Origin of the sequence: Magnetospirillum sp. 15-1, from assembly GCF_900184795.1 — a bacterium.
In the GTDB taxonomy this organism is placed as follows: Bacteria; Pseudomonadota; Alphaproteobacteria; order Rhodospirillales; family Magnetospirillaceae; genus Phaeospirillum.
In genome coordinates this window covers 338,379-395,408 of record NZ_FXXN01000025.1, presented here as the reverse complement: position 1 = coordinate 395,408, position 57,030 = coordinate 338,379, and the positions used below count along the sequence as shown (strand labels likewise).

The window sequence follows — 57,030 nt, the reverse complement described above, 5'->3', positions numbered from 1 at the left end:
CGGGCGCTTCCAGTTCTCCGAGGAAAAAGCGTAAAGGGTCAGGTAGGAAACGCCCAACTCCCGTGCCGCTTCCACGGCGCGGCGCACAGCCTCGGCGCCGCGCTTGTGGCCGGCGGTGCGCGGCAAGCCGCGTGACTTCGCCCAGCGCCCATTGCCATCCATGATGATGGCCACGTGTACCGGTGGTGGCGGCTGGTCAGCGGGGGAAAGCATGGGCTCCATACCGGGTCCTCGCCTCCTCAAACCTGCATGATTTCCTTTTCCTTATGGCCCAGGGCCTCGTCGATCTTCTTGATCGTCTCGTCGGTGATGCCCTGGATTTCCTTCTCGTGCTTCTTGATCTCGTCCTCGGAGATGTGGCCGTCCTTCTCCATCTTCTTCAACGAGTCCATGCCGTCGCGGCGCACGTTGCGCACCGAGATGCGGGCCTGCTCGGCATACTTGCCGGCCACCTTCTGCAACTCCTTGCGGCGCTCCTCGTTCAGGGCCGGGATCGGCACGCGGATCATCTGGCCGTCAGCTTGAGGGTTGAGACCGAGGCCGGCGTTGGCGATGGCCTTTTCGACCGCCTTGACCTGACTCTTGTCCCACACCTGCACGGTCAGCATGCGCGGCTCGGGGACGCCGACGGTGCCGCATTGCGACAGCGGCATGGTCTGGCCATAGGCCTCGACCACCACCGGGTCCAGCAGATTGACGGAAGCGCGGCCCGAACGCAGGCCGGAGAATTCCTTCTTCAGCACCTCGACGGCACTGTCCATGCGCCGGGTGATATCCTTCCTGAGGTCGTTCCAAGTGGTCGGAGTGGACACGATCGTCTCCCCTTGAGGCTTATTAATCGTTGGCGATAATGGTGAACAGACCGCGTCCCGAGACCGTTTCGGCGAAGGCGCCGGGCCGGTGCAGGTCGAACACCACGATGGGAACCTTGTTTTCGCGGCACAGCGCGATGGCCGAGGTATCCATCACTGCCAGGTCGCGGGCCAGAACATCGTTGAAGGTCAGACGGTCGTAGCGGACCGCATCCTTGACCTTCTTGGGGTCGGCGGAATAGACGCCATCCACCTGGGTGGCCTTCAGCAGCGCGTCGCAGCCCATCTCGACGGCGCGCAGAGCGGCGGCGGTGTCGGTGGTGAAGAACGGATTGCCGGTGCCGGCGGCGAAAATCACCACCCTGCCCTTTTCCAGATGACGGATGGCGCGGCGGCGGATGAAGGCCTCGCACACGGTGGGCATGACGATGGCCGACTGGACGCGGGTCTCGACTCCGACCTTCTCCAGGGCGTTTTGTACCGACAGCGCGTTGATGACGGTGGCCAGCATGCCCATGTTGTCGGCCGCCGCCCGCTCCATGCCGGACGAGGCGCCGGACACGCCGCGGAAGATGTTGCCGCCGCCGATGACCACGCAGACCTCGACGCCGAGGTCGCGGACGGATTTCACTTCGCGGGCGATACGATCAACGGTCTCGGGGTCAAGGCCGTACTCCCGCGTTCCCATCAGGCCTTCGCCCGAAATCTTGAGGAGAACGCGGCGGAATTTGGCGTCGCTGGCCATGGAATCCTCGGGCTGAAAGTCTTGCCAATCTGGTTGGCGCGGGCGGCGGCGATCATACACCATTCCGCCTGCCTGTCTCCCCCCCTTGTGGGGAGAAAAAAGGCCGCCCGCCCCCAAAAAAGGGAGCGGGCGGCCCGAACGTGTCGTCCGATCAGCCGCCCAGCTGGGCAGCCACTTCGGCGGCGAAGTCCTTCTCTTCCTTCTCGATGCCCTCGCCGAGTGCGAAGCGGGCGAAACCGGCCAGCTTGACCGGCGCGCCGATCTCCTTGCCCAGGTTCTCGAGAACCTTGGAGATCTTGTTCTCCTGGTCGATGACGAAGATCTGCTCGGACAGGCAGACTTCCTCGTAGTACTTGCGGATACGGCCTTCCACCATCTTCTCGATGACGGCGGCGGGCTTGCCCGAAGCCTGGGCCTGCTCGGTCAGCACGCCCTTCTCGCGGTCGAGAGCGCTGGTGTCGACCACCGACGGGTCCAGGAACAGCGGATTGGCGGCCGCCACATGCATGGCGATCTGCTTGCCGACCTCGGCCAGACGCTCGGCATTGCCGGTGGACTCGAGGGCCACCAGACAGCCGATCTTGCCCAGGCCGGGAGCGATGGCGGTGTGGACGTAGGAGGCGACCACGCCGGCCGACACTTCCAGGCGCACGGCGCGGCGCAACGACATGTTCTCGCCGATGGTGGCGATCAGGTGGGTCAGCTGGTCGGCGACATTCTTGTCGGTACCGGGGCAGGCGGCGGCCTTGATGGCCTCCACGTCGCTGCCCTTGTCCAGCGCCACGGCGGCGACGGCGGCGACGAAGCCCTGGAACTGATCGTTACGGGCGACGAAATCGGTCTCGGCATTGACTTCGACGGCCACACCCTTGGTGCCGGCGGCGGCGATGCCCACCAGACCCTCGGCGGCGACGCGGCCGGCCTTCTTGGCGGCGGCGGCCAGGCCCTTCTTGCGCAGCCAGTCGATGGCGGCTTCGACGTCGCCGGCGGTCTCGCCCAGCGCCTTCTTGCAGTCCATCATGCCGGCGCCGGTCTTCTCGCGCAGTTCCTTGACCAGCGAAGCGGTAATCTCGGCCATGGGTATTCCCCTCTCGACGAATTAAATGGTTGGTTCTCAAGCGAATGGCGGCGACCGGATGTCGCCGCCATTCCTATTCTCTTAGAGCCGATCAGGCCTGCGGAGCGGCAGCTTCCTCGGCGGCCGCCTCGGCGATCACTTCCGGAATCTGCTCGACCGGAGCCTCGGCCGAGGCGCCGACGTCGCCGCCACCACGGGTGATCTCGGCCTGGATGCCGTCCAGCACGGCGCCCGACATCAGATCGCAATAGGTCTGGATGGCGCGGATGGCGTCGTCATTGCCGGGGATCGGATAGGAGATGCCGGCCGGATCGCAGTTGGAGTCGATGATCGCCACCACCGGGATGCCCAGCTTGTTGGCTTCCTGGACGGCCAGGGCTTCCTTGTTGGTGTCGATGATGAACAGGATGTCGGGCAGGCCGCCCATGTCCTTGATGCCACCCAGGGCGCGGTCCAGCTTCTCCTTCTCGCGGGACAGGACCAGCTGTTCCTTCTTGGTCAGGGCGGACAGGGCGCCCGAGGCCAGCTGCTCGTCCAGCTCGCGCAGGCGGCGGATCGAGTTGGAGATGGTCTTCCAGTTGGTCAGCATGCCGCCGAGCCAACGGTGGTTCACGAAGTACTGGCCGCAACGCTTGGCCGACTCGGCGACCACGTCGGAAGCCTGGTGCTTGGTGCCGACGAACAGCACGCGGCCGCCGGCGGCGGTCACGTCACGCACCGCCTGCATGGCGCGGTGCAGCATGGGCACGCTCTGCTGCAGGTCGATGATGTGGATGCCATTGCGGATGCCGAAGAGGTACGAAGCCATCTTCGGGTTCCAGCGGCGGGTGTTGTGGCCGAAATGCACGCCGGCTTCGACGAGCTGACGCATGGTGAACGTGGGCAGAGCCATTGGATAAGTCCTTTGCTTCTCCGGTTGAACCTCCGCGGGTGTGGCCAGGAAAACTCCCGGCACCGGAGCGAACGAGCGGCACAGACATGCCGCCGCCGCGATCCCGCGTGCGGATTGGTGGCCGGGTTCTACGCCCTTCCCACCGGAATTGCAAGGGATGTTGAGGGACTACCCCTTCCGGAACAATCCGGCGCACGCTTCGGGCAATGGGCGGGACTGGTGATGGGGCTTGGCGGTCGGAGCCGGCCAGGTGGGTCGGGTCGACCACGACTCCAGCTCGTCGCCGCAGCCGTCGCCTTCCGGCATGGGTTTCTGGCGCTCGCAATCGGGGCTGTCGGCGGGACAGGAGAGCCGCACATGGAAATGCTCGTCGTGGCCCCACCAGGGCCGCAGCTTGCGCAGCCACTCGCGGTCGCCATTGGCGGGAACTGCGCGGCACATGGCCTTCTTGATGGCCGGGTTGACGAAGATACGGTCCACCTGGGGCGCGCGGGCGGCCAGCTCCAGCAGACGGGCCTGGGCCGGGGTCCAGTGATCCTCGTCGATCTCCGTGCCGTAGACCATGGAGACCGGCTTGGGGGCTTCGATCTCGGTGCGGCTGAGCGGCTTGGCGGGCAGCCGGAACCAGATGTCCACGTCCAGGCCGTTCTGGTGGCTGCCGTGACCGACGGGCATGGGGCCGCCCCTGGGCTGGGCCATGTCACCGATCAGCAGCGGGCCGGCGATCCCCTCGCCTTTCGCCGCCTTGGCCAGTTCGCCGATGAAGCGGATGGTGGCCGGATGACCCCAGTGACGGTTGCGCGACGGGCGCAGCACCTGGAAGGAATGCTCGTCCTCGTGCAGGGATACGGCGCCTTTGAGGCAGCCGGCGGCCGGCGAGCCGATCACCGAGGCGGGGCCGGTGGCCGGATCGCCCACCTTGGACCATTCCGGACGGCTGGATTCAGCGGCTGTCGCCCCCGTCCCCAGCACCAGGGCGGACAGGGTCAGCAGGCGGAACAGGAGATGCATCAGTCGTAAACCGTCTCGTCGAAGCGAGCCTGAATATCGCCGATCATGGCGACGCTGTCGATAAGAGCGGTGACGCAGTCGGGATCGAACTTGCTCCCGGCCTGGCTGCGCAGCAGATCGAAAGCCGCCTCGTTGGTCCACGGCTCCTTGTACGGCCGGGCCGACGTCAGCGCGTCGAATACGTCGGCAACGGCGGCGATCCGCGCCTCCATGGGGATGGCGTCGCCGGCCAGCCCATAGGGATAGCCGCTGCCGTCCATGGCTTCGTGGTGATAGGCGATGACGTTGCGCAACATATGGAAGTGCGGCAGGGATTGCAGCCCCATATCGCCGACCATCAGATCGACGATCTCCACCCCCCGGGCCACATGGCCCTTCATGATGTCGAATTCCTCGGGGGTGAGGCGTGCCGGCTTGAGCAGGATATGGTCGGGCACCGAAATCTTGCCGAGATCATGCAACGGCGCGAACTGGAACAGATATTCAACGTATTCGTCGTTCATGCCGTAGCGCGGCGCCAGCTTGAGGGCGATGGCCCGGGTATAGCGGGCCATGCGGGCCAGATGGGCCCCGGTTTCCTCGTCCCGCACGGTGGACACCTGGCGGATCACCTTCACCGCCGCCTGCATCATCCGCACCGTGTCCAGTTCGCGCATGATGATCTGCGAGATCAGCTCGGCGTAGGGGCGCAGGCGATGAACCACCGGTGGCGAGAAGAAGCCCGCCTCGAATGAGTTGAGGAACAGGAAGCCGTAGAACACGCCCTTGGACTGAATGGGCACCGTGTAGCTGGAGCGGTAGCCGGCGGCCAGCAGCCGTACCGCGTGATCCTGGCCGGCGGCCGCCACCTTCGCCAGATCGTTGAGGGTGCGCCGCCCCCCCATCCGGGCCAGCAGCTTGAGTCCCGGCATTTCCGACAGCTTGGCCATGGAATGCTCCAGCGGGTTGTCGCCGTCGCTGGAGTGAATGAAGGTCTTGAGGATATCCGACGACTCGTCGTAAAGCGCGATGGCGATACGGCTCAGGCCGGCAAGGCAATTGTCGCCCTTGATCTCGTCATGAAGACAGATCAGCCGTTCGGCCAATCCGCGATGGGCCGCCGGCGTGGGCATGGCCACCCCGACGTTCTGCCTCCCCACTCTTGCCTGATCGCCGCTGATCTTGATGTTCATCACGTCGATACTATAGGCATCAGCATGACCCTGGTCAAATCACCGGAGGCCATACACCGAAAGATGACCTCGCCATTTGCTTGTGTATCGTGGCGTGCAGTCCGGAACGGCGATCCCGGACCGCACGCCGGGACATTAATCGTTGAGCTTCTTGGCCATTTCCCGCAGCACGTACTTCTGCACCTTGCCGGTGGAGGTCTTGGGCAGCGTGGTGAAGACCACGGTACGCGGGCATTTGTAATGGGCCAGCCGCTGGCGGCAGAAAGCCATGATCTCTTCCGCGGTCGCGGTGGCTCCGTCCTTGAGGCCGATGAAGGCGCAGGGGGTCTCGCCCCACTTCTCGTCGGGACGGGCCACCACGGCGGCCTCGCCCACCGACGGATGCTGGTAGAGCACGCCTTCCACCTCGATGGTCGAGATGTTCTCACCGCCGGAAATGATGATGTCCTTGGAGCGGTCCTTCAGCTCGATATAGCCGTCGGCGTGCCATACGCCCAAATCGCCGGTATGGAACCATCCGCCCGAGAACGCCTCGTCGGTGGCGGAAGGATTCTTGAGGTAGCCCTTCATCACCACGTTGCCGCGATAGAACACCTCGCCCATAGTGACGCCGTCCTGGGGCACCGGCACCAGGCTGACCGGGTCGGCGACCATCATCGCCTCCTCGTTGACGTAGCGCACGCCCTGGCGCGATTTCATCTTCGCCCGCTCGTCCAGCGGCAATTGGTCCCATTCCTCGTGCCAGGCGCACACGGTGGCCGGGCCGTAAACCTCGGTCAGGCCATAGACGTGGGTGATCTTGAAGCCCTGGGATTCCAGCCGGCCGATCACCGCGGCGGGCGGCGGGGCGGCGGCGGTCATGAACTCCACCGGATGGGGCAGCGGCCGGCGATCCTTTTCCGGCGCGTTGATCAGCATGCCCATGACGATGGGCGCGCCGCACATATGGGTGACCTTGTGCTTCTCGATGGCGGCGAACATGTGGCCGCCATCCACCCGGCGCAGGCAGACATTGGTGCCGGCCAAGGCGGCCAGGGTCCAGGGAAAGCACCAGCCGTTGCAGTGGAACATGGGCAGGGTCCACAGATAGACCGGATGCCCCGTCATCCCCCAGTTGACGACATTGCCCAGGGCATTGATGTAGGCGCCACGGTGGTGATAGACGACGCCCTTGGGATTACCGGTGGTGCCCGAAGTATAGTTGAGCGCGATGGCGTCCCACTCGTCCGAGGGCCAGACCCAGGCGTATTCGGGGTCGCCGCCGGCGATGAACGCCTCGTATTCCATCTCGCCCAGCATTTCGCCGGTGGTGACCGCCGCGTCGTCGATATCGATGACGATGGGCTTCTTGTCGAGCAGCGACAGCGCCTTCTTGATGGTCGGAGAGAACTCCCGGTCGGTGAGCAGCACCTTGGCCTCGCCATGGCCCAGCATGAAGGCGATGGCCTCGGCGTCCAGGCGGATGTTGAGCGCGCACAGCACACCACCGGTCATCGGCACGCCGAACGCCGCCTCGTAGGCGGCCGGCGTATTGGCGGCCATCACCGCCACGGTGTCCCCCGCGCCCACACCCCGCGCCGCCAGGGCGGAACCCAGCCGGCGGCTGCGCTCGTAGGTCTGCTTCCAGGTAAAGCGCAGGTCGCCGTGAATGACCGATATGCGATTGGGATACACGGAGGCGGAGCGCTCGAGAAAGCCCAGCGGCGTCAGCGGCACGTAATTGGCCGGATTCTTGTCGAGATGGGTGTTGTAGGGATTGCCTGCGGACATCTGTGTCTCCCGTTATCGTCCGGATCGGGCCTTTTCGGCATATTCTTATTCCAGGAGCATGCGGCTGGAATGAATGCTTTTCAACCGGGATCTACCGTGCTTGACCATTGTCAAAATATGTATTTTCCAATACCCTCCGCCCCGATTCGAGTACGGGGAATCACCGAGCGGGAGTTGGGGCTGTGGACGGTTCTGGACAGATGCAATCCGATCTGATCGATGCCGGTGGCGACGGGACCAAGGGCTGGCGCTCATTCGCCGCCCACCTGTTCGCCCCCATCAAGATCACCTGGGGGCAGTTCTTCGACCTGCTGGTGCCGCTGCGCCATTCCCCCCATATCCGCCGCCATGCCGCGTCGGTGATCATCTCGCGCATCCAGTTGGTGGCCGCCATCTTCGCGGTGATGGTGCCGCTGTGGTCGATCATCGACTGGTTCGTCTTCCCCTGGCCGCAATGGGCGCTGATGACCGCGCTGCGCCTGGGCTCGGGCGTGGTCTTCCTGCTGCTGGCCTGGCCGTGGGACATCACCAAGAGCCGGCTGCAGGCCGATGCCATGCTGATGGTCATGCTGCTGGTGCCGCCGGTGTTCTACCTGCTGTCCATCAAGGTGACCGAGGACCTGCAGGTCGCCGGGGTGGCGCTGCTGGTGACCAAGCTCTATGCCCTGATGCCCAATATCGTGCTGGCCGGTCTGGCGATCTTTCCGCTGACCGCCTTCGAGGTGGCCATCTTCTCGGCCCCGGCCTTCTTCTTCGCGGTGATCGGCCTGCTGATGGGCGGCCAGAGCCTGACCGTGGACATCCACGGCCCCATGTTCTGGCTGATGGTGCTGGTGATGGGCGTGGCCATGTTCTCGGGCATGAGCCAGTTGCACTACATCACCGCCCTGGTCAACCGCGCCATGATCGACCCCCTGACCGGAGCCTATACCAGACGTTCGGGCGGCGAGGCGCTGGACCTGCAGTTCCGCCTGTCGGCCATGCGCAACACCCCGCTGTCCATCGCCTTCTTCGACCTGGATAAGTTCAAGTCCATCAATGACACCTATGGTCACGAGGAAGGCGACAAGGCGCTGAAGGCCCTGGCAGACAACCTGCGCCACGGCCTGCGGCGCGGCGACGTGCTGGTGCGCTGGGGCGGCGAGGAGTTCGTCGCCATCCTGACCGATACCGCCCCCGACGGGGCGCGCATCCTGATGGAGCGCCTGCGCGCCGCCGGTTTCGGCCCCCGGCCCGACGGCACTCCCATGACCGCCTCCATCGGCGTGGCCGAACGTCTGGTCGACGGCGCCAATGACTGGCCGCGCCTGATCGAGCTGGCCGACCAGCGCATGTACGAGGCCAAGCGTGGGGGGCGCGACCGCGCCGTGCTGCCCGAGGGCCAGACCCTGGTGTTCGGCGACAAGCCGATCTTCTGAGCGCTTGTGACTTGACAGCGGCCTTCCGCCGGAGTGCTGTCGAGGCATGAGACTGGCCCTCGTCATCAACCGTTCCGCCGGAACCTTCCGGCGCCTGCCGCTGGATTCCACGGTGGCGGCCATCGTCGCCGCCCTGGCCGAGGCCGGGCATGTGATCCGCACCGAAATCGTCGGCCGGCGCGAGCTGGCCCGCACCCTGTCGGCCATGGCGGAAAGCCGCGACCTGGACGCGGTGGTGGTGGGCGGCGGCGACGGCACCATCCTTACCGCCATCCTGGCGGGATTGGGGCGCCATCTGCCGCTCGGCATCCTGCCGCTCGGCACGCTCAACCTGTTCGCCCGCGATTTGGATCTGCCCCTCGACCCGGTGGAGGCCGCCCGCGTCATGGCCGGCGCCACCGCCCGCGACATCGATCTGGCCGAGGTCAACGGCCTGCCCTTCGCCATCTGGGCCTCCATGGGCATGCATCCCTGGGTGGTCAGGCGCCGCGACCACATGCAGCGGGGCGGCATGCGCAAAGGCCGCGCCATGCTGCTGGCGGCGCTCCGGGCCTTCCGCCGCTTCCCGCTGATCGACGTAACGCTGAACCTGCCCGAGGGAAACGTCACCGTCTCTACCCCCATGCTGTTCATCACCAACAACCCCTGGCGCGAGGAGCCCCTGCCCCTGTCGCGGGAAGCCTTGGACACCGGCAAGCTGGTGATCCACGTGGCCGCCTGCTCCGGCCGGCTGTCGCTGTTATGGCTGTTCGTCGAGGCGGTGATCGGCCACTGGCGGGCCAGCCCCCGCCTGCGCACCTACACCGCCGAGCAGGTGCGGGTCACCAGCCGCAAGCGCCGCATGATGGTCTCCCTTGACGGCGAGGTGACGGTGATGAACGCCCCGCTGGTGTTCCGCGCCCGGCCCAAGGCGCTGCGGGTGCTGATGCCGACACGGGGAGAGCCGGGTTGAGAACCATCGCCCACCTCTCCGACCTGCATTTCGGCCGCACCGACGCGCGGGTGGTGACGGCCCTGCTTCATGACCTGCAGCACCAGCGCCCCGATCTGGTCATCGTCTCGGGCGACCTGACCCAACGGGCCCGGTCGCATCAGTTCGCCGAGGCCAGGACCTTCCTTTCCCACTGCCCCGCCCCGGCCCTGGTGGTGCCCGGCAACCATGATCTGGAGCCGCTCTACCGGCCGTGGAACCGCATTTTCCGGCCGCGCGCCAAGTTCCACAAGAACCTGCCCGGCCACGAGCCCTTTCCGGCATGGCAAGACGAGTCCCTGGTGGCCATCGGCCTGGACAGCACCCGCTCGCTGCGCTGGAAATCCGGGGCGTTGAAGGGCGCCCATCTCGACCATCTGGAAGCCACCCTGGACGGCGCCCCGCCCGAGGCGACCAGGCTGGTGTTCCTCCATCATCCACCGTCCACCACCTCGGGCGGCCATCCCTACGAAGTGCTGGTCGAGCACGGCATCGACGCGGTGCTGACCGGCCACGTCCATCATGCCCGCGTCGAGTTGATCAACGGCATGCACGGCCATTCCCTGGTGCTGGTCCAGGCCACCACCGCCTGCTCCACCCGGCTGCGCGAGGATGCCAACGGCTATTGCATCCTGCGTTTCGATTCCGGCCACATGGAGGTGGCTATCCGGGGGTGGACCGGCGATGTCTTCCACACCATCCGCCACCACTGGTTCGAAAAGCGGGCCGGCATCTGGCGCACGGTTCCCCGCCCGCTTCACGTCTTTCCGGCTTGATGCGGAGGTGGAGGAACGATAAGGGATGAGCATTCCGCTGGGCTATGCCCGGCGGCAAGGGCAAGGCCCGCCGCGGCCTATGCCGCGAAAGCCAAGCGAAGCGCCCGGCGGTTGAGGGCCTGGATAGAGCACCATGAATATGGATCAAGAGATGGCGAAGGCGATCAAGCTGGCCCAGGCGGGCAAGCTGAAGCCCGCCATCGCCATCCTCGACGGTCTGGTCAAGGCGGCGCCTTCGGCCATTCCGGTGCGCTACAATCTGGCGCTGTTCCTGCTGATGGCCGGGCGCCATGCCGATGCCGTGGCCCATCTCGACCGTATCCTGGCCGCCCAGCCGGGGCATGCGCCCTCGCTGTTCAGCAAGGCCAAGGGGTTGCTGGCGCTCGATCGCGCCGCCGAGGCCCTGCCCCTCCTGGAGCGTCTCGCCGCCGGCAACGATCCCGAAAGCCTGCTGGCGCTCGGCAACGCCCTGCGCTCGCTGAGCCGCATGGGCGAGGCCGCCCAGGCGTTCCGCCGCCTGACCAAGGTGGCGCCGGGTTTCGCCGGCGGCCACATCAATCTAGGCATCCTGCTGGTCTCCACGGCCGACAACGAGGCGGCGATGGCCGCCCTGGACGAAGCGGTGCGCCTGCATCCCGGCGTCGCCGAACTGCAGGCCATGCGCGGGCAGGTGCTGCTGCGTCTCGGCCGCCACGGCGACGCCATCACCGCCCTGACCACGGCGCTGACGATCAGTCCCGCCCTGGCTCCGGCCAAGGGCCACCTGTTGCGCGCCTATCGCGAGACCGCCGACTGGGCGAACGAGGAGCGGCTGTTCGCCGAAATCCGCGCCGCCATCCTGCGCGGCGAGGTCAAGGGGCAGTTGCCGCTGTCCACCCAGGACGCCCTGTTCTACCCCTTCACCGGCGAGGAGATGCGCCGCATCGCCGGGCTGGAGGCCGCTTTCCGGGTCCCCGGCCAGCCCCGGCCGGTTCTCCGCCCGCAGCCCAAGCCGTCGCCGCCCCTGGTGGTGGGCTATCTCTCGCCCGATTACCGCGAGCACGCCACCATGCATCTGGCCGGCGACATCTTCGCCCGCCACGACCGCGCCCGGGTGCGCCCCGTGGCCTATTCCGTCGGCCCCGACGACGGCTCGGGTTGGCGCGAAAGGATGGCACGGGATTGCGAGGCCTTCGTCGATCTCTCCTCCCTGGGCGACCGCGCCGCCGCCGAACGCATCGCCGCCGACGGGGTGCATATCCTGGTGGATATGTCGGTGTTCACCCGCTATGCCCGACCCGGCATCGCCGCCCTGCGGCCGGCCCCCATCCAGGCGGTGTGGCTGGGGCTGGCGGCCAGTTCGTCCGCTCCCTGGCTGGATTACGCCATTGTCGACCCGGTGCTGGTGCCGCCGGCCCATCGCGGCCATTTCTCCGAGAAGCTGATCCTGCTTCCCGACACCTACCAGGCCAATCTGGCCTGGACGCCGCCCGCCGGGCCGCCACCGGACCGCCCGGCGCTGGGTCTGCCCGAGGACCGGCTGGTCCTGTGCTCGTTCAACGGCCATCGCAAGCTGGATCGCGCCAGCTTCTCCCTGTGGCTGGAGATATTGGCCGAGCTGCCCGATGCCGTCTTGTGGCAATTGGCGCCGCCCCAGGCGGCCCGTACACGCCTGGAAGAGGCCGCGCGGCAGGCCGGCATCGATCCCGCCCGGCTGATCTGGGCACCCTCCCTGCCAAGGCCCGAGCATCTGGCCCGCCTGCCCGCCGCCGATCTGTTCGTCGACGCCCTGGTCTGCGGCGCCCACACCACCGCCGCCGATTCGCTGCGCATGGGCGTGCCGCTGGTGACCGCCGCCGGAAGCCGCCTGGGCTCGCGCGTCGCCGCCTCGCTGCTGCATGCGCTGGGATTGCCGGAACTGGCGGTGGAGGATGCCACCGCCCTCAAGACGCTGGCGGTCGGCCTGGGCCGCGACCGGGCGCGTCTGGCGGCCTTGCGTGCCCGTCTGCTGGAGTTGCTGCCCACCTCGCCGGCCTTCGACCCCACCGGTTTCGCCCGCCATCTCGAAGCAGGCTACGAGGCGGCCTGGGCATGTCACGCGGTCGGGAGAAAACCTGAAGACATCAGGTTATTCAAATAATTATCTATGCTTCTTGATGTTCAGCCAGAACGACGTGCTGGGCGCCGGGAAGGCATTGGTGCCGATGGCCCGCCACAGCGGGGCGAGGCGCGGCGACAATTGCGGGTCCTGCACCACGGCGTAATTGGGAAAGGCCGGCTCCAGCCACTTGGCCTCGCCCAGCAGCAGGGCGGCCAGCAGGTATTGCTCGTTGTACATCAGCCCTTCGGCGGCCGGCGGGTAGTCGTAGGGCAGGTAGACGTCGTGGACGTGGACGATCACCCCCGGCGGCAATTCCGGCAGCACCTCGAGAAACAGGGCGGTGACATCGGAATTCTCGAGACTGCGGTGCGACGAGTCGATGAACAGGATGTCGCCCGGCTTGAGGCGTGAAAACACCGACGGATCGACGAACTCGGCGGGAGCGCGGATCACCTCGTCGCACAGGGCGTCCACCTCGGCGCGCGGCTGGGGATCGATGGAGACGATCCTGGTCCGCAGCTTGTGGGTGGTGATGGCGTGGCGGGCGAACTTGGTGGAATTGCCCGAGCCGATCTCGATCAGCAGCCGGGGATCGTGGCGCACCAGCATGCCGGTCAGCACGATGGCATCCATGGCGCTGAACCAAGGGTTCATCCAGCGGGGACCGGGCGCCTCGTCGGGCGCTTCCAGCGGGATGGCGGCGAAATGGTCGGCCAATCCCAGCAGATGCTCGATACGGCGGGCGTATTCGGCCCGCTGGCGGCCGACGATCTCGGTCAGGCGCGGATGGGTGGGCCGGCCAAAGCCCCAGCGCGGCTGACAGGTGTAGCCGTAATTGCCGATCTTGATCTTGGCGGTCACGCCGCACCCCTTCCCCTAATGTATTGACCTGTCCCTCAGTGCTTCAACATGGCGGCGCGGCGTTCGCGAATCTCGGCCGGCCATGTGGATTCGATGTAGGACAGCACCGCCTTGATCTCGGAATCGCTCAGGGTTCCGACAAAGGAGGGCATGGCCGTCTTGTAACCCGGCGGAGCGAAACGGGCCATCCCATGCTTGATGATGGCGAACAATTGTTCCTCGGGGTGGTGCCATGTGTGGCCCGACGCGTCATGCGGCGGGGCCGGCAATTCGCCGCTGGGCTTGCGGGTCTGCCAGTCGGGCTCGCCCCGCAGGTCGTGGCCGTGGCAAGAGGAGCAATGCACGTTGTACAGGTCGTAGCCCATGGCCACCTGCCGGGCGTCCTGCGGATTGATGCCGTAGCCGCGCGGCCACCAGACCCAGGCCGCCACGCCGGTCACCGCCAACACCACCAGGGCCAGACCCCAAAAGCGCATGATCTCCTCGCATTTCACCGGGGGATTATAGCGCCATGTCTCGGGGTTAACAAATGCCGGAACCTGACGCATGATGGGCCGTTCCGGCGTTTGCTATTCCTTGAGAGCGAGGCTTTCATGTCCACCGTGCTCGTTTCCGTATTCTGCTCAGACCGCACCGGGCTGGTGGCGGCCATCACCGGGCGGCTTTTCGACCTGGGCGCCGATCTCGGCGACACCAGCTTCGCCATGCTGGGCAGCGGTGCCGAGTTCACCTCGGTCTGCGAGTTGCCGGCCTCGGTCTCGGCCGCGGAGGTCGAGGCCGACCTTTCCGGCCTGCCCCTGCTGGCCGGAGCGCGCATCTCGGTCCGCTCCTTCGAGATGGATGCCGCCCACGGCCCGGCCGGAACCATCACCCACCGGGTGGTGGTGTCGGGCGGCGACCGTCCCGGGCTGGTGGCCCGCCTGTCCGAGGTGTTCGGCGAGTTCCAGGCCAATATCGTGCGCATGGACGCCCAACGCCTGCCCGACCAGGGCATCTACGTCACCCGCTTCTCGGTGGCCATTCCGGCCCGCGCCGACGCCTGCCTGACCACCATCGCCAATACCGCCGGTGAAATGAATCTGGCCTGCGCCATCGAGGCGGTGTGATGGAAGCCAACATGGGAGGAAAGGACCGCCTGATCCGTGTGGCGGTCGGGCTGGTGATGATCGGGCTGGCCATGGTCAACCTGATCGGTCCCTGGGGCTGGATCGGCATCGTGCCGCTGGTCTCGGCCGGGCTGGGCTGGTGCCCCGTCTACATGCTGATCGGCCTGTCGACCCGTACCCCGTCGCCGTCATGATCCTCGATCAGCCCCTTCCCGCCCCCGACGCCGAGCGCCAAGCCATCCATCTGGCCGCCAGACGGGGAGAGGCCGAGCTGGTATCGGGGCTGGCCGCCGCCATTCCCCTGGAGGACGAGGCCCGCCGCCGGGTCGTCAACCATGCCGTCAGGCTGGTTGACGGAGCCCGCCGGAACCGCCGTTCCATGGGCCTCGACGGTTTTCTCAACGAGTACAAGCTGTCCACCCGCGAAGGCGTGGTGCTGATGTGCCTGGCCGAAGCGCTGCTGCGCATTCCCGACGACCACACCGCCGATCTGCTGATCAAGGACAAGATCGGCTCGGCCGATTGGGACGGGCATCGCGGCCATTCGCCGTCGCTGTTCGTCAACGCCTCCACCTGGGCGCTGATGCTGGGCGACCGGCTTTTGCACCTGGAGGAGGACGGCAAGGTCGTCCTGGGCAAGATGGCCGGACGCATGGGCGAGGCCGTGGTGCGTCAGGCGCTGCGCCGGGCCATGGGGCTGATGGGCCGCCAGTTCGTCATGGGCCGCACCATCGCCGAGGCCCTGGACCATGCCGACCCGTGGGAAGCCAAGGGCTATCGGCATTCCTTCGACATGCTGGGCGAGGCGGCCCGCAGCGACGCGACGGCGCGCGACTACGTTCGCGCCTATGCCGATGCCATCGACGCCCTGGGCCGCCATGCCAAGGGGGCCGGCCCCATCGCCGGGCCGGGCATCTCGGTCAAGCTGTCGGCGCTGCACCCCCGTTTCGAGATGGCCCAGCGCCGCCGGGTCATGGGCGAACTGGTCCCTCGCCTCCTCGATCTCTGCCACAGGGCGCGCGACGCCGGCATCGGCCTGACCGTCGACGCGGAAGAGGCCGACCGCCTGGAAATCTCCCTGGACGTCATCGAGGCGGCCTTGGCCGATGCCGGGCTGGACGGCTGGACCGGCTTCGGCATTGCGGTCCAGGCCTATCAGAAGCGGGCCCGTCCGGTGATCGCCTGGGCCGGCGCCTTGGCCGAACGCCGGAAGCGGCGGCTGATGATCCGCCTGGTCAAGGGCGCCTATTGGGACGGCGAGGTCAAGCGCGCCCAGGAACGCGGTCTGAACGGCTTTCCCGTGTTCACCACCAAGGAGGCCACCGACGTCTCCTATCTGGCCTGCGCCGCCGATCTGCTGGCGCGCCCCGACCTGTTCTACCCCCAGTTCGCCACCCACAACGCCCATACCGCCGCCGCCATCATCGAGATGACCGGCGGGCGCGGCGACTGGGAGTTCCAGCGCCTGCACGGCATGGGCGAGGCCCTTTACGCCCAGTTGGTGCCCGAGATGGCCTGCCGCACCTACGCGCCGGTGGGCTCGCACCAGGACCTGCTGCCCTATCTGGTGCGCCGCCTGCTGGAGAACGGCGCCAATTCCTCCTTCGTCAGCCGGCTGGCCGACGACGAGATTCCGGCCCATGTGGTGGCCGCCGACCCCTTGGCGGTGCTGGGACGCATCGCGCCGCAGCCGGTGGTGGACCCCGCCGCCCTGTTCGGCCCGCTGCGGCGCAATTCCGGCGGCCTCGACCTGTCGTCGCCGGCGGTTCTCGCCGAGTTGGATCTGGCCCTGGCCGCCGCCTCGGTCCCCGAGCGGGCGGTACCGATCATCGGCGGCGAGGAGAGGGGTTCCGGCGCCGCCGTTCCGGTTCTCGACCCCGCCGACCACCGCCGCGAGGTCGGCGAAGTGGTGGAAGCCGGCCCCGCCGAGGTTGGACAGGCCCTGGCCGCCGCCCGTGCCGCCTTCCCCGCCTGGGATGATCGGGGCGGCGAAGAACGGGCCGCCATCCTGGACCGGGCCGCCGACCGACTGGAGGCCGAGCGGGCCCGTTTCATGGCCCTGGCCATCCGCGAGGCGGGCAAGACCATTCCCGACGCCCTGGGCGAAGTGCGTGAAGCGGTGGATTTCCTGCGTTTCTATGCCGCCGAGGCCCGGTCACGCTTTGGCGCGCCGCTGCGCCTGCCCGGCCCGGTGGGAGAACGCAACGAACTGATGCTGGGCGGGCGCGGTGTGTTCGCCTGCATTTCGCCCTGGAACTTTCCCCTGGCCATCTTCATGGGTCAGGTGGCCGCCGCCCTGGCCGCCGGCAATACCGTGGTGGCCAAGCCGGCACCCCAGACCCCGCTGATGGCGGCGGCGGCGGTGCGGCTGCTCCATGCCGCCGGCGTGCCGCCCCAGGCGCTGCACCTGCTGCCCGGCGGTCCGGCGGTCGGCGAGACCCTGGCCGCCAGCCCTCTGGTGGACGGCATCGCCTTTACCGGCTCCACCGCCACGGCGCGGCACATCAATCGCCTGCGGGCCGCCATGGACGGTCCCCTGGTCCCGCTGATCGCCGAGACCGGCGGTCTCAACGCCATGATCGTCGATTCCTCGGCCCTGCCCGAGCAGGTGGTGGCCGATTGCCTGGAAAGCGCCTTCCGCTCGGCGGGACAGCGCTGCTCGGCGCTGCGCATCGCCTTCATCCAGCGCGAGGCCTGGACCCGTATCGAGCCGCTGCTGGCCGGAGCCATGGCCGAGCTGTCCCTGGGCGACCCCGCCTTGCTCGCCACCGACGTGGGGCCGGTGATCGACGAGGGCGCCCGCCAGCGGCTGCTGGCCCATGGCGGACGTCTGCGCCATGCCGGGCGGGCCGTCGCCCAGGCCCCCTGCCCAGCCGAGTGCCGCAACGGCACCTTCTTCGCCCCCATGGCCCACCAGTTGGAGAACCTGGACCTGCTGCAGGCCGAGGTGTTCGGCCCCATCCTGCACGTCATCCCGTGGGAGGCCGGGCACCTGGGCAAGGTTCTCGATTCCGTGGCGGCCACCGCCTATGGCCTGACGCTGGGCATCCATTCGCGCATCGACGCCACCATCGCCCAGGTGGTGGCCCGCGCCCGCATCGGCAATATCTACGTCAACCGCACCATGATCGGCGCCGTGGTGGGCTCGCAGCCCTTCGGCGGGTTGGGCCTGTCGGGCACCGGCGCCAAGGCCGGCGGCCCCAACACCCTGATCCGCTACGGGGTGGAACGCTGTCTGTCGGTCAATACCGCCGCCGCCGGTGGCGACGCGGCATTGATGGCCGGGCCGCAGCGGGATGGAGCCCCTCCACGATGAGCCGAAGGGCAGGCAAGGGGGGGCTCGATGACCGGACCGTGGCCATGGTGGACGAGGCCCATCGGTGCGACCTCGCTGGCCGGCACGCCGAAGCGGCCGCGCTGTATGGCCGCCTGATCGAGCGAATTCCGGATTCGTGGGTCCTCCACAACAACCTGGGATCGGCCCAGCGGGCCCTCGGGAACCTCTCCGAGGCCATCTCTTCCTGCCGCCGCGCCACGGCCCTGGGCGGCGAGGCCGAGGCCTATTCCAACCTGGGCCTTGCCCTGGCCGAGGCGGGACACCTGGACGAGGCGCGGGCCGCCCATCTTCATGCCCTGGGCCGGAAGCCGGACTCGGCGGGTGTTCAGTGCAATGCCGGGGCGTTCCACTGGATCGAAGGTAATCCGGAGCAAGCCGAATCATGCTTCCGCGAGGCCGTCCGTCTGGCTCCCGCCATGGCCGAAGCCCACCTGAAGCTGGGAGCCACCCTGTGTCGGGCCAATCGCCACGAAGAGGCGGTCACCGTCCTGCGCCACGCCATCGCCCTGGCCCCCGGTCTGGCCGAAGCCCACTCGTTTCTGGGCATGGCGCTGCTCGGCATGGGGGAACTGGCCGCCGGCTTCGCCGAATACGAATGGCGCCGCGCCCATACCCCCATCCCCCGCATGCCCGACCCCGCCAGGGAATGGCGCGGCGGCATGCTGGAGGGGCGAACCGTCCTCCTCTACTGCGAGCAGGGGCTGGGCGATATCCTCCAATTCTGCCGCTATGCCACGGTGGCGGCGGCGGTGGGCGGACGGGTCATCCTCCTGGCGCCCAAGGAGCTCAGGCGGCTCCTGCTTACCGTGCCGGGCGTCGCCGAGGTTGTTGACGATCCCGCCGTCCTGCCGCCCCACGATTGCCACCTGCCGCTGATCAGCATGGCCCATCTGGTGGGAACCCGGCTCGACACCATCCCGCCCCACATTCCCTATCTGCGCGCCGACCCGGCGGCGGTGGAGGCGTGGAAAGCCCGCCTGAGCCAACTGCCGGGGCTGAAGGTCGGACTGGTGTGGTCAGGGGCGCCCCGCGCCGATGACCGGGAGGCGGCGCTCATGGACCGGCGTCGCTCGCTGCCGCTGGCCCGTTTCGAGGCGCTGGGCCGTATCCCGGGAATCAGCCTGATCAGCCTGCAAAAAGGCCCCGCCGCCGCCGAGGCACACAAACCACCATCCGGCATGATTCTGACCGATTACATGGCGGAAATCGGAGATTTCGCCGAAACCGCCGCCCTGGTCGGAGCACTGGATCTGGTGGTTTCCGTCGATACCTCGGTCGCCCATCTGGCCGGGGCCTTGGGAAAGCCGGTCTGGGTGTTGTCGCGCTTCGACGCCTGCTGGCGCTGGCTGCGCAACCGTCCGGATTCGCCCTGGTACCCGTCCCTGCGGGTCTTCGGTCAGCCTGCTCCCGGCGATTGGGAGCTGGCACTCGATGATGTCACCAGCCAGCTGACGGCCTGGGCGGCTAAACAGCAAAATGCGGTAGTCAAGTAAAGAGCCGAGGTCTATATTTTGTTTTCCTGCACCAAGGTGAAATGGTGCCAAGGATTTGTTGCGTTAAGGCAATTTTAAAATTGCGCTTTCGCAATGTTATCATTGCGGTTCAGCAATAATACCTAAAATCGCCCGCTGAGATGAGCCAGGATAAGGCGGATCGGCCGGGGCCGAGGCCGGGACACCCGGCTGTCGAAGGGATTCCAGCCAGCCTTTTCAAGCACTTGCAGATAACCATCGGCCAGGATGGCCGGCAGCAGCGCCGCCAGCCCGCCGCGTCCGGGCCGCATACGCCGGGCTTCGGCCAGATGATGACGGGCCCGTTCGCCCACTAATCGGGCGACGGCCGTCAACGACTCGGTTGACGCCTGCCCGTGCCTCACCGCCTCGCCGGTGGTGCCGGCAGAGCGCAGCAGGTCCTCGGGCAGCGTCAACTTGCCTATTGACAGGTGGTGGCCCACGGCACGCAAGCCGCCGAGCAGTCCCCAGGCGGTTCCCACGTGGTGGCCGGCCCGGCGGACATCCGCGGTTTCGGCGCCCAGCACCGTCAGAGCCAGGGCGGTGAGCGCGGCGGAACTGCGTTCGGCGTAACGCTCGGCCTCGGCCAGATCGGCGGGGGCAATACCTTCCAGATCGTCCTGACGGGCCGAGATGAGATCGTCGAACGGCTCCAGCGGCAGGTTGCGGCCACGGATCAACTCGCCCAGCGGCCGGGCCACCGGATGGTTGTCGCAGGCCCCGCCCTCCGCCCCGGCGACCAGGGAATCCCGCCACCATTGCAGACGGATCATCCCGGCCATGGGCTCGCGCACGCTTTCCTGCACCCTGGATATCTCCACATTGAAGGCATAGAGCAGCATCAACGCCTCGCGCCGTTCCGGCGGCGCGAACAGGGCGGTGACGAAGCGGTCGCGATCGAACTCGGACACCAGCCGGGCGGCGTGGGACAGACCGGGAGAGGGCGCAGGCGGGGCGGACATGGAACCTCGTTTCAACTGGAGCCCGACAGGGGAGCGTGGCATATATAGCCCTTCCCGCCCCTCGCTCCAATTGGAAGGCCGAACTCCTTGTCCCGCGCCGCCGCCGTTCCCCTCGCCGCCGCCAGCAAGACCGCCAGCCAGGAAAACTTCCCGGTGGCCTCCCTGCTGCTGCCCAAGCACAAGCGCGCCACCATCATGGCCTATTACCATTTCGCCCGGCATGCCGACGACATCGGCGATTCGCCCAGCCTCTCGCCCGAGGAGAAGGTGGCCGGGCTCGACGCCCTGGACCGCGCCCTGCGCGGCGAGGAAAGCGGCCCGGCCCTGGTGCTGGCCGAGGAGTACCGCCGGGCGGTCGACGGCAACGAGGCGATGATCGAGCATGCCTCCCAATTGCTGCACGCCTTCCGCCGCGATTCGGTGCGCGATTACTGCGAGGACTGGGCCGATCTGATGGCCTATTGCCGTCATTCCGCCGCCCCGGTCGGGCGCTTCCTGCTGGACCTGCACGGCGAGTCCCACGACACCTTTCCGCCCTCCGATGCCCTGTGCGCGGCGCTGCAGGTGCTCAACCATCTGCAGGATTGCGGCAAGGACTATCACGAACTGAAGCGGGTCTACATTCCCCGCGACTGGCTGGCCGCCCAGGGACTGACCGTGCAGGTGCTGGAGGGCAACCGCAGCCCGGCCGCCCTGCGTCAGGTCCTCGACCAGATGCTGGACGCCACCGACGGGCTGATCGAATTGGCCCGGCCGCTGACCGGCCGCGTCAAGGATCTCCGCATGCGGTTGCAATGCGCCGTCACCGTACGGGTGGCGGAACAGCTTTCGGCCAAGCTGCGCCGGGGCGATCCCCTGGCCGAGCGGGTCAAGCTCGGCAAGCTCGACTATGCCGGGGTATTCCTGGTCGGCCTCTGGCGTGGGTTGACGGCGTGACCTTCCCCGGGACTCTCCATGTGGTGGGAGCCGGCCTGGCCGGTCTCGCCGCCGGTGTCGCCGCCGCCAAGGCGGGCGTGCGCATCGTGGTCCACGAGGCGGCCGGCCATGCCGGTGGGCGTTGCCGTTCGTTCCTCGACGAGCGCCTGGGCCGGGTCATCGACAACGGCAGCCATCTGGTGCTGGGCGCCAACCGCGCCGCCCTGGCCTATGCCCGCACGACCGGCGGCATCGAGGCCATGGTGGCGGCCCCGGCCGCCTTTCCCTTCGTGGATCTGGTCACCGGCAAATCCTGGACGGTCAGCCCGAAGCGCCTGCCGGCCGGCATCGGCGAGATTCTCAAGGCCCTGGGCCTGCCCTGGACCGGCAAGACCGAAACGGTGGCCAGCCGGCTGGGCGGTACGGCCTCCTTCAACCGGCTGTGGCTGCCCATGTGCGAGGCGATCATGAACACCGCGCCCGACGAGGCGTCGGCTCGCATGTTCGCCTGGACCATGCGCAAGGCCCTGCTGGGCGGATCGGATGCGCTGACCCCGTGGATTTTTCCCGCTGGCCTGTCCGCCGCCCTGGTGGCGCCAGCCCTGGCGACCCTGTCGCTGTTTGGGGCGGAGATTCACTTTCGCCGCCGCCTCAAGGCCGTCGAGCCCCACGCCCTGGCGTTCGACGACACCGAGGTGCCGCTGGGTCCCGCCGACCGGGTGATCCTGGCCCTGCCGCCATGGGTGACGGCCTCGCTGCTGCCGGGCCTGGTGCCCGACCTGCCGACCCGGCCCATCGTCAACGCCCATTTCCGCTGCGCCCAACCGGTGCAACTGCCCTATGACAGCCACTTCCTCGGTCTGGTCAATGCCTCGGGCCACTGGCTGTTCGCCCGTGGCGACGTGCTGTCGGTGACGGTGTCCGCCGCCGGGGCCCTGGTGGATTTGGACAATGAATCCATCGCCGACCGCCTGTGGGACGAGATCCGCCGGGCCCTGTCCCTGCCGCCCGTCGCGCCGCCGCCGTGCCGCATCATGAAGGAAAAGCGGGCCACCCTGGCCCACGACAACCATACGGTGGTCGCCCGCCCCGGACCGGTCAGCGGCCGCGACGGAGTTTTCCTCGCCGGCGACTGGATTGCCTCGCCCTGGCCCTGTACCATAGAGGCAGCCATCTCCAGCGGGCTGGCCGCCGCGCGGCTGGCACTGGCCCGGCCGGGCCTGACCTTCTAGGGGCCTGACGTTTTCGCGGGGCACATCTGCCGATGAATAGTCGACAAAGGTGCTTCACAATCGCCCCTGGAGTTCCTATCTTTGGCGCATCGTTTAGACGATTTCCAATTCGGTTCGGAACCCCTTGACGACATAGAGGTGAATTATGGCTTTTGAGCTTCCGCCGCTCCCCTTCGCCATTGATGCGTTGGAGCCCCACATTTCCGCCCGTACCTTTGAATTTCATCACGGCAAGCATCACGCCGCCTACGTGACCAACCTCAACAACCTGACCAAGGACACCGATCTGGCGTCCAAGTCGCTGGAAGAGGTGATCAAGGTGGCCGCCGCCGATCTGCCGGCCAAGCAGGGCATCTTCAACAACGCCGCCCAGGTGTGGAACCACACCTTTTTCTGGAACTGCCTGAAGAAGGGCGGCGGCGGCAAGCCGGGGGCCAAGCTGCTGGCCAAGATCGAGGCCGATCTGGGCGGCCTCGACAAGTTCAAGGAGGACTTCAAGGCCGCCGCGGTCGGCCAGTTCGGCTCGGGCTGGGCCTGGCTGGTGCTGGACGGCGGCAAGCTGAAGATCACCAAGACCGCCAATGCCGATCTGCCCCTGGCCCACGGCCAGAAGGCCCTGCTCACCGTCGACGTGTGGGAGCACGCCTATTACCTGGACTGGCAGAACCGCCGCCCCGATTTCGTCCAGTGCTTCCTGGACAATCTGGTGAACTGGGACTTCGTGGAAGCCAATCTCGGCTAAAACCACTGGGCCAACGGAAAAGCCCCCTTCCCTCGCGGGTCGGGGGCTTTTTCTATTGAGGCCGTGGATTGCGGCCGGAACGGAGTCATAAGACACCGATGCGGTGCTTCGCATCGCCCGCGGATGGACACAGATCTAGAATTTCCATTCTTCGCGCTTATCCGTGGCCGCGAAGCGGCATCCGCGTCCGTGCCTATGAACCGCTGAAACCCCCGTAGGTACAGCCCCCCTCACACGGCGATCAGCGCCGCCGCCACGGAGCGGTCCTCGGAAACCAGCACGTTGAAGGTGCGGCAGGCACCGCCCGTATCCATCAGTTCCAGGGTGATGCCGGCGGCCCGCAAAGCGGCGCGTAGAGCCGCCGGGACCGGGGCCATGCGCCGGCCACAGCCGAGCAGCAGAATCCTCGGCTTTTCCTCCATGCCCAGCAGCGGGGCGAGACTATCCTCGGTGACCTGGGCCAGCTCGGCAGGTGCCCAGGACCGGGTCCGGTCGGGCAGCACCAGCACCGATCCCTCCCAGCGGATACCGGCGATGGTGAAGCCGCCATCGCCGTATCCCTTGACGATCTGCTTGCCGGTGGGGATGAGAGGCGTGATGTCCATGGGGCGTTACGGCGCGGCGGCCGGGCCACCCTCGGCCGCTTCCGCCGCCTCCTCCTCCGCCGCCTTGCCGGTGCGCAGGTTGAAGTAGATCAGCATGGGCATGGCCACGTAGATGGACGAGAAGGTGCCGATGACCAGGCCCCACAGCATGGCGATGGAGAAACCGCGCAGCACCTCGCCACCCACGAACAGCAGGGCCAGCACGGTGACGAACACCGTGGACACCGTCAGGATGGTCCGCGCCAGGGTCTCATTGACCGCCAGATTCAGCAGATCATAGAGCGACATGCTCTTGAACTTGCGCAGGTTCTCGCGCACCCGGTCGTATTCCACCACGGTATCGTTCACCGAATAGCCGGCGATGGTGAGAATCGCCGCCACGGTGGTCAGGTTGAATTCCAACCCGGTGATGGAAAACAGGCCGAAGGTGGTGATGACGTCGTGGAAGGTGGAGATCAGGGCGCCGACGCCAAACTGCCACTCGAAGCGGAACCAGACGTACAGCGCGATGGCCGCCAGCGCCAGAACGACCGCCAGGACACCGTCACGCACCAGTTCGCCGCCCACCTTGGGGCCGACGATCTCGACCCGGCGATAGGTGAAGCCCTCGCCCAGGGATTGCTTGACCTTGGCGAGCGCGTCCATCTGGGTCTTCTCGTTGCCCTCCTGGCGCTGGACGCGGATCATCACGTCGCGGCCGGTGGTGCCGAACTCCTGCAAGCTGACCTCACCCAAGCCCAGATGGCCGAGCGTGGTGCGCATGGCGTGCAGGTCGGCCGGGCCGGTGGTGGACTGCGCCTCGACCAGGATGCCGCCGGCGAAGTCGATGCCGAAATTGAAGCCCTTCACCGCGATGGAGACGAAGGAGCCGATGATCAGCACGGCGGTGATGCAGAAGGCGAACCAGCGATAGCGGATGAAGTCGTAATTGGTGCCGTGCGGCAGGACGCGGTCGATCAGTCTCATGTCTCTCGCTCCTCGCCTTAGTACAGCGGCAGGGTTTTAAGGCGGCGCCAACGCACCCAGGACACCACCATGATGCGGTTGACCAGCACGGCGGTGAACAGCGAGGCCAGCAGACCCAACGTCAGGGTGACGGCAAAGCCGCGAATGGGGCCGGAGCCGAACTGGAACAGCAGCGCCGCCGCCACCAGGGTGGTGACGTGGGCATCGAAGATGGTGCCGAAGGCGCGATCGTAGCCCGCCTTGATGGCCGACATGATGGAGCGGCCGTTCCGCTGCTCCTCGCGCATGCGCTCGTAGATCAGCACGTTGGCATCCACCGCCATGCCCATGGTCAGCACGATGCCGGCGATGCCCGGCAGGGTCAGGGTGGCGCCCAGCATGGAGAGCGAGGCCAGCAGCAGGATCAGGTTGAGCACCATGGCGAGATCGGCCAGGGCTCCCAGCGAGCCGTAGACGATGACCATCAGCACCACCACCAGGGCGAGGCCGAGCAGGCTGGCCACGGCACCGGCCTGGATGGAATCGGCGCCGAGATCGGGACCGACGGTCCGCTCCTCGAGAACCTGCAGCGGCGCCGGCAGGGCACCGGCACGCAGCAGCAGCGACAGGTCCTGGGCCTGCTGCACCGAGAAGCTGCCCGAGATGATGCCGGAGCCACCCAGAATGGGTTCGTTGATGCGCGGCGCGCTGATGACTTTTTCGTCCAGCACGATGGCCAGGAACTTGCCGGCGTTCTCGCGGGTGGCGTCGCCGAACTTCTTGGCGCCGCTGGCGTTGAAACGGAAGCTGACCACCGGACGGCCATCGGCATAGGTGGCCTTGGAATCCACCAGCATGTCGCCACCCACCTCGATACGCTTGCGCACCACGTAGGATTCGGGCATGCCGCGCTCCTTCTCGGCGGACGGCAGCAGCATGGAGCCGGGCGGCACCCTGCCCTTGCCCGCCTCGTCGGCCGAGGTGGTGTCGTCCAGCAGGTGGAAGGTCAGCTTGGCGGTCTTGCCCAGCAAAGCCTTGATACGGTCGGGGTCCTTGACGCCGGGCAGCTGAACCACGATGCGGTCCTCGCCCTGACGCTGGATGGAAGGCTCGCGGGTGCCCAGTTCGTCGATACGGCGGCGCACGATCTCCAGCGACTGCTCGATGGCGGCGGTCTTGCGCGCCTTGACCGCCTGCTCCGAGTACTTGAGCACCATGGACCCGTCGTCCTTGGCCTCGATCCCGGCATCGTGGTCGATCTTGCGCAGCAGCTCGCGGGCCTTGGCGCGGTCATCGGCCTCGATGATCCGTAAGGAGACCTGATCGCCCTTGGCCCCCAGGTCCGAGTACTTGACCTTTTCCTTGCGCAGCGTGGCGCGCACGCTTTCCACCAGCGAGGTCAGCTGTTCGCGGACCACATAGCCGGTGTCCACCTCCAGCAACAGGTAGGACCCGCCCTGCAGGTCGAGGCCGAGGCTCACCGGCTGGAGCCAGTGAGGCAGACGGTCGGCGTGCTCGCGGGACAGCATGTTCGGCGACGCGAAAACGATGCCGAACAGACTGACAATCGCCACCAATGCGATCTTCCACATAGGGAAATGGTTCATGTCCCGGCCTGTGCTGGTTGGGAGGAAGGAAAGAGCTTACTTATCTGCCTTGTCGGCCTCGGCCTCGGGCTTGTCGTCCTTGGCCTTGTCGTCCTTGGCGCCGGCCACCGGCTCGGTCTTGGACATCACCTCGGTGATGGTGGTGCGCAGCACGCGCACGCGCACGCCCTCGGCGATCTCGACCGACACTTCGGTGTCGTTCAGCAGCTTGTTGATGGTGCCGATGATGCCGCCGGCGGTGACGACGCGGTCGCCACGGCGAAGCTGGCCCAGCATCTCCTTGTGCTGCTTCATCTTCTTCTGCTGCGGACGGATCAGCAGGAAGTAGAACACCACGAAGATCAGGATCAGAGGCAGGAACTGTTCCAGGGCCCCAAAAGAACCACCACCGGCGGCGGCCTGGGCGTAAGCGGGTGACACGAACATCACTGTCTCCTCGGGAAGTCGCGCATTGTCCAATGCAGCGGGGAATGCAGCGGGAATATAGCGGCCAATCGCCTGGATGCAAACGCCAAGTGGGAGACGCTGTGATTCGGTCCGTACCGTGTTACCATCCGCGCCCCCCAATCCAACGGAACGCCGCCATGTTCAACGCCGAATCCCTCGATACCCTGAAGCGCATCGCCGAGGCCCTGGAACGCCTCTCGCCGCCGCCCTCCGCCGCCCAGGACCTGTCGGCCGCCGATGCCTATGTCTGGCATGCCGATCCGGACCGGCTGGAAGCGGTGCCCGCCGTCAACCGGGTGGACATCGGCCTGCTGCAGGGCATCGAACGCCAGCGCGAGCAGCTTCTCGCCAATACGCGGCGCTTTGCCGAGGGCTTTCCCGCCAACAACGCGCTGCTGTGGGGAGCGCGCGGCACCGGCAAGAGCTCGCTGGTCAAGGCGGTGCACGCCACCATCAACGCGGAGAAGCCCGGTACCCTGCTGCTGGTGGAAATCCACCGCGAGGATATCCCGTCCCTGCCCCGCTGCCTGCGGCTGCTGAAGGACAGCGGCCGGCGCGCCGTGCTGTTCTGCGACGATCTGTCGTTCGACCAGCAAGATGATGCCTACAAATCGCTGAAGGCGGTGCTGGAAGGCGGCATCGAGGGCCGGCCGGAGAACGTGCTGTTCTACGCCACCTCCAACCGCCGCCACCTGATGGCCCGCGACATGATCGACAACGAGCGCTCGACCGCCATCAATCCCGGCGAGGCGGTGGAGGAAAAAGTCTCGCTGTCCGACCGTTTCGGTATGTGGCTGGGTTTCCACCACGTGGCGCAGGATACCTTCTTCGCCATCGTCGAGGGCTATGTGGCCCATTACGGCCTGCCCATCTCCACCGAGGATTTGCACGCCCAGGCCAACGAATGGTCGGTGACCCGCGGCTCGCGCTCGGGCCGCGTCGCCTGGCAGTTCATCCAGGATCTGGCGGGACGGCTGGGGAAGAGTTTGTAGACTCAGATCGCCGGTTTCGCCGCGACGGCGCGAAGGGCTGAGCCAACGTGGGTTTCAGCCGCTCATTGACACGGATGATGGTGTGGACGGCCCCTGCTCACCGGCATCGAAGTGCCCTAACGTGGTCGTTTCTGAGACGCCACAAAGAGGGGGCCGCCCATGAGCGAGATTATCAGGATTGCGATCGACCTGTCGAAGGGCGCGTTTGCGCTGCACGGGGTGAATGCGGATGAAGAAGCGATTTTGTGCCGTCAGTTGAAGCGCGGCCAGGTTCTCGGCTTTTTCACCAAGCTGTCGCCGTGCCTGGTGGGGATGGAGGCGTGCGCCTCGGCCCATTACTGGGCGCGGGAGATCGGGGCGCTGGGCCACGAGGTGGTGCTGGTCCCGCCGGCCTATGTGAAGCCGTACGTCAAGCGCGGCCGCAAGAACGACGCCAATGACGCCGCTGCCATTTGCGAAGCGATGGCGCGGCGCTCTGTCCCCCGGGTGCCGGTCAAGACGCCCGAGCAGCAGGCGGTGCTGATGCTTCATCGTGCCCGCAAGATGCTGGTGGGCCAGCGCACCATGCTCGCCAATGCGGTGCGGGCGCATCTGGCCGAGTTCGGCATCGTCGCGCCGTGCGGCGACAAAGCGCTCGACGGCCTGATCGCTCTTGCCGTGGATGCCGGCGATCTGGCTTTGCCGCAATTGGCGCGCGAGGCGCTGGGCATGCTGGCGGCACAGTTGCGCGATGCCGAGGCCAAGATCGATGCGCTCGAGCACGAAGTCCTGGCGGCTCAGCGCGCCGACGAGGCCTGTCGACGTCTGACGAGCATCCCGTCCATCGGTCCGGTCACCGCCAGCGCCATCGCCGCCACCATGGGCGACCCTCATCGCTTCAAGACCGGCCGCGACTTCGCCGCCTGGCTCGGCCTGGTGCCGTCGCAGCACTCGACCGGAGGCAAGACCGCCCTTGGCCCCATCACCAAGGCCGGCGACCGCTATCTCCGCTCCTTGCTCGTCGTCTGTGCCACCGGCATGTTGCGCCACCGAACCGAAAGCCCGTGGATCAAGGCGCTGCTGGAACGCATGCCGGCACGCAAGGCTACCGTCGCCATCGCCAACAAGCTGGCCCGGATCGCCTGGGCTATTCTCGCCCATGGCGGCACATATCACAGGCAAGCCGGATTGGCCGCCTGAACCAAAGTCCAACCACGGCACTTCGATTGCGAGGGCGATGAAAGCGTGATGGCGACCGGTCAGACCCACGAGCCGAAAAACCCTGTTCGTGTCCCGGCCGGTCGAGGCCGTACGGATGATTTGGGAGCGGTTCGCGGATCACATCATGGCCAGCGGCAAGGTGTGCCGCGCAAACAGGCCGGACACATGACTGCCCCAGACCGGCGGACACTGCGCCTAATTTTCCTTGCAACGCAGGGGCCGTCCACACATGGACGCGGACGGTTCCAACCCGCGTCCATCCCGGCAGCCGCACCGGCGGCTGTCCGTGTTCGTCCGTGTCCGGTGGAGCCCATGGGAAAGAAACAGTAATGCACCTTCTCGCCGCCCAGGCCGGGACCATTTCCGACGGGTCCGAGGCCGTCGATCTCGGCCAGAGCCCGGCCAACATGGTGGTGCTGTCGGCGGCCGATACCGAACTGGCGGCCCTGTCCGCCGCCTTCAATGCCTGGGAAGCGGCGCCGTTCGGCCTGCGGCTGGCCAATCTCACCCGTCTGGCCCACCATATGTCGGTGGACCTTTACGTCGAGCAGGTGATCGCCCAGGCCAGGCTGGTGGTGGTCCGCCTGCTGGGCGGACGGTCCTACTGGCCTTACGGCATCGAGCAGATCGTCGCCGTGTGCCGCCGCCATGGCGTCGCCCTGGCCCTGCTGCCCGGCGCCGACCAGCCCGATCCCGATCTCTCCGCCGAGTCCACCATGGCGCCGGAAGCGGTGGAGCGGCTGTGGGCCTATCTGCTGCACGGCGGACCGGACAATTGCCGTTCCTTCCTGGCCTATGGCGCCAGCCTGATCGGGCATCAGGCCGAATGGCTGGAACCCCGCCCCCTGCCCCAGGCCGGCCTGTACGGTGCCGCCGACCCCAAGGACGACCGCCCCCGCGTCCTGGTGGTGTTCTATCGCGCCCTGGTGCTGGCCGGCGACACCGCCCCGGTGGATGCCCTGCTGCAAGGTCTGCGGGCGCAAGGTCTGGCGGCGTCCGCCCTGTACGTCCACAGCCTGAAGGACGCGGTCAGCGCCGCCCTGACCCGAACCCTGCTGGCCGAGGCGCCGCCCGACGTGATCGTCAACGCCACCGGCTTCGCCGTCTCGTCGCCCGGCAGGGCGGAGAGCGGCCCGCTGGATGCCGCCGACTGCCCGGTGCTGCAGGTGATTCTGGCCTCGGGAACCGAGGAGGCCTGGGCGGCGGGCAACCAGGGTCTCGGCCCGCGCGACATCGCCATGAACGTCGCCTTGCCCGAGGTGGACGGCCGCCTGATCACCCGCGCCGTCTCGTTCAAGCGGGCGCATCGCGACGAGGCCACACAGTGCGACCTCGCCGTCCACAATCCGGTTGCCGACCGCATCGACTTCGTAACCCGTCTGGCCGCCAACTGGGCCAAGCTGCGGCGCAAGCCCCCCCTCGAGCGGCGCGTCGCCCTGGTGCTGGCCAACTACCCCAACCGCGACGGCCGCATCGGCAACGGCGTCGGCCTCGATACCCCGGCCGCCACCATCCAGGTCTTGCGCGCCCTGGGCGAGGCGGGCTACCGGGTCACCGACATCCCCGCCAACGGCAACGCCCTGATCGAGCTGATGCAGGCGGGCGCCACCAACGACTGGCGCGCCCTGGCCCACCGCGAGCGGCGCGAGACCCTTTCCCTGCCCGATTATCTGGCCTGGTTCCATTCCCAGCCCAGGGCCCTGCAGGACAGGGTGATGGAACGCTGGGGCACGCCGGAGGCCGATCCCTTCTTTGCCAAGGGCGAGGTCACCTGCGGCGACTTCATCTTGCCCGCAACCCGTTTCGGCTCCGTTACGGTAGCCGTGCAGCCGGCGCGCGGCTACAATATCGATCCGGCAAGCAGCTACCACGACCCCGATCTGGTGCCGCCCCACAATTACCTCGCCTTCCACGCCTGGCTGCAGGACGGTTTCCGCGCCGACGCGGTGGTGCACATGGGCAAGCACGGCAATCTGGAATGGCTGCCGGGCAAGGCGCTGGCCCTGTCGGCGGAGTGTTTTCCGGAAGCCGCGCTGGGGCCGCTGCCCCATCTCTATCCCTTCATCGTCAACGATCCCGGCGAGGGCACCCAGGCCAAGCGCCGGGCCGCCGCGGTGATCATCGACCACCTGACCCCGCCGCTGACCCGCGCCGAAAGCTACGGCCCGCTACGCGAGCTGGAGCGGCTGGTGGACGAGTATTACGAGGCGGCGGGCGTCGACCCGCGCCGCCTTGCCGTGCTGAAACGGGAAATCCTGACACTTTCCGCCGCCGCCGGGCTGGACGAGGATCTGGGCATCACCCGCGACGACCACCCGGACGCGGCGCTGAAGAAGCTCGACAACCATCTGTGCGAGTTGAAGGAACTGCAGATCCGCGACGGCCTGCATGTGTTCGGCATATCGCCCGAGGGCGACCAGTTGATCGACCTGCTGGTCGCCCTGGCCCGGGTGCCCAGGGGCAGCTCCCCGGAGGCCGCCTCCCTGCCTCGCGCCCTGGCCGCCGATCTCGGCCTCGACTTCGATCCCCTGGATTGCGTGCCGGGCGACGATTGGACCGGTCCCCGGCCGGCGGCGCTGGGCGGCGAGTCCCCGTGGCGGAGCAACGGCGATACCGTCGAGCGCCTGGAAGCCCTGTCCCGTGCCCTGATCGCCGGAGAGCAGCCCGCCGGGCCCGGCTGGTCGCGGACGATTCCGGTGCTGCAATGGATCGAAGGTCATCTGCGCCCCATTGTGGAATCCTGCGGCGCGGCGGAGATCGAAGGCCTGCTGACCGGGCTGGCCGGGCGTTTCGTTCCTCCCGGCCCCTCCGGCGCCCCCACCCGCGGGCGGCCCGACGTGCTGCCCACCGGGCGCAATTTCTATTCCGTCGACACCAGGGCGGTGCCGACCCCGGCGGCCTGGAGCCTGGGCTGGAAATCCGCCCAATTGCTGCTGGAACGCCACCTGCAGGAGCACGGCGACTGGCCCAAGGCCCTGGCGCTGACCGCCTGGGGCACCTCCAACATGCGCACCGGCGGCGACGACATCGCCCAGGGCCTCGCCCTGATGGGGGTCAAGCCCCGCTGGGATGTGGGCTCCAACCGGGTGGCCGGCTTCGAAATTCTGCCCGCCACCATCTTGGATCGCCCGCGAATCGACGTGACGCTGCGGGTTTCCGGCTTTTTCCGCGATGCCTTCCCCAACCTCATCGATCTGTTCGATTCGGCGTCGCGCGCCGTCGCCGCCCTGGACGAGCCCGCCGACATCAATCCCCTGGCCGAGCGAGTCCGCACCGAGCGTGCCCGGCTGCAATCCGAGGGCGCCACGCCGGAACAGGCGGCGCGGCAGGCGGGTTTCCGGGTATTCGGCTCCATGCCGGGGGCCTACGGCGCCGGGCTGCAGGCGCTGATCGACGAGAAGGGCTGGACCACACGGGCCGATCTGGCCGAATCCTACATCGCCTGGGGCGGCTGGGCCTATGGCGCCGGAGCGGAGGGCGAAGCCGGCCATACCCTGTTCCGCCAGCGCCTCTCCAAGGTCGAGGCGGTGGTGCAGAACCAGGACAACCGCGAGCACGACCTGCTGGATTCCGACGATTACTACCAGTTCGAGGGCGGACTGGCGGCGGCGGTGGAAACCGCCTCGGGCCGGGCACCCACCGTGTGGCACGCCGATCATTCCCGACCCGAAACGCCCCGCATCCGTACCCTGGACGACGAAATCGCCCGCGTGGTCCGCGCCCGCGTGGTCAATCCCAAATGGATCAGGGGCGTGATGCGCCACGGCTACAAGGGCGCTTTCGAGATGGCGGCCGGGGTCGATTACCTGTTCGCCTTCGCCGCCACCACCAAGGCGGTCAAGGACCACCATTTCGACCTGGTGGCCGAGGCCTATCTCGGCGACGAGACGGTTCTCGACTTCCTCAAGGCCAACAACCCCGCCGCCCTGGCGGAAATCCGCGCCCGCCTGCGTGAAGCGATCGAGCGCGGTCTGTGGCACCCCCGGCGCAACTCCACCCACCGCCTGCTGGAACCCGACGACCGGCCATGCTAAGCCCCCGCGCCCTGATCCTGGCCGCCCTGGCCTTCGCCGGTACCGTCGGCGGCTATATGCTGTCGCGCGGCATGCTGCACTGGCCCAAGGGCTGAGCAGAAACCGATCTGTTCGTAAATTCGGAAGAGAGCTTGGCTGGGGCGCCAGGATTCGAACCTGGGAATGCCGGTACCAAAAACCGGTGCCTTACCGCTTGGCGACGCCCCACCAGCGCGGGCGGGCAACATAGCCCGACCCGCCGAGAGTTTCAACGCCCCAGCAGCGGTGCCGGGGCAACCCACCAGGCGGGATGGGTAGCGGCGAGTTGGGCGGCGGCGGCGCGGGCCTGGATTTCCCCGGCGTAGAGACCGAAGCAGGTGGCGCCCGAGCCCGACATGCGCGGCAGCAGGCAGTCGGGAGTAGCGGCGATGGCGGCCAGCACCTCGCCCACCACCGGCTCGATGATGATGGCCGGCGGCGTCAGGTCGTTGCGCCGCGCCGCCAGGGCCTCGGCCAGGGCCTTGGCGTCTCCGGGCGAGGCGGTCAGGGGATCGGCCTCGGAGAACGGCCCGGTACGCGCCTTGAACACCGGCGGAGTGTGGAGCGGCACCATGGGGTTGACCAGCAGCAGCCAGGCGGGCGGCAGAGCGGGAGCGGGCTCCAGCACCTCGCCCACCCCCATCATGCGCATGGGGGTTCCAGCCAGACAGACCGGCACGTCGGCGCCGATGGCGAGCGCCAGCTTGCGCAGGGCTTCGGGCGGCAGGGACACGTCCCACAGGCGCATCAGCCCCTTGAGGGCCGCGGCGGCGTCGGCCGAGCCGCCACCGATCCCGGCGGCCACCGGCAGCCGTTTGACGAGAGTGATGGCGGCACCCCGGCTCACGCCGGCCGCCTCGGCCAGCAGGCGGGCGGCCTTCAGCACGATATTCTCGCCTTCCGCCGGGATCTGGTCGGCGGTGGGGCCGGTGACGTCGAGGTCCAGGGTATCGGCGGGGCTGAATTCCAGGGTGTCGCCCACTCCGGCGAAGGCCACCAGCGAGTCCAGGAGATGGTAGCCGTCGTCGCGCTTGCCGACCACGTGAAGAGTCAGGTTGACCTTGGCCGGAGCCTCGACCGAAAAGCTGCTCATGATGAGTCCGTCGTCTATTTGACCGGTGTGGCGGGCAGGCGGCCCGTGGAGATCTTGGCCTTCAGGGGCTCGATCTGCTCGGGCTCGGGCTCGAGGCCCATGGCGCGCTGCCACTGGTAGCGCGCCTCGACATCACGCCCCACCTGCCAGAAGGCATCCCCCAGATGCTCGTTGACGGTGGGGTCCTCGGGCTTCAGCTCGGAGGCCCGTTCCAGATACTTCACCGCCACCTGGAACTCGCCCATGCGATAGAGCGCCCAGCCCAGGGAATCGACGATGGCCCCGTCATTGGGACGCAGTTCGACGGCCCGCTCGATCAGCTTGCGGCCCTTCTCCACATTGATGCCCTGGTCCACCCAGGTGTAGCCCAGATAGTTGAGCACGTCGGGCTGGTCGGGGTTGAGGCGGAGCGCCTCCAGCATGTCGGGTTCGGCCTTGGACCATTGCTTGGCGCGCTCATAGGCGATACCGCGGGCATAAAACAGCGCCCAGTTGCGCGGGTCAGCACTTCCGCCGGTGCGGGCCAGGGCCGCGCCATAGGCCTCGGCCGCCTCGCCGTAACGCTTGTGGCGGCGCAAGACGTCGCCCAGGGTCACCAGGGCCTCGGCGGAATCCGGCCATTCCACCGCCAGGGCCTTGAGCTCGGCGATGGCGTCGTCGGTCTGCTTCATCTCGTCAAGATTGGCGGCCAGCTTCAGGCGCGCGAAGGTCCCCGGCTGGCTGGAGCGGTTCATGGCGCGGTAGATGGCGTTGGCCTCTTCCAGCCGGCCCTGGGCCACCATGGCGTCGGCCAGCAGCAGTTGGGCCAGGGGGAAATCGGCCCTGAGGCTGAGCGCCAGACGCGAGAACACCAGCGACAGATCCTGGGCGTTGCCCTGGCGCACCAGGGACGAGGTGTCGAACAGCGCCTCGGCCAGACCGTCGGTGGCGGATTCCACCACGCGGGGCAGAACCTTGCCCGCCGCCAGCTGACGGCGTCCGTCCAGCAGCGAACGGTCGCCATGCTCGGCGTGATAACGCTCGTAGACCGCCTTTGCCTCGTCCATGCGCCCGGCCCGCTGGTACCAGGTGCCCGCCGCCTCGGCGGTGCGGACGCTGGTCTGGTTGGCCAGCGCCGCCTTGAAATGGGTCTCGGCCACTTGCGGTCGTCCGGCCAGATCGCCCATCAGCCCGGCATGGTACTCCCAGATGGGAGCGAAGCCGGCGGTGTCGGTGCGCGGCGCCAGGGTGGCGAGGCCGTCGTCGAACTTGCCCTGGCCGACACGGGCCCAGGCGGTGAGCAACGGCCCGAGAAAGCCGTTGATGCCCTTGGCCGGCAGCGCGGCAAAGCGTTTTTCCGCCAGATCGAAACGGCCGGCGCGAGCCTCCTGCACCCCCATCACCAGGACGGGCAGTGGGGATTCGTCGTCGATGACCAGCAGGTGCTGGGCGATGGCCTCGGCCTCGGCCAGCCGTCCCTCGGCCAGCAGCAAGGCGAAACTGCGCTGCTGGATGTCGATGTTGTCGGGATCGCGCTTGGCGGCGAGGCTGTAGTATTCGGCGGCGGCGCGGGTATCGCCGCGCGCATGGGCGAAGCGCCCGGCGAGATAGGCGCCCAGACCCGTCTCGTTGCCGCCAATGTCCGCCTTGTCATCGGCGGAAACGTCGGGCCGCGGGGCGCAGGCGCCCAGACCAGCCACCACCACCGCCGTCATCACCAGTATCCCGAACCGCTTCACGCCCAACACCTTAGGTCAAAAGGAAACCGGGGCGCCCGATCACGTCGGACGCCCCGGATACTCTTACATGTTGGGATAGTTCGGTCCACCGCCACCTTCCGGGACCACCCAATTGATGTTCTGGGTGGGGTCCTTGATGTCGCATGTTTTGCAGTGCAGGCAGTTCTGGGCGTTGATCTGCAGGCGGGGATTGGAGCCGTCGTCGTTCCTGACGATCTCGTAGACGCCGGCCGGGCAGTAGCGCTGCTCGGGGGCGTCGTAATGCTCGAGATTGATGGCGACGGGCACCGCCGGGTCGCGCAGCTTGAGGTGGGCCGGCTGGTTCTCCTCGTGATTGGTCGACGAGATGAACACCGAGCTGAGCTTGTCGAAGCTCACCACCCCGTCGGGCTTGGGGTAGGCGATCTTCGGGCATTCGCTGGCCTTCTTCAGGGCCAGATGGTCGGGCTGGTGGTGCAGCGTCCAGGGCATCTTGCCCTTGAACACATAGGTCTCCAGCGCCGAATAGGCGATGCCACCCCACAGGCCCCAGTGGAAGCTGGGGCGGATGTTCCTGACCTCGTGCAGCTCCCGCCACAGCCAGGACTTCCTCAGGTGCTCGGGATAGGCGCTCACCTCGTTGGCGCCCCCCTCGTGGCCCAGGGCCTCGGCGACGGCCTCGGCCGCCACCATGGCCGACTTCATGGCGGTGTGGGTACCCTTGATCTTGGGCACGTTGAGGAAGCCCGCCGTATCGCCCACCAGCACGCCGCCGGGGAAGGACAGCTTGGGAACCGACTGGAAGCCGCCTTCCGACAGGGCGCGCGCGCCATAGGACACCCGGCGGCCGCCCTCGAAGATCGGGCGGATGGCCGGATGGGTCTTGAAGCGCTGGAACTCGTCGAACGGCGACAGATGCGGGTTGGCGTAGTCCAGGCCGACCACGAAGCCCACCGCCACCTGGTTGTTCTCCAGGTGATAGAGGAACGAGCCGCCATAGGTCTGGCTATCCAGCGGCCAGCCGACGGTGTGGATGATGGTGCCCGCCTTGTGCCGGGCGGGGTCGATCTCCCACAGCTCCTTGATGCCGATGCCGTAGGTCTGGTCCTCGCAATCCTTGCGCAGGTCGAAGCGCTCGAACAGCGTCTTGGTCAGCGAGCCGCGGCAGCCCTCGGCGAAGATGGTCTGGCGCGCCCACAGCTCGACGCCCGGCGTGTGATTGTGGGTGGGCTGGCCGTCCTTGCCGATCCCCATGTCGCCGGTGGCCACGCCCTTGACCGAGCCGTCCTCGTGGTACAGCACCTCGGCCGCCGCGAAGCCGGCGAAGATCTCCACCCCCAGCGCCTCGGCCTGGGCCCCCAGCCAGCGGGTGAAATTGCCCAGGCTGACGATGTAATTGCCGTGATTGTTCATCTGCGGCGGCGTCATCAGCCGGATGGCCTTGGACTCCGTCAGAAACATGAAACGGTCGTCGGTGGCCGGCGTCAGCAGCGGCGCGTCGCGCTCCTTCCAGTCCGGGAACAGCTCCGCCAGCGAGCGCGTCTCGATCACCGCTCCCGACAGGATGTGGGCTCCCACCTCCGAACCCTTCTCCAGCACGCAGACGCTCAAGTCGGCGTTGATCTGCTTCAGCCGGATGGCCGCCGTCAGGCCAGATGGCCCGCCGCCAACCACCACGACGTCGAATTCCATGGATTCACGTTCCATTAGACCTGCTACTCCCCTTGCGTCACCCGTTCCACCGGTCGACGCCCGATACGGACCTGGGTGCCTCTATAGCACAGCGGATACGACCGATTCGATTCCTTATGGGCCTATTTAAGGAAAGAATGTGTCTCAAATATTTCCCCGTGCTCCGCCGGGCCTGCTAAAATCGCCGCCATGACCACCGTTTCCGCCGATCTTCACCCCTATGACATCCTGCGCTGGTACCTGGAGGCCGGCCTCGACGAGACCATGGGCGAGGAGCCGGTGGACCGCTACGCCACCACGCGCCGGGCGGCGGAAAGCCGTGCCGCCGCCGCGCCGGCTCCGGCGCCGCCCCAGCAGCAACCCCAGCGCCACGCCCGCCAGCCCGAGCCGGTCATGGCCGCCCCCGGCCATGACCCATCGGCCTCGGCCCTGCCCGGCACCGCCGCCCATCTGGCGGCCGGCTGCGCCGACCTGCAGGCCTTGCGCCGCGCCATGGAGGGGTTCGAGGGTCTGCCGCTCAAGCAAGCGGCCGGTTCCACCGTGTTCGGCGACGGCAACCCGGAAGCCGCCGTCATGTGCATCGGCGAGGCGCCCGGCCAGGAAGAGGACCGGCGCGGCCTGCCCTTCGTCGGTCCCAGCGGCAAGCTGCTCGACCGCATGCTGGCCTCCATCGGGCTGGACCGGGCGACCTGCTACATCACCAACGTGGTGCCCTGGCGGCCGCCGGCCAACCGCAAGCCCACCTCCGACGAGGTGGCGGTGTGCATGCCCTTCCTCACCCGCCATATCGAGCTGGTCGATCCCCAGGTGCTGATCCTGCTGGGCGGCGCTTCCGCCGCGGCGGTGCTGGCCAAGGCCGACGGCATCAACCGCCTGCGCGGCCGCTGGTTCGAGTTCAATTCGCCCGGCCTGCCCCGGCCCATTCCGGTCCTGGCCACCTTCCACCCCGCCTATCTGCTGCGCACCCCCGAGGCCAAGCGCGACGCCTGGCGCGACCTGCTGATGATCAAGCGACGGATGGACTCGGCGCGACACTGATTTTCCCACGTTGCACGCTTCCCATCCCGCCCTATATAACGCCGGTGGGCCGAAATTGGTGCGGCCCGGCAATTGATGGATTTCAACCCGGATGGGGATTCCGGGGCGGCTGCCGAAGAGGTCTGGGGCCGCCGGGATCTGCCGAGCAGGAAAGAGGACAGTCATGAGCAAGGTTATCGGCATCGACCTGGGCACCACGAATTCGTGCGTGGCCGTGATGGAAGGCAAGAACGCCAAGGTCATCGAAAACGCCGAGGGCATGCGTACAACCCCGTCGATGGTGGCCTTCACCGAGCCGGGCGAGCGTCTGGTCGGCCAGCCGGCCAAGCGCCAGGCGGTGACCAATCCCACCAGCACCCTGTTCGCCATCAAGCGCCTGATCGGCCGCCGCTTCGAGGACCCGATCACCAAGAAGGACATGAATCTGGTCCCCTACCACATCGTGGCGGGCGACAACGGCGACGCCTGGGTCGAGGCCCGCGACGCCAAGTACAGCCCCAGCCAGGTGTCGGCCTTCATCCTGCAGAAGATGAAGGAAACCGCCGAAGGCTATCTGGGCGAGAAGGTCACCCAGGCGGTGATCACCGTCCCGGCCTACTTCAACGACGCCCAGCGTCAGGCCACCAAGGACGCCGGCCGCATCGCTGGCCTGGAAGTGCTGCGCATCATCAACGAGCCGACCGCAGCCGCCCTGGCCTACGGCCTGGAGAAGAAGGGCGCCGGCACCATCGCCGTGTACGACCTGGGCGGCGGCACCTTCGACGTGTCGGTGCTGGAGATCGGCGACGGCGTGTTCGAGGTGAAGTCCACCAACGGCGACACCTTCCTGGGCGGCGAGGATTTCGACGCCCGTATCATGGATTACCTGGCCGACGAGTTCAAAAAGGAGCAGGGCATCGACCTGCGCAAGGACCGTCTGGCCCTGCAGCGCCTGAAGGAAGCGGCGGAAAAGGCCAAGATCGAGCTGTCATCCTCCATGCAGACCGAGGTGAACCTGCCGTTCATCACCGCCGACGCCTCGGGGCCGAAGCACCTCAACATCAAGCTGACCCGCTCCAAGCTGGAAGCCCTGGTCGAGGATCTGGTGGCGCGGACCATCGAGCCCTGCAAGGCGGCCCTCAAGGACGCCGGCGTCAAGGCCAGCGAGATCGACGAGGTCATCTTAGTGGGCGGCATGACCCGCATGCCCAAGATTCAGGAAGTGGTGAAGGAATTCTTCGGCCGCGAGCCCCACAAGGGCGTCAACCCCGACGAGGTGGTGGCCATCGGCGCCGCCATCCAGGGCGGCGTGCTGAAGGGCGAGGTCAAGGACGTCCTGCTGCTCGACGTCACCCCGCTGTCGCTCGGCATCGAGACCCTGGGCGGCGTGTTCACCCGCCTGATCGACCGCAACACCACCATCCCCACCCGCAAGAGCCAGGTGTTCTCCACCGCCGAGGACAACCAGACCGCCGTGACCATCCGGGTCTTCCAGGGTGAGCGCGAGATGGCCGCCGACAACAAGGTGCTGGGCCAGTTCGATCTGGTGGGCATTCCGCCGGCGCCGCGCGGCGTGCCGCAGGTGGAGGTGACCTTCGACATCGACGCCAACGGTCTGGTCAACGTCAGCGCCAAGGATAAGGCCACCGGCAAGGAACAGCAGATCCGCATCCAGGCCTCGGGCGGCCTGTCGGATTCCGACATCGAGAAGATGGTCAAGGACGCCGAGGCCCACGCCGCCGAGGACAAGAAGCGCAAGGAGCTGATCGAGGCGCGCAACCATGCCGACGGCCTGATCCACACCACGGAAAAGAGCCTGAAGGAATTCGGCGACAAGGCCGGTGCCGAGTTGACCGGCGCCATCGAGAAGGAGATCGCCGCCCTCAAATCCGTCATGGAAGGCGACGACGTCGAGGCCATCAAGGCCAAGACCGAGGCCCTGATGCAGACCTCCATGAAGCTGGGCGAGGCCATGTACAAGGCCCAGGAAGCGGCCGGCGGCGACGATGCCGGCGGTGCGGCCGGGGCCGGCGCCCATCAGGGCGGCGCCTCGGGTGGCCACGACGACAAGGTCGTCGACGCCGACTTCGAGGAAGTCGACGGCGACAAGAAGGGCAAGTAACAGCCTGTTTGTTGATCCGGGGACCGGCGGCGGTGAAAGGCCGCCGGCCCCAATTCGGATGCAAGAGCCATGAGCAAGCAGGATTATTACGAACTTCTGGGCGTCGAGAAGGGCGCCTCGCCCGATGACATCAAGAAGGCCTACCGCAAGCAGGCCATGCAGTTCCACCCGGACCGCAATCCGGGCAACGCCGATGCCGAGCAGAAGTTCAAGGAAATCAACGAAGCCTACGACGTGCTGAAGGATGAGCAGAAGCGCGCCGCCTATGACCGCTTCGGCCATGCCGCCTTCGAGCAGGGCGGCGGATTCGGCGGCGGTGGCGGTGGCGGCGGGTTCGGTGGATTCGGCGGCGGCGGCTTCTCCGACATCTTCGACGAGATGTTCGGCGAGTTCATGGGCGGCGGCGGCCGGCGCGGCCAGGCCTCGGGCCGGGGCGCCGACCTGCGCTACAACATGGACATCAGCCTGGAAGACGCTTTCGGCGGCAAGACCGCCACCGTCAAGGTACCCTCCTCCGCGCCTTGCGAGGATTGCAAGGGTACCGGCGGCAAGGACGGCGCGGCCCCGGTCACCTGTTCGGGCTGCAACGGCCACGGCAAGGTCCGCCAGCAGCAGGGCTTCTTCACCATCGAACGGACCTGCCCCACCTGCCAGGGCATGGGCAAGATCATCAAGGACCCCTGCCGGTCCTGCGGCGGTTCGGGCCGCACCCGCAAGGAAAAGACCCTGCAGGTCAACATCCCGGCCGGCGTCGAGGACGGCACCCGTATCCGTCTGGCCGGCGAGGGCGAGGCCGGCATGCGCGGCGCGCCGCCCGGCGACCTCTACATCTTCCTGTCCATCGCCGCCCACCGCATCTTCCAGCGCGACGGCGCCAACATCTTCTGCCGCGTGCCGATCCCCATGACCACGGCGGCGCTGGGCGGCACCATCGAGGTGCCCACCATCGACGGCAGCAAGGCCAAGGTCACCATTCCGGAAGGCACCCAGTCGGGCCACCAGTTCCGCCTGAGAAACAAGGGCATGAGCGTACTCCGCTCCCCGGCCCGCGGCGACATGTTCATCCAGGCCATGGTGGAAACCCCGGTCAACCTGACCAAGCGCCAGAAGGAACTCCTCCAGGAGTTCAACGAGACCGGCGAGGGCGAGAAGGCCAAGAATTCCCCGGAAAGCCAGGGCTTCTTCGCCAAGGTGAAGGAATTGTGGGAAGACCTGAAGGAGGGCTGAGGGCCTTCCTTCTCTTCCCCCGATGAATGGACTTGAATCGGCCGGCGATCCAGAAATTATCTTGAAACCGACAGCGCCGCCGCGTACCATCATTAGTGATGCCAATGGGCCTTGCGGCCTGGAAGGCAGTTTCCAGTCCCGAGCAATCGGCCACTGGGTGCCCCCATCACTCATGGGGACCGGCTTTGCCCCGTGAGCCATATCACGGGGCTTTTCCTTTATATAAGCTTCTTTCCAAAGCGCCCGTATTGCCGCAGGTCACGCAAATCGTCGACCAAGTAGGCCGTGCTGAATTCAAAATTTAAATCAAGCCGATGCAACCACACCACGTAGCGGTGAAATACATATAACCGCCTTTCCTTATCCCACCCCTTTTCAGCTCCAGCATCGATGTTGAAGCAAGCTATATGCGGGGCATTCCCCTGAATGACTTCGGATATCCATGGGATACGCTTGATTCTTGACGAAGACCAGCCGCCCTTCTTTTGCCGGCCATCCACAATAATCGTCTCTCTGAATGCATGGTTAATCTGATGTGGTGAGAAATCGCATCGCTGATTATCATGCATTAATAAATATGAATCTTGATTATTAACGTATCTTCCTATGAATTCCGTATGCGCAGCCTGCTTCAAGGCAACCTGATCGCGCTTATCAATTTGAAGCAGAAGATGGTCTAGGTGTCTTGTCATTGAATCTTGCTCTGGCGTTATATCTTGTCATCTAAAAGATTTATGCAGCATCATTCTATATTATTTATCGGGGAGGGGCCGCGACCCCTCCCTTCTTATTGGATTCCCTAGAGGCTGTCGCCGAAATCGGCGCGGAACTTGGCGACCAGCTTGGTCTGCCAGTCGCTGGTGGCCTCCAGCTTGCCGAAGAAGAAGCGCAGCAGGGCCGGTTCCTCGACGAATTTCAGGCCACCGATCAGATCGCGGTTCTTGTGCAGCCAGACGATGCGGTCGACCGCGTATTTCAGCTGCGACAGGGTGAAGACGCGGCGCGGCACGGCCAGACGCAGCAATTCCATGTTGGAATAGACCTCGGAGCCGTCCTCGTTGCGCTGCTCGGAGATGGAGCCCCGCTCCATGCCGCGCACGCCGCTGACCAGATACAGCGCCGAGGCCAGGGCGCCGGCCGGATACTGGGTCTGGGGCACGTGCGGCAGGAAGGCCATGGCGTCCAGGTGGCAGCCCAGGCCGCCGGCCGGGGTGATCACCGGCACGCCGTTGCGGGCTAGGTCGTTGACCATGTACTCGATGAATTGCGGCCCCTGGGAGATCATGTCCTCGTCCATGGTCTCCTCCAGGCCGACGGTCAGCGCCTCGATCTCGCGGATCGACATGCCGCCATAGGTCAGGAAGCCCTCGTACAGGGTGACCAGTTCGCGCATCTTCATGAAGGCGTCGCGGCTGTTGGTGCAGATGCCGCCGCCGCGGGCGCAGCCCAGCTTGCGGGCCGAGAAATAGATAATGTCGGTCAGGGCGGCGATGGCCTTGGTGATGTCGCGCACCGACATGCCCCGGCAGTCGGCCTCGCGCTCCTTGATGAAGTGCAGGTTGTCGGCCAGCAGGCTGGCATCGAACACCAGCAGGATGCCGTTCTTGCGGCACACCCGGCTGACCTCGCGCAGGTTGGCCAGCGAATGGGGCTGGCCGCCGATCAGGTTGGTGCCGGTCTCGACGCGCACATAGGCGATCTTGGCGGCGCCGTGGGTATCGATCAGCTTCTGCAGCTTGGCCACGTCCATGTCGCCCTTGAACGGACACTCGCTGCTGACCCGCAGACCCTCGTCGATGATGATCTCCTCGACGCTGCCGCCGTTGAGCACGATATGGGCCTTGCTGGTGGTGAAATGATAGTTCATGGGCACGATGCTGCCCGGCGTCACGAACACCCGCGAGATGATGTTCTCGGCGGCACGGCCCTGGTGGACCGGCAGGAAGTATTCCATCTGGAAGATGTCGCGGATCTTGTTCTCCAGCTTGGTGAAGGTCTCCGACCCGGCATAGCTGTCGTCGGCCTCCATCATGGCGGCCTGCTGCTTGTCGCTCATGGCGTTGACGCCACTGTCGGTCAGCATGTCGAGGAAGATGTCCCGGTTCTTCAGCAGGAAGGTGTTGTTGCCGGCCTCGCGCACGGCCGCCAGACGGCGTTCGATCGGCACCAGACTCAGCTTCTGGACGATGCGGACCTTGTGCATCTCGAGGGGGACGTTTTCCCCGGAATAGAACTTCACCTTGGACATGTGGCAGCCTCCTACGATTTATTGCAGTTCTAATTATATTAGCGCCCGTTGATGGTAGCGTGGCGGCGGGGTCCTGTAAATTCGCTGCCGTACCCCGCCGCCACGCCCGGCCAGCCATGGGTTGCCCCTTACCTCAAGCCGTGTCATGTTCGGCCGGTTCGGGAGAAGCACCGTGCGGCATCGCCCTCGTGGGGAAAACATCATCCGGTTCGACAGTGTCGGCCTGCGCTACGGCTTGGGGCCGGAGGTGCTGCAGGACGTCACCTTCAAGCTGCCGGCCGGGTCCTTTCACTTCCTGACCGGACCGTCCGGCGCGGGCAAATCCTCGTTGCTGCGCCTGATGTATCTGGGCCTGCGGCCGACGCGCGGCCGCGTCGTGCTGTTCGACCGCGACATCGCCGCCACCAAGCGCTACGAGCTTCCGGCGCTCCGCCGCCGCATCGGGGTGGTGTTCCAGGATTTCCGCCTGCTCGACCACATGACCGCGCTCGACAACGTGGCGCTGCCGCTGCGCGTGCGCGGTGTCAAGGAATCCGAGATCCGGCGCCACGTGCCGGAACTGCTGTCCTGGGTGGGGCTGGCCGACCATCTGGGAGCCAAGCCCTCGACGCTCTCGGGCGGGCAGAAGCAGCGCGTCGCCATCGCCCGCGCGGTGATCGGGCGGCCCGACCTGCTGCTGGCCGACGAACCCACCGGCAACGTGGACGATCACATCGCCATGCGGCTGATGTACCTGTTCGAGGAGCTGAACAAGCTGGGCACCACCATCGTGGTGGCCACCCACAACGAATTACTGGTTCGCCGCTTCACCCATCTGCCCCGCCTGCACATCGAGCACGGCATGGTCACCACCCTGCATCAGGAGCCGGCGGCCGTGGACGATCCGGAGGCGGAGTGATGTTCCGCCGCCGCCATTCCGACCTGCCGCTGGCCGGCGACGCCACCTCGCGCTTCCTGCCCTGGCTGGTGGCGCTGATGGTGTTCCTGTCGTCCATGGCGGTGGCCGGAGCCTTCGTCATCGGCGCGGTGATCGAGCGCTGGGACCGCGACGTATCGGGAACCCTGACCGTGCAGGTGCTGCCGGCCGGCGGCGAGCACGCCGACGCGGTGACCGAGGAGCGGGTCAATTCCGCCATCGACGTGATGCGCAAGGTGCCGGGCGTGCTGGCGGTCCGCGCCTTCGATAAGAAGCGCACTCTGGCCCTGCTCGAGCCCTGGCTGGGCAGCACCGAGATGGTGCAGGACATGCCGCTGCCCCGGCTGATCGACGTCACCATCGACCCCGAATCCCGCATCGATCTGGCCGAGGTGGCCCTGCGCCTGTCCCGCGCCGTGCCCGGCGCCTCGCTGGACGACCACCGGGTATGGCTGTCGCGCCTGATCAACCTGTCGCGCACCATGCAATGGCTGGCCGTGGTGGTGGTGGTGCTGATTGGCGCGGTGACCTCGGCCACCGTGGTCTACGCCACCCGCACCGGCATGGCGGTACATCACGGCATCATCGAGGTGCTGCACCTGATCGGCGCCCATGACGACTATATCGCCCGGCAATTCGCCGACCGCGCCTTCGCTCTCGGCATCGCCGGCGGACTGATGGGCCTCGGCCTCGCCGTACCGGCGCTGACCGCCATCGGCTGGGCGGCCCGGCGTCTCGAGGGCGGCTTCCTGCCCAGCCTGTCCCTGCCGGTGCTGGGCTATGTCGCCATCGGCCTGCTGCCGCTGCTGGCCGCCCTCCTCGCCATGCTGACGGCGCGGCTCACCGTCCACGGCACCCTGGCCAAGCTGCCATGAACCGGGTGACGTCGCACCGCCTCGCCATCGTCGCCATGATGGCGGTGGGTACGGCGTTCGGCGCCTGGGCCGGCGGGCTGGTCTGGTTCGCCGCCGATCTGGCGACGCGGGTGGAGGACGGAGCCACCGTCACCGACGCCGTCGTGGTGCTGACCGGCGGCGCCGACCGGCTGGAGGCCGGACTGGCGCTGCTGGAGGCCGGCAAGGGCGGCAAGCTGTTCATCTCCGGCGTGCATAAGGGCGTCGATCTGCCCGACCTGCTGCGCAAGGCGCATATGGCGCCGGCCCAGGCCCAATGCTGCATCGTGCTGGGCCATGCCGCCGACGATACGGTGGGCAACGCCACCGAGACCGCCGCCTGGATGGGACGCGAGGGCTTTTCCTCGCTGCGGCTGGTGACGGCGGCCTATCACATGCGCCGCGCCCTGCTGGAATTCCGCCGCGCCATGCCCGAGACGGCCATCGTCGCCCACCCGGTGTTCCCCGACGCCTTCAAGCGGGACCGGTGGTGGCGCTGGCCCGGCACCGCCCATCTGCTGGCGGTGGAATATACCAAATATCTGGCGGCGGTGGCCCGGCCGCTGTTCGCTCCCAAGAAATCCGAGAGGAAACCGTGACCGCTTTTCGCTCCGCCCTGTTCATCGTCTTCATCTGGATCTGGACCTTCGTGCTGTCGATCCTTTACCTGCCGCTGCTGGTCATGCCGCGCAAGGCCATGCTGCCGGCGGTGCGCCTGTGGCTGGGCGGCGTGCTGGGAGCGCTGCGCGTGCTGGCCGGGCTGTCGTGGGAGCTGCGCGGCCGCGAGAACCTGCCGGCCGGGCCGCTGATCATCGCATCGAAGCACCAGTCGGCGTTCGAAACCTTCGTCTTCCACCTGCTGCTGGGTGATCCTGCTTATATCCTGAAGCGCGAGTTGCTGTGGATACCTTTCTTCGGCTGGTACCTCGGCAAGACCGGGGTGATCGCCATCGACCGCTCGGCGGGCACCAAGGCGCTGAAGGCCATGGTCAAGGGCGCCGAGGAGGCGGTGGCCGACAACCGGGCGGTGGTGATCTTCCCCGAAGGCACCCGCGCGGCGCCGGGCGCCAAGCTGCCCTATCATTCCGGCGTGGCCATGCTGTACGGCGCCCTCAAGGTGCCGGTGGTGCCCATCGCCTTGAATTCCGGGCTGTTCTGGCGCCGCCGCGGCTTCGCCAAGAAGCCCGGCACCCTGACGCTGGAGGCCCTGGAGCCCATCGCTCCGGGCATGGACCGCAAGACCTTCATGGTCGAGTTGGAGAACCGCATCGAAGCCGCCACCGACCGCCTGATCGCCGAGGCGCGCGAGCGTCATCCGGGATTGTGACCGCGTATCCCCGGCGGGTGGGCCGGTCCCGCCCGCTGTGGATAAGCCTGTGGATTTCGGTGGGGATGGAATCGCTCCCCAGCCCCCTTGCCTGTGCAAGGCGGGGATAAGTGAAATCGGCCTTGAAGCTCAACGTCTTGTCCCCACATAACCCTGTGGAGCACAAAAAAAGAACATCTCCTTGATTCGCCCTCGCCCGAAGTCCTAAAATCGGGGCGGAAAGCCCTGTCAGAGGGCGGGAGACGAAAGAGACGGGTCGATGACGCAGGTGGCACCCATTTCCCAGCAGATCTGGGACATGAAGTATCGGTTGAAGTCCGCCGAGGGCACCGCCCTGGACGGCACCATCGAGGACACCTGGCGCCGGGTGGCGCGCACGCTGGCGGCGACGGAGGCCGATCCCGCCTTGTGGGAGAAGCACTTCTACGAGGCCATGGAGGACTTCAAGTTCCTGCCGGCCGGGCGCATCATCTCGGGAGCCGGCACCAGCCGCAGGGTAACCCTGTTCAACTGCTTCGTCATGGGCGACATCCCCGACGACATGGCCGGCATCTTCGAGCACCTGAAGGAAGCCGCGCTGACCATGCAGCAGGGCGGCGGCATCGGCTACGACTTCTCGACGCTGCGGCCCAAGGGCGCCCCGGTCAAGGGCGTGGGAGCCGATGCCTCGGGGCCGCTGTCGTTCATGGACGTGTGGGACGCCATGTGCCGCACCATCATGAGCGCGGGATCGCGCCGCGGCGCCATGATGGCCACCATGCGCTGCGACCATCCCGACATCGAGGCGTTCATCGACGCCAAGCGCGAGGCCGGGCGGCTGCGCATGTTCAACCTGTCGGTCCTGGTCACCGATCCCTTCATGCAGGCGGTGAAGGAAGACACCTCGTGGGAACTGACCTTCAAGGGCGTCACCTATAAAAGCCTGCCGGCGCGCGAGCTGTGGAACAAGATCATGCGCGCCACCTATTCCTATGCCGAGCCGGGCGTGATCTTCATCGACCGCATCAACCGGCTGAACAACCTGTCCTATTGCGAGGACATCCACGCCACCAATCCCTGCGGCGAGCAGCCGCTGCCCGCCTACGGCGTCTGCCTGCTGGGCTCGATCAATCTGGCCCGGCTGGTGGACAAGCCGTTCGAGGACGCGGCGCGGCTCGATCTCGACAAGCTGGACCGGCTGGTGCGCGTCGCGGTGCGCATGATGGACAACGTCATCGACGTGTCCAACTATCCCCTGGACCGCCACCGCCATGAGGCGGTGTCCAAGCGCCGCATCGGGCTGGGCATTACCGGGCTGGCCGACGCCCTGGTCCTGTGCGGGGCGCGCTATGGCGGGCGGGAAGCCATCCGCCTGACCGAGACCTGGATGGCGGCCATCCGCCGCTCGGCCTATCTCGCCTCGACGGAACTGGCCCGGGAAAAGGGCGCCTTCCCCCTTTATGACGCCGAGAAGTATCTGGCGGGCGAGACCGTCCGGTCCCTGGAGCCCGAGGTGATCGAGGCCATTCGCGCCAACGGCATCCGCAACGCCCTGCTCACCTCCATCGCGCCGACCGGCACCATTTCGCTGTTCGCCGACAATGTGTCGTCGGGGCTGGAACCGGTCTTCGCCTTCACCTACACCCGCGGCGTGCTGCAGCGCGACGGCACGCGGCGCGAGGAGGAGGTCAGCGATTACGCCTACCGTCTGTTCCGCCGCCAGCGTGGCGAGAACGCGCCGCTGCCCCCCTATTTCGTCGACGCCCTGTCGCTGACGCCGGGCGACCACGTGGTGATGCAGGCCGCCGTCCAGAAATACGTGGACAGCTCCATCTCCAAGACCATCAACGTGCCGGAGGATATCTCCTTCGACGCCTTCAAGGACGTCTACAGCCAGGCCTACGAGCTGGGCTGCAAGGGCTGCACCACCTACCGCCCCAACGACGTCACCGGCGCGGTGCTGGAGGTCAAGAAGGAGGCCAGGCCCGAGAACGCCGACGAGCCGGAACTGCCGCTGGAGAAGACCGGGACCCGCTACACCGACCCGCTGGATTCCGGCATCGTCCATCTGACCCAGCCGCTGGACCGGCCCGAGGCGCTGCCGGGCTCGACCTACAAGGTGCGCTGGCCGGATTCCGACCACGCCATGTACATCACGCTGAACGACATCATCCAGGACGGCCGCCGCCGGCCCTTCGAGGTGTTCATCAACTCCAAGAACATGGAGCACTTCGCCTGGACCGTGGCGCTGACCCGCATGATCTCGGCGGTGTTCCGCCGGGGCGGCGACGTGGCCTTCGTGGTCGAGGAGCTGAAGGCGGTGTTCGACCCCAGGGGCGGCCAATGGGTGGGCGGGCGCTACGTGCCCTCGCTGCTGGCCGCCATCGGCGAGGTGATCGAGCGCCACATGATCGCCATCGGCTTCCTGCCCGACCCCAAGGCGGCGCGCGAGCCCATCGAGGCCCGAGACGACCGCTTTGGCGAGGAGCGCAAGGTGGTCAACGGCGAGACGAGGCTGCGCCACTGCCCCAAGTGCAACCAGCCGGCCCTACTGCGCTCGGAAGGCTGCGATACCTGCACCTCGTGCGGCTATTCCAAGTGCGGATGACGTAATTGGACGGCGGACAGCGACTGGACAAGTGGCTGTTTTTCTGTCGCTTTTTCAAGTCGCGCGCGTTGGCTGCGAACGTGGTTGAGAGCGGTGAGGCGCGCCTGAACGGCCACGCCGTCACCAAGCCGGCCCACACGGTCAGGCCCGGCGACCGGGTACGCTTTCCCGCCGGCCCCTATGTCCGCACCGTGGAAGTCCTGGCCCCCGGCACCCGGCGCGGCCCCGCCACCGAGGCGCGGGAACTCTATCGCGACTTGGGAAAAGAAAGGGCGCCGGGCGAATAGCGCTTCGCGCGCGGGGTGGACCCCCGGTCTCTCCCTACCCGAACAGCAGTTTGGACGCCGCCGCCGGGCCGGCGCCGGCCTTCACCCTGTCTCCCAGCACGCTTTCCAGGGCGGTGAGGCAGGTGATGACGTGCCGGGGCGTGGCGCTTTGGCCCATCAGGCCGACACGCCAGACCTTGCCGGCCAGGGCGCCCAGGCCGGCGCCGATCTCCAGGCCGAAACGGGCCAGCAATTGCGAGCGCATTGCGGCCTCGTCGACGCCGTCGGGCACGGTGACGGCGTTGAGCTGGGGCAGGCGGGCCTTCTCCGCCACCGGCAGGCCGAGGCCCATGGCTTCCAGCCCGGCCTTGAGGGCCTCGTGCATGGCGCGGTGACGCGCCCAGGCGGCCTCCAACCCTTCCTCGTGCAGCATGACCAGGGATTCATGCAGGCCGTACAGGGCGTTGACCGGGGCGGTGTGATGATAGGTCCTTTTCGCCCCGCCGCCCCAATAGGCGGTCAGCAGGGTGAGGTCGAGGAACCAGCTCTGCACCTTGGTCTTGCGGGCCTTCAGCGCGTCGACGGCGCGGGGCGAGAAGGTGACCGGCGACAGGCCGGGCGGCGCCGACAGGCATTTCTGGCTGCCGGAATAGACGGCGTCGGCGCCCCACTGGTCCACCAGCACCGGAATGCCGCCCAGCGAGGTGACGGTGTCGACGATGGCGAGCGCCCCATGGGCGCGGGCCAGGGCACACAGGGCGCCCGCATCGGATTCCACCCCGGTGGAGGTCTCGGCATGGACGAAGGCCAGGGCCTTGGCGCCGGGATGGGCCTTCAGCGCCGCCTCCACCTTGCCGGCGTCAACGGGGGTGCCCCAGGCGTCCTCGACCACGACGGCGCGGGCACCGCAGCGTTCGACGTTCTCCTTCATGCGGCCGCCGAACACGCCGTTGACGCAGACCACCACCGTGTCGCCCGGCTCGATCAGATTGACGAAGCAGGCCTCCATGCCCGCCGAGCCGGGGCCGGACACGGCGAAGGTCATCTCGTTGCCGGTGCGCAACGCGGCCTGCAGCAGGCCCTTCAGCTCGTCCATCATGCCGACGAAGGCCGGGTCGAGATGGCCGATGGTGGGACGCGCCTGGGCGGCCAGCACGCGGGGATGGACGTCCGAGGGGCCGGGACCCATCAGGATGCGCAGCGGCGGCTGGAATGACGTGGCGGGCAGGTTGCTCATGACGGCGGGGCTCCGGAACCGGGGGGAGTGATGGGCAGGGGCGGTACCTTGAACAGCCTGGCCTGCCCGGCATAGAGATAGCCGTCCTGCAGGGTGACCGCCAGGGTCAGCGTCGGACGGCCCTGGGGATCGGGGCGGGCCAGGATGGCGAGGATCGTCTCGGCGGCCGAGGCGACGCCGGGCTCCATCAGCTTGGCCGCGACCAGCCGGCCCATCATCTCGTTCCAGCCCCGGATGCGCGCCGTGGTGGCGACAAGGGGCTGCAGCGCCGGATCGAAGGCGAAGGTGCCATCGCCGTCCAGGGACAGCGGCGCCCAGTCGATGGCCACCCGATCCAGTTCCACGTTGCCGCCGGCATTGCTCCAGGCGGCCAGGGCGGAAAGCGGCGGTTCCTCGGGGATGGTGCCCATGATGCGGCCTTCCACCATGACGGTGTCCAGCCGCCGGTTGAAGGGCAGATCGGCGGGCAGGCTCATCTCGACGCCCCTGGTGCGCAGGGTGAAACGGGCCGAGGGCTTCTCGTGGCCGGGATCGGGAGGGTTGAGCCACTCGTAGAAAACGGCGAGGTGCTCGGCCAGCAGCGGCCCGGCGCCGGGCCGCTCCAGGGCCAGCTTGCCGGCCTCGAAGGCGAAGGCGTGCAGATCGCCGTCGCCGTCCACCCGCAGGCGCAGGGTGGCGCCGCCGGTGGTGACGATGCCCCGCCAGTCGCCGCCGAGCGCAAGGCTGTGGCTGGTCCCCAGTTCGAGGGTCGGACCCAGCGGGTCGAGGCCGGGCACGTGCAGGCGCACCGCCTCGCTGCTCCACTGAACGCCCGACGGAGTGGCGAGGGCCACCGCCCCCAGGTCCAGGCCGATCTCGCCGGGAAAACCGAACCGGGCGGTCCGGCCGACATCCAGGCGCCAGCCGTCGGCGCGGCGCCGGGCGGCGAAATCCTCGACCCCCTTGCGCAACTGCCCCGCCACGTGGAACCAATAGGCGGTATAGGCGCCACATCCGGCCAGGATCAGAATGGCGGCAACCAGACCGGCAAGACGCAGACGGCCAGCAAGACGTAGACGGATGGACATCGCGATCGCCACTCCTCAACCGGATACCACCTCTAACCCGACGGCGGGTTGGAGGCAAGGCACCGACCTGTGGGTGTTCGCCTACGGCTCGCTGATGTGGAATCCCGATTTCGACCACGACGAGGCCCGTACCGCCCGGCTGGCCGGCTATCATCGCGCCATGTGCATCCTGTCCTACCAGTGGCGCGGCACGCCCGAGCGTCCGGGGCTGGTCATGGGCCTGGACCGGGGCGGGTCGTGCCGGGGCCGGGTCTTCCGGGTGGCGGCGCCCCAGGTGCCCGCCGCCATGGAGCACATCTACCGCCGCGAGATGCCCACCGGCGTCTACGTTCCCCGCTTCGTGCCCGTGACCCTGGACGACGGACGGCGGGTGGAGGCCTGGGCCTTCATCGCCAGGCGCGGCCATCCGCAATACGTGGCCCACTCCAGCCCGGAGCGATCGGCCGCCCTGATCCGCCAGGGTCACGGCAAGGCCGGGGCCTGCCGCGACTATCTGGCCAACACCATCGTCCAGTTGGAGATGCTGGGCCTGGGCGGAGCGGGCCTCAAGCGCCTACTGGCCCTGGTGGACGACCTCACACCGTCTTGAGGTGGAGGCCGGCGACGAAGGTCGCCGCCCCCGACACCAGCGAGCCGCCCGACAGGGTCATGGTTCCGCCCGCCGCCATGGCCCGCTCGGTCAGGCCGCGATAGCGGCTCCATACCGCGGCGCGATCACCGTCATTTCCCGCCGCCTGATAATCGGAGACGTAGGATTCGGATATCTGCCCCAGGGCATTGAGCGACAGGGTCGACTGGACCTTGCGGTATTGGTTCTCGAATTCCGGATCGGAAGCGAACATCGCATCGATCTTTTCCTTGCCCGGCGTACCGTCCTTGGCCCGCACATGGCCGTCATGGCCGCATTCCAGTTGAATGGCGCCGCCGGTGTCGATTCCCGCCGCCTGCAGGCGGGCGGTCAGGTCGCTGCCCAGTTGCGCCACCTCTTGCGGCGTGGCCAGCAGCGGCGTCCCCAGCAGATCGACGCCCGACGCCGCCCCGGCGATACGGCCGCCGCTCACCGGCTTGGCGGCGGAGGTCTCGCTCGCCGCCGACTGGTCCAGCAGGCGGGCGAACGCGCCCGATCCGGCCGGCGTGATCGACGTCGCGGCGGTGGACGTGGTGGCTTGGGAGGCCTTGGCGGCGGTGACGGCGTCGAACATGAATCCTCTCCGGGAGCATGGGCAGAATTTGCCGCGCGGCAGAGTCTGCGCGTTTCGGTTTCGGGAAAGCGGCTGAAAACGGCGGATTTCTTCCGGCCAGAGGCAGAGCTTTCCGCATTACATGCAATCAATGGGCCATGGGACATGCCGCAACTTCGCCGCAATCCGGCCCGAACTCCGCCCAAATGGCGCGCGATGATCCCCTCCATCGCAACCTCTTCCCGAAGAGACACTCAAATGATCCGCAAAGCCGTTCTGCCCGTCGCCGGCATGGGCACCCGCGTTCTGCCCGCCACCAAGGTGCTGCCCAAGGAATTGCTGCCGGTGGTGGACAAGCCGCTGATCCAGTACGCGGTGGAAGAGGCCGCCGAGGCCGGGATCACCGAGATCGTCCTGGTCACCGCCAAGGGCAAGGAGATGCTGGCCGACCACTTCGACCGCAACGCCGAGCTGGAGCGGTCGCTGGAAGCGCGCGGCAAGGCCGAATTGCTGGAAATCGCCCGCAACACCTGCCCCCGGGGGGTAACCATCACCACCGTGCGCCAGCCGGCGCCGCTGGGCCTGGGCCATGCGGTGCTGTGCGCCCGCCCGGTGGTGGGCGACGAGCCCTTCGCCGTGCTGCTGCCCGACGACCTGATCCTGGGGCGGCCCGGCTGCCTGAAGCAACTGGTCGACGTGTGGGGCGAAACCAGAGGCCATGTGATCGCCGTGGAGAACGTTCCCGCCGATCAGGTGGACCGTTACGGCATCCTGGACGTCATCGAGGAGAAGGGCCGTCTGGCCCGCGCCCGCGGCCTGGTGGAAAAGCCCAGGCCGGCCGAGGCGCCCTCGACGCTCTCGGTGATCGGCCGCTATGTGCTCGACCCCTCGGTGTTCGACGCCCTGGAGCGCCGCGAGCGGGGAGCCGGCGGCGAAATCCAGTTGACCGACGCCATCGCCCGCACCCTGGGAACGGTGCCGCTGCACGGCGCCCGCTTCGTGGGCACCCGCTACGACTGCGGCAACAAGGCCGGCTATGTGGCGGCGATCATCGACGCCGCCCTGGCCCATCCGGAAACCGCCGCGGCCGTGCTTGCCCATCTGGAAGCCCTGTCCGGGCGCCGCGTCGCCTGATTATCAATAAGAGATAAACAGTCGTTAATATCCTGCGATAAGAGGCTGCTAACGACTGTATACAACTTGTTTAAATTGCAAATTGCTCAGCAATTCGGCAACTTCCATGGATATCAACCGCAGCATGAGGTTCGCTTATGCTTAGCCGTAAGATATTCATTCCCGTATTGGCTGTTATCGCCCTGGTGGCGGCAATCCTCCCCGCCCTGGCGGAACCGCTGGCCTGCAAGGGCCAGGGCTCCCTTGCTGATGCGAGGCTTACCGTCTTTGGCGTTCTTTTGCTCCTGGCTGCCAATGCCTCGATTTGATGGGCGGCCACTTCCAGGTCGTCGTCGCCAAGCGAACGGGCGGCATCCACCAATGCAGCCATCACGGCCGCCCGCTTCGACGTGGTCTCCTCATCACCGAAGTCAAAGAAGTCCCGGATGGGGCAGCCCAACACCTCGGATAGCCGTTCCAGGGTGGTGAAGCTGGGCAGGCTGATACCTCGCTCCAACTGGCTCACGGCGTCCGACGAACGGTCAATAAGCTCGCCGAGCCGTTCCTGGGTTAGGCCACGGCGCTCGCGCAGGGTCCGGATACGGGCGGCAACACGTTTTTTCAGAGACATATCGCAGTTTCATTGCGACACGACCGGTTGAGAACAGCCCGCACCTTCTGTATCGTTGCTACATTTCGTAGAGCGCCTACGACACCGGCCGTAAAGCCAATTTGCAACCGGTTGCACGGCACACCCGATAACGAAGGTGCACTACGTATAAATTCTAAATAATAGGCTTTGTACTACGCCATGTCCCTGTTCGGTTTCCTCGCTACCAAGTTCGCCTCCTCCCCCGAGAACCTCGCGACAGAGGCTTTGAATTACGTCGTCGGGCGGTCACGGGTAGCGACCAGGGCGTTGCTGCGCCTGCTGGCCGAGGGCGGGGCTATGCTGCCGGCCGATATCGCGTTCCAGACCCAGGTCGGGGGTGGAGATCAGGCGCGGCCCGACATCGAAGGCCGCTCGGCCAAGCGTGGCACGGTGGTGGTGATCGAAGCGAAGTTCTGGGCCGGGCTGACCGCCAACCAGCCGGTGGCCTATCTCGGTCGCCTACCCGAGGAGGCGCCAGCCGTCCTGGCCTTCGTCGCCCCGGCCGCCCGCTTCACCACCTTGTGGCCGGAACTGGTCGGCCGGTGTCAGGCCGCCGGCCATGGCGTCGGGCCGACGAGCGAGGCCACAGCGGAGCTATGGACCGCTTCCCTGCCCAAGGGCCGCACACTGATGCTGCTGAGTTGGCGGACGGTCCTGGCCGAAGTCATCCGGGTGCTGGAAAACGAGGGCGAGGCCGACATCGCCGCCGACGCTCGCCAGCTTGCCGGCCTGTGCGACCAGATGGACACCGAGGCATTCCTGCCGCTGCGCTCCGAGGAGGTGACCTCGGTCGAAATACCGCGCAGGCACGTCCAGTTCGCCCAGCTTGCCCTTGAGGCCGGCGAGAAGGCCATCGCGACGGGCCTGTGCTCGACCAAGGGCGGGCTGCGCCAGGGCACCGGCCTCGGCTATTGCGGCCGGTATCTCCGCCTGGGTGATACCCTGGTGTTTCTCACCTTCGATTGCGCCCGCTGGGCACGCTTCCGCTCCACGCCCCTGTGGCTGCGGATCGACGGCGACCAGCAGGTGCCGCGCGAGGCCGCCCGCCAAGCCCTCGGCAAGCTGCGGCTGGAGAACCCGCCCCGCCTGATCGAGGACGATGGCTACCCCTGGGTGCCGCTGTCCGTGCCCATCGGCCGGGAATGGCCGGGCGTGGTCGCCGCCGTGGTGGACCAACTGGCCGAGGTCGCCGGCCACCTGCAATCACATCTGCCTGATCTGGGGGAAACATGAAATATTGGTTCGTGATCGTCGGCATGGCGATGGCCTTGACGGCGTGTACCGGCTCGGAGGGCCGATACCTGATTGCCTTCCCCGATGGGGGCGAGGGCTATTCGATCCGCACCAACTCCGGTGCCTTCCAGGCCGGCAAGGTGACCGAGGCCGACGTGGTGCGCGACTACATGATCTCGCAGCGCCTATGCCCGGCCGGCTACGATACCGTCACCATCCATCGC

The 57,030-nt window shown here is 67.1% G+C and carries 51 protein-coding genes and 1 tRNA gene (2 of these 52 running past the window's edge); 27 read left to right on the top strand and 25 right to left on the bottom strand.

Going from position 1 to position 57,030, the window contains the following annotated elements; genetic code table 11:
• The 8 genes from CP958_RS14835 to CP958_RS14800 all read right to left on the bottom strand — a co-directional run.
• Positions 1–222, bottom strand: the 5' end (the start) of a protein-coding gene (locus CP958_RS14835) for an isoprenyl transferase (protein ID WP_096702799.1). It extends 510 nt beyond the left edge of the window; 222 of the gene's 732 nt are visible here — the first part of the coding sequence; its start codon is at positions 220–222; its stop codon lies beyond the left edge, outside the window.
• A gap of 17 nt (positions 223–239) precedes the next feature.
• Positions 240–812 (bottom strand): ribosome recycling factor, encoded by a 573-nt coding sequence (gene frr, locus CP958_RS14830; RefSeq protein WP_096702797.1) that lies wholly within the window; start codon positions 810–812, stop codon positions 240–242.
• Between the two features lie 22 nt (positions 813–834).
• Positions 835–1,557 (bottom strand): UMP kinase, encoded by a 723-nt coding sequence (gene pyrH, locus CP958_RS14825; protein WP_008615508.1) that lies wholly within the window; start codon positions 1,555–1,557, stop codon positions 835–837.
• 151 nt (positions 1,558–1,708) lie between these two features.
• Positions 1,709–2,635, bottom strand: a complete 927-nt coding sequence (gene tsf / locus CP958_RS14820) for a translation elongation factor Ts (protein ID WP_096702795.1) — start codon at positions 2,633–2,635, stop codon at positions 1,709–1,711.
• 91 nt (positions 2,636–2,726) lie between these two features.
• A complete protein-coding gene (gene rpsB / locus CP958_RS14815) occupies positions 2,727–3,527 on the bottom strand; it encodes a 30S ribosomal protein S2 (protein WP_096702793.1) in 801 nt (266 codons plus the stop codon).
• 168 nt (positions 3,528–3,695) lie between these two features.
• Complete coding sequence (gene mepA, locus CP958_RS14810; RefSeq protein ID WP_096702791.1) at positions 3,696–4,538, bottom strand: penicillin-insensitive murein endopeptidase; 843 nt, start codon at positions 4,536–4,538, stop codon at positions 3,696–3,698.
• The gene (locus tag CP958_RS14805) at positions 4,538–5,710 is read right to left on the bottom strand and encodes an HD domain-containing phosphohydrolase (RefSeq protein ID WP_242442908.1); all 1,173 of its coding nucleotides are present in this window, start codon (positions 5,708–5,710) and stop codon (positions 4,538–4,540) included. The genes mepA and CP958_RS14805 overlap by 1 nt, the downstream gene beginning before the upstream one ends.
• Positions 5,711–5,845: 135 nt before the next feature.
• Positions 5,846–7,480 carry an acyl-CoA synthetase gene (locus tag CP958_RS14800; protein WP_096702789.1) on the bottom strand — a complete coding sequence of 545 codons (1,635 nt, stop codon included), beginning with the start codon at positions 7,478–7,480 and terminating at the stop codon, positions 5,846–5,848.
• 182 nt (positions 7,481–7,662) lie between these two features.
• Here CP958_RS14800 and CP958_RS14795 point away from each other — a divergent pair, with 182 nt between their 5' ends.
• From CP958_RS14795 to CP958_RS14780, 4 genes are all read left to right on the top strand, one after another.
• A complete protein-coding gene (locus tag CP958_RS14795; protein WP_170958982.1) occupies positions 7,663–8,898 on the top strand; it encodes a GGDEF domain-containing protein in 1,236 nt (411 codons plus the stop codon).
• A 46-nt stretch (positions 8,899–8,944) separates the two neighbouring features.
• Entirely contained in the window at positions 8,945–9,850 is a 906-nt protein-coding gene (gene mamU / locus CP958_RS14790) for a lipid kinase MamU (RefSeq protein ID WP_096702784.1), read from the top strand.
• Entirely contained in the window at positions 9,847–10,644 is a 798-nt protein-coding gene (locus CP958_RS14785) for a metallophosphoesterase (RefSeq protein ID WP_096702782.1), read from the top strand. Before mamU ends, CP958_RS14785 begins: the two co-directional genes overlap by 4 nt.
• Before the next feature lie 133 nt (positions 10,645–10,777).
• Complete coding sequence (locus CP958_RS14780; protein WP_096702780.1) at positions 10,778–12,763, top strand: tetratricopeptide repeat protein; 1,986 nt, start codon at positions 10,778–10,780, stop codon at positions 12,761–12,763.
• On the opposite strand, the gene CP958_RS14775 is transcribed toward CP958_RS14780, so the two are convergent.
• Positions 12,764–13,585, bottom strand: a complete 822-nt coding sequence (locus tag CP958_RS14775; protein WP_096702778.1) for a class I SAM-dependent methyltransferase — start codon at positions 13,583–13,585, stop codon at positions 12,764–12,766.
• A gap of 35 nt (positions 13,586–13,620) precedes the next feature.
• Complete coding sequence (locus CP958_RS14770; protein ID WP_096703069.1) at positions 13,621–14,061, bottom strand: cytochrome c; 441 nt, start codon at positions 14,059–14,061, stop codon at positions 13,621–13,623.
• 117 nt (positions 14,062–14,178) lie between these two features.
• Here CP958_RS14770 and CP958_RS14765 point away from each other — a divergent pair, with 117 nt between their 5' ends.
• The 4 genes from CP958_RS14765 to CP958_RS14750 are packed head-to-tail and all read left to right on the top strand — an operon-like array spanning position 14,179 to position 19,521.
• Positions 14,179–14,691, top strand: coding sequence for an ACT domain-containing protein (locus CP958_RS14765; RefSeq protein WP_096702776.1), 513 nt, complete (start codon positions 14,179–14,181; stop codon positions 14,689–14,691).
• Positions 14,692–14,702: 11 nt separating this feature from the next.
• Positions 14,703–14,885 carry a DUF2892 domain-containing protein gene (locus tag CP958_RS14760; protein ID WP_347337844.1) on the top strand — a complete coding sequence of 61 codons (183 nt, stop codon included), beginning with the start codon at positions 14,703–14,705 and terminating at the stop codon, positions 14,883–14,885.
• Positions 14,882–18,007, top strand: coding sequence for a bifunctional proline dehydrogenase/L-glutamate gamma-semialdehyde dehydrogenase PutA (gene putA, locus CP958_RS14755; RefSeq protein ID WP_096702773.1), 3,126 nt, complete (start codon positions 14,882–14,884; stop codon positions 18,005–18,007). Before CP958_RS14760 ends, putA begins: the two co-directional genes overlap by 4 nt.
• A complete protein-coding gene (locus CP958_RS14750; RefSeq protein ID WP_141400533.1) occupies positions 18,004–19,521 on the top strand; it encodes a tetratricopeptide repeat protein in 1,518 nt (505 codons plus the stop codon). The genes putA and CP958_RS14750 overlap by 4 nt, the downstream gene beginning before the upstream one ends.
• 122 nt (positions 19,522–19,643) lie before the next feature.
• Here CP958_RS14750 and CP958_RS14745 read toward each other — a convergent pair whose 3' ends face one another.
• Entirely contained in the window at positions 19,644–20,501 is an 858-nt protein-coding gene (locus tag CP958_RS14745; protein WP_096702769.1) for a phytoene/squalene synthase family protein, read from the bottom strand.
• Between the two features lie 87 nt (positions 20,502–20,588).
• Between CP958_RS14745 and hpnC the strand changes: the two genes are divergently transcribed.
• From hpnC to CP958_RS14730, 3 genes are all read left to right on the top strand, one after another.
• Complete coding sequence (gene hpnC / locus CP958_RS14740; protein WP_096702767.1) at positions 20,589–21,437, top strand: squalene synthase HpnC; 849 nt, start codon at positions 20,589–20,591, stop codon at positions 21,435–21,437.
• A complete protein-coding gene (locus CP958_RS14735) occupies positions 21,434–22,648 on the top strand; it encodes an FAD-dependent oxidoreductase (RefSeq protein ID WP_096702765.1) in 1,215 nt (404 codons plus the stop codon). The genes hpnC and CP958_RS14735 overlap by 4 nt, the downstream gene beginning before the upstream one ends.
• A gap of 145 nt (positions 22,649–22,793) precedes the next feature.
• A complete protein-coding gene (locus CP958_RS14730; protein WP_096702763.1) occupies positions 22,794–23,390 on the top strand; it encodes a superoxide dismutase in 597 nt (198 codons plus the stop codon).
• A gap of 230 nt (positions 23,391–23,620) precedes the next feature.
• Here CP958_RS14730 and CP958_RS14725 read toward each other — a convergent pair whose 3' ends face one another.
• From CP958_RS14725 to yajC, 4 genes are read right to left on the bottom strand one after another with little or no spacing between them, the layout of a single operon-like run.
• Positions 23,621–23,995, bottom strand: a complete 375-nt coding sequence (locus CP958_RS14725) for an Mth938-like domain-containing protein (protein ID WP_096702762.1) — start codon at positions 23,993–23,995, stop codon at positions 23,621–23,623.
• Positions 23,996–24,001: 6 nt separating this feature from the next.
• Complete coding sequence (secF, locus tag CP958_RS14720; RefSeq protein ID WP_096702760.1) at positions 24,002–24,961, bottom strand: protein translocase subunit SecF; 960 nt, start codon at positions 24,959–24,961, stop codon at positions 24,002–24,004.
• Between the two features lie 17 nt (positions 24,962–24,978).
• On the bottom strand, positions 24,979–26,547 hold the full coding sequence (gene secD, locus CP958_RS14715) for a protein translocase subunit SecD (protein WP_096702758.1): 1,569 nt from the start codon (positions 26,545–26,547) through the stop codon (positions 24,979–24,981).
• 36 nt (positions 26,548–26,583) lie between these two features.
• Positions 26,584–26,973: a preprotein translocase subunit YajC gene (yajC, locus tag CP958_RS14710; protein ID WP_096702756.1), complete on the bottom strand. Its 390-nt coding sequence runs from the start codon at positions 26,971–26,973 to the stop codon at positions 26,584–26,586.
• Positions 26,974–27,131: 158 nt separating this feature from the next.
• Here yajC and CP958_RS14705 point away from each other — a divergent pair, with 158 nt between their 5' ends.
• The 3 genes from CP958_RS14705 (at position 27,132) to cobN (ending at position 33,220) form a co-directional block, all read left to right on the top strand.
• Positions 27,132–27,986, top strand: coding sequence for an ATP-binding protein (locus CP958_RS14705; protein ID WP_096702754.1), 855 nt, complete (start codon positions 27,132–27,134; stop codon positions 27,984–27,986).
• 159 nt (positions 27,987–28,145) lie between these two features.
• Positions 28,146–29,165, top strand: coding sequence for an IS110 family transposase (locus CP958_RS14700; protein WP_096702752.1), 1,020 nt, complete (start codon positions 28,146–28,148; stop codon positions 29,163–29,165).
• A gap of 350 nt (positions 29,166–29,515) precedes the next feature.
• The gene (cobN, locus tag CP958_RS14695; RefSeq protein WP_096702750.1) at positions 29,516–33,220 is read left to right on the top strand and encodes a cobaltochelatase subunit CobN; all 3,705 of its coding nucleotides are present in this window, start codon (positions 29,516–29,518) and stop codon (positions 33,218–33,220) included.
• A gap of 132 nt (positions 33,221–33,352) precedes the next feature.
• Here the strand turns inward: cobN and CP958_RS14690 are convergent.
• The 4 genes from CP958_RS14690 to CP958_RS14675 form a co-directional block, all read right to left on the bottom strand.
• Positions 33,353–33,427 (bottom strand) — tRNA-Gln (locus tag CP958_RS14690).
• A 40-nt stretch (positions 33,428–33,467) separates the two neighbouring features.
• Positions 33,468–34,331, bottom strand: a complete 864-nt coding sequence (locus CP958_RS14685; RefSeq protein ID WP_096702748.1) for a 4-(cytidine 5'-diphospho)-2-C-methyl-D-erythritol kinase — start codon at positions 34,329–34,331, stop codon at positions 33,468–33,470.
• Positions 34,332–34,345: 14 nt separating this feature from the next.
• On the bottom strand, positions 34,346–36,049 hold the full coding sequence (locus tag CP958_RS14680; RefSeq protein WP_242442907.1) for a tetratricopeptide repeat protein: 1,704 nt from the start codon (positions 36,047–36,049) through the stop codon (positions 34,346–34,348).
• A 63-nt stretch (positions 36,050–36,112) separates the two neighbouring features.
• Positions 36,113–37,735: an electron transfer flavoprotein-ubiquinone oxidoreductase gene (locus tag CP958_RS14675; protein ID WP_096702746.1), complete on the bottom strand. Its 1,623-nt coding sequence runs from the start codon at positions 37,733–37,735 to the stop codon at positions 36,113–36,115.
• A 174-nt stretch (positions 37,736–37,909) separates the two neighbouring features.
• On the opposite strand from CP958_RS14675, the gene CP958_RS14670 reads away from it, so the two are divergent.
• From CP958_RS14670 to dnaJ, 3 genes are all read left to right on the top strand, one after another.
• Entirely contained in the window at positions 37,910–38,758 is an 849-nt protein-coding gene (locus CP958_RS14670) for a uracil-DNA glycosylase (RefSeq protein WP_347337843.1), read from the top strand.
• A 163-nt stretch (positions 38,759–38,921) separates the two neighbouring features.
• The gene (gene dnaK / locus CP958_RS14665; RefSeq protein ID WP_096702744.1) at positions 38,922–40,859 is read left to right on the top strand and encodes a molecular chaperone DnaK; all 1,938 of its coding nucleotides are present in this window, start codon (positions 38,922–38,924) and stop codon (positions 40,857–40,859) included.
• Positions 40,860–40,928: 69 nt separating this feature from the next.
• Complete coding sequence (gene dnaJ, locus CP958_RS14660) at positions 40,929–42,086, top strand: molecular chaperone DnaJ (RefSeq protein WP_096702742.1); 1,158 nt, start codon at positions 40,929–40,931, stop codon at positions 42,084–42,086.
• A 218-nt stretch (positions 42,087–42,304) separates the two neighbouring features.
• On the opposite strand, the gene CP958_RS25955 is transcribed toward dnaJ, so the two are convergent.
• Positions 42,305–42,778, bottom strand: a complete 474-nt coding sequence (locus tag CP958_RS25955) for a hypothetical protein (protein WP_141400532.1) — start codon at positions 42,776–42,778, stop codon at positions 42,305–42,307.
• 107 nt (positions 42,779–42,885) lie between these two features.
• The gene (locus CP958_RS14655) at positions 42,886–44,334 is read right to left on the bottom strand and encodes a tryptophanase (RefSeq protein ID WP_096702740.1); all 1,449 of its coding nucleotides are present in this window, start codon (positions 44,332–44,334) and stop codon (positions 42,886–42,888) included.
• 172 nt (positions 44,335–44,506) lie between these two features.
• On the opposite strand from CP958_RS14655, the gene ftsE reads away from it, so the two are divergent.
• From ftsE to CP958_RS14625, 6 genes are all read left to right on the top strand, one after another.
• Complete coding sequence (ftsE, locus tag CP958_RS14650; protein ID WP_096703064.1) at positions 44,507–45,232, top strand: cell division ATP-binding protein FtsE; 726 nt, start codon at positions 44,507–44,509, stop codon at positions 45,230–45,232.
• Positions 45,232–46,125 (top strand): FtsX-like permease family protein, encoded by an 894-nt coding sequence (locus CP958_RS14645; RefSeq protein ID WP_242442906.1) that lies wholly within the window; start codon positions 45,232–45,234, stop codon positions 46,123–46,125. Before ftsE ends, CP958_RS14645 begins: the two co-directional genes overlap by 1 nt.
• Complete coding sequence (locus tag CP958_RS14640) at positions 46,122–46,742, top strand: YdcF family protein (protein WP_096702736.1); 621 nt, start codon at positions 46,122–46,124, stop codon at positions 46,740–46,742. The genes CP958_RS14645 and CP958_RS14640 overlap by 4 nt, the downstream gene beginning before the upstream one ends.
• Positions 46,739–47,470: a lysophospholipid acyltransferase family protein gene (locus CP958_RS14635; protein ID WP_096702734.1), complete on the top strand. Its 732-nt coding sequence runs from the start codon at positions 46,739–46,741 to the stop codon at positions 47,468–47,470. Before CP958_RS14640 ends, CP958_RS14635 begins: the two co-directional genes overlap by 4 nt.
• A gap of 259 nt (positions 47,471–47,729) precedes the next feature.
• The gene (locus CP958_RS14630) at positions 47,730–50,057 is read left to right on the top strand and encodes an adenosylcobalamin-dependent ribonucleoside-diphosphate reductase (protein WP_096702732.1); all 2,328 of its coding nucleotides are present in this window, start codon (positions 47,730–47,732) and stop codon (positions 50,055–50,057) included.
• Between the two features lie 5 nt (positions 50,058–50,062).
• Positions 50,063–50,344: an RNA-binding S4 domain-containing protein gene (locus tag CP958_RS14625; RefSeq protein WP_096702730.1), complete on the top strand. Its 282-nt coding sequence runs from the start codon at positions 50,063–50,065 to the stop codon at positions 50,342–50,344.
• A 34-nt stretch (positions 50,345–50,378) separates the two neighbouring features.
• Here the strand turns inward: CP958_RS14625 and CP958_RS14620 are convergent, their stop codons facing one another.
• Positions 50,379–51,560 carry an alanine--glyoxylate aminotransferase family protein gene (locus tag CP958_RS14620; protein WP_197706407.1) on the bottom strand — a complete coding sequence of 394 codons (1,182 nt, stop codon included), beginning with the start codon at positions 51,558–51,560 and terminating at the stop codon, positions 50,379–50,381.
• Positions 51,557–52,627, bottom strand: coding sequence for a DUF2125 domain-containing protein (locus CP958_RS14615; RefSeq protein WP_096702728.1), 1,071 nt, complete (start codon positions 52,625–52,627; stop codon positions 51,557–51,559). Before CP958_RS14615 ends, CP958_RS14620 begins: the two co-directional genes overlap by 4 nt.
• On the opposite strand from CP958_RS14615, the gene CP958_RS14610 reads away from it, so the two are divergent.
• Positions 52,620–53,216, top strand: coding sequence for a gamma-glutamylcyclotransferase (locus CP958_RS14610; protein WP_096702726.1), 597 nt, complete (start codon positions 52,620–52,622; stop codon positions 53,214–53,216). The genes CP958_RS14615 and CP958_RS14610 overlap by 8 nt on opposite strands.
• On the opposite strand, the gene CP958_RS14605 is transcribed toward CP958_RS14610, so the two are convergent.
• The gene (locus CP958_RS14605; protein WP_096702724.1) at positions 53,203–53,829 is read right to left on the bottom strand and encodes a hypothetical protein; all 627 of its coding nucleotides are present in this window, start codon (positions 53,827–53,829) and stop codon (positions 53,203–53,205) included. The two genes, CP958_RS14610 and CP958_RS14605, sit on opposite strands and share 14 nt — an antisense overlap.
• A gap of 237 nt (positions 53,830–54,066) precedes the next feature.
• Between CP958_RS14605 and galU the strand changes: the two genes are divergently transcribed.
• Complete coding sequence (gene galU / locus CP958_RS14600) at positions 54,067–54,942, top strand: UTP--glucose-1-phosphate uridylyltransferase GalU (protein WP_096702722.1); 876 nt, start codon at positions 54,067–54,069, stop codon at positions 54,940–54,942.
• A gap of 70 nt (positions 54,943–55,012) precedes the next feature.
• Here the strand turns inward: galU and CP958_RS14595 are convergent, their stop codons facing one another.
• Positions 55,013–55,552: a helix-turn-helix domain-containing protein gene (locus CP958_RS14595; RefSeq protein ID WP_096702720.1), complete on the bottom strand. Its 540-nt coding sequence runs from the start codon at positions 55,550–55,552 to the stop codon at positions 55,013–55,015.
• A 180-nt stretch (positions 55,553–55,732) separates the two neighbouring features.
• Here CP958_RS14595 and CP958_RS14590 point away from each other — a divergent pair, with 180 nt between their 5' ends.
• Positions 55,733–56,806, top strand: coding sequence for a hypothetical protein (locus tag CP958_RS14590; RefSeq protein WP_141400531.1), 1,074 nt, complete (start codon positions 55,733–55,735; stop codon positions 56,804–56,806).
• Positions 56,803–57,030, top strand: partial view of a hypothetical protein gene (locus tag CP958_RS14585; RefSeq protein WP_096702716.1) — the 5' portion only. It continues 75 nt past the right edge of the window; 228 of the gene's 303 nt are visible here — the first part of the coding sequence; it begins with the start codon at positions 56,803–56,805; its stop codon lies beyond the right edge, outside the window. Before CP958_RS14590 ends, CP958_RS14585 begins: the two co-directional genes overlap by 4 nt.

What these genes read in the sequence shown, in the direction of transcription:
- CP958_RS14700 (WP_096702752.1), top strand. Translation starts at nt 28,146, where the DNA reads ATGAGCGAGATTATCAGGATTGCGATCGACCTGTCGAAGGGCGCGTTT.
- mamU (WP_096702784.1), top strand. Translation starts at nt 8,945, where the DNA reads ATGAGACTGGCCCTCGTCATCAACCGTTCCGCCGGAACCTTCCGGCGC.
- CP958_RS25955 (WP_141400532.1), bottom strand. Translation starts at nt 42,778, where the DNA reads ATGACAAGACACCTAGACCATCTTCTGCTTCAAATTGATAAGCGCGAT.
- CP958_RS14640 (WP_096702736.1), top strand. Translation starts at nt 46,122, where the DNA reads ATGAACCGGGTGACGTCGCACCGCCTCGCCATCGTCGCCATGATGGCG.
- CP958_RS14770 (WP_096703069.1), bottom strand. Translation starts at nt 14,061, where the DNA reads ATGCGCTTTTGGGGTCTGGCCCTGGTGGTGTTGGCGGTGACCGGCGTG.
- putA (WP_096702773.1), top strand. Translation starts at nt 14,882, where the DNA reads ATGATCCTCGATCAGCCCCTTCCCGCCCCCGACGCCGAGCGCCAAGCC.
- CP958_RS14745 (WP_096702769.1), bottom strand. Translation starts at nt 20,501, where the DNA reads ATGTCCGCCCCGCCTGCGCCCTCTCCCGGTCTGTCCCACGCCGCCCGG.
- CP958_RS14685 (WP_096702748.1), bottom strand. Translation starts at nt 34,331, where the DNA reads ATGAGCAGCTTTTCGGTCGAGGCTCCGGCCAAGGTCAACCTGACTCTT.
- CP958_RS14730 (WP_096702763.1), top strand. Translation starts at nt 22,794, where the DNA reads ATGGCTTTTGAGCTTCCGCCGCTCCCCTTCGCCATTGATGCGTTGGAG.
- CP958_RS14765 (WP_096702776.1), top strand. Translation starts at nt 14,179, where the DNA reads ATGTCCACCGTGCTCGTTTCCGTATTCTGCTCAGACCGCACCGGGCTG.
- cobN (WP_096702750.1), top strand. Translation starts at nt 29,516, where the DNA reads ATGCACCTTCTCGCCGCCCAGGCCGGGACCATTTCCGACGGGTCCGAG.
- dnaK (WP_096702744.1), top strand. Translation starts at nt 38,922, where the DNA reads ATGAGCAAGGTTATCGGCATCGACCTGGGCACCACGAATTCGTGCGTG.
- CP958_RS14780 (WP_096702780.1), top strand. Translation starts at nt 10,778, where the DNA reads ATGAATATGGATCAAGAGATGGCGAAGGCGATCAAGCTGGCCCAGGCG.
- CP958_RS14725 (WP_096702762.1), bottom strand. Translation starts at nt 23,995, where the DNA reads ATGGACATCACGCCTCTCATCCCCACCGGCAAGCAGATCGTCAAGGGA.
- CP958_RS14670 (WP_347337843.1), top strand. Translation starts at nt 37,910, where the DNA reads ATGACCACCGTTTCCGCCGATCTTCACCCCTATGACATCCTGCGCTGG.
- secD (WP_096702758.1), bottom strand. Translation starts at nt 26,547, where the DNA reads ATGAACCATTTCCCTATGTGGAAGATCGCATTGGTGGCGATTGTCAGT.
- CP958_RS14675 (WP_096702746.1), bottom strand. Translation starts at nt 37,735, where the DNA reads ATGGAACGTGAATCCATGGAATTCGACGTCGTGGTGGTTGGCGGCGGG.
- secF (WP_096702760.1), bottom strand. Translation starts at nt 24,961, where the DNA reads ATGAGACTGATCGACCGCGTCCTGCCGCACGGCACCAATTACGACTTC.
- yajC (WP_096702756.1), bottom strand. Translation starts at nt 26,973, where the DNA reads ATGTTCGTGTCACCCGCTTACGCCCAGGCCGCCGCCGGTGGTGGTTCT.
- CP958_RS14605 (WP_096702724.1), bottom strand. Translation starts at nt 53,829, where the DNA reads ATGTTCGACGCCGTCACCGCCGCCAAGGCCTCCCAAGCCACCACGTCC.
- CP958_RS14615 (WP_096702728.1), bottom strand. Translation starts at nt 52,627, where the DNA reads ATGTCCATCCGTCTACGTCTTGCTGGCCGTCTGCGTCTTGCCGGTCTG.
- CP958_RS14595 (WP_096702720.1), bottom strand. Translation starts at nt 55,552, where the DNA reads ATGTCTCTGAAAAAACGTGTTGCCGCCCGTATCCGGACCCTGCGCGAG.
- CP958_RS14805 (WP_242442908.1), bottom strand. Translation starts at nt 5,710, where the DNA reads ATGAACATCAAGATCAGCGGCGATCAGGCAAGAGTGGGGAGGCAGAAC.
- CP958_RS14590 (WP_141400531.1), top strand. Translation starts at nt 55,733, where the DNA reads ATGTCCCTGTTCGGTTTCCTCGCTACCAAGTTCGCCTCCTCCCCCGAG.
- galU (WP_096702722.1), top strand. Translation starts at nt 54,067, where the DNA reads ATGATCCGCAAAGCCGTTCTGCCCGTCGCCGGCATGGGCACCCGCGTT.
- pyrH (WP_008615508.1), bottom strand. Translation starts at nt 1,557, where the DNA reads ATGGCCAGCGACGCCAAATTCCGCCGCGTTCTCCTCAAGATTTCGGGC.
- CP958_RS14620 (WP_197706407.1), bottom strand. Translation starts at nt 51,560, where the DNA reads ATGAGCAACCTGCCCGCCACGTCATTCCAGCCGCCGCTGCGCATCCTG.
- rpsB (WP_096702793.1), bottom strand. Translation starts at nt 3,527, where the DNA reads ATGGCTCTGCCCACGTTCACCATGCGTCAGCTCGTCGAAGCCGGCGTG.
- CP958_RS14760 (WP_347337844.1), top strand. Translation starts at nt 14,703, where the DNA reads ATGGGAGGAAAGGACCGCCTGATCCGTGTGGCGGTCGGGCTGGTGATG.
- CP958_RS14630 (WP_096702732.1), top strand. Translation starts at nt 47,730, where the DNA reads ATGACGCAGGTGGCACCCATTTCCCAGCAGATCTGGGACATGAAGTAT.
- mepA (WP_096702791.1), bottom strand. Translation starts at nt 4,538, where the DNA reads ATGCATCTCCTGTTCCGCCTGCTGACCCTGTCCGCCCTGGTGCTGGGG.
- CP958_RS14610 (WP_096702726.1), top strand. Translation starts at nt 52,620, where the DNA reads ATGGACATCGCGATCGCCACTCCTCAACCGGATACCACCTCTAACCCG.
- CP958_RS14705 (WP_096702754.1), top strand. Translation starts at nt 27,132, where the DNA reads ATGTTCAACGCCGAATCCCTCGATACCCTGAAGCGCATCGCCGAGGCC.
- dnaJ (WP_096702742.1), top strand. Translation starts at nt 40,929, where the DNA reads ATGAGCAAGCAGGATTATTACGAACTTCTGGGCGTCGAGAAGGGCGCC.
- CP958_RS14655 (WP_096702740.1), bottom strand. Translation starts at nt 44,334, where the DNA reads ATGTCCAAGGTGAAGTTCTATTCCGGGGAAAACGTCCCCCTCGAGATG.
- CP958_RS14800 (WP_096702789.1), bottom strand. Translation starts at nt 7,480, where the DNA reads ATGTCCGCAGGCAATCCCTACAACACCCATCTCGACAAGAATCCGGCC.
- CP958_RS14750 (WP_141400533.1), top strand. Translation starts at nt 18,004, where the DNA reads ATGAGCCGAAGGGCAGGCAAGGGGGGGCTCGATGACCGGACCGTGGCC.
- tsf (WP_096702795.1), bottom strand. Translation starts at nt 2,635, where the DNA reads ATGGCCGAGATTACCGCTTCGCTGGTCAAGGAACTGCGCGAGAAGACC.
- CP958_RS14645 (WP_242442906.1), top strand. Translation starts at nt 45,232, where the DNA reads ATGTTCCGCCGCCGCCATTCCGACCTGCCGCTGGCCGGCGACGCCACC.